This window comes from Actinosynnema pretiosum (genome assembly GCF_024171695.1).
Lineage (GTDB): Bacteria > Actinomycetota > Actinomycetes > Mycobacteriales > Pseudonocardiaceae > Actinosynnema > Actinosynnema pretiosum.
Map to the genome: position 1 here is coordinate 57,672 of NZ_JAMTCF010000019.1, position 57,671 is coordinate 115,342.

The 57,671-nt window shown below is 73.1% G+C and carries 52 protein-coding genes and 1 riboswitch (2 of these 53 cut by a window edge); of the genes, 19 read left to right on the plus strand and 33 right to left on the minus strand.

The features are described from left to right. Positions 1-377: the 5' end (the start) of a glycoside hydrolase family 19 protein gene (locus LV78_RS41845; RefSeq protein WP_253849719.1), read on the minus strand. The gene continues 730 nt to the left of window position 1, outside the view; the window shows 377 of its 1,107 coding nt (coding positions 1-377); the start codon lies at positions 375-377; its stop codon lies off the left edge, out of view. Positions 378-1,166: 789 nt separating this feature from the next. Between LV78_RS41845 and LV78_RS31805 the strand changes: the two genes are divergently transcribed. Beyond that, entirely contained in the window at positions 1,167-1,319 is a 153-nt protein-coding gene (locus LV78_RS31805; RefSeq protein ID WP_253849720.1) for a hypothetical protein, read from the plus strand. Here the strand turns inward: LV78_RS31805 and LV78_RS31810 are convergent. Together LV78_RS31810 and LV78_RS31815 are read right to left on the minus strand one after the other, a co-directional pair. Continuing rightward, a complete protein-coding gene (locus LV78_RS31810) occupies positions 1,312-2,358 on the minus strand; it encodes a zinc-binding dehydrogenase (RefSeq protein ID WP_425546861.1) in 1,047 nt (348 codons plus the stop codon). The genes LV78_RS31805 and LV78_RS31810 overlap by 8 nt on opposite strands. Before the next feature lie 141 nt (positions 2,359-2,499). Next, positions 2,500-2,637: a hypothetical protein gene (locus LV78_RS31815; protein ID WP_253849722.1), complete on the minus strand. Its 138-nt coding sequence runs from the start codon at positions 2,635-2,637 to the stop codon at positions 2,500-2,502. Positions 2,638-3,396: 759 nt separating this feature from the next. Here LV78_RS31815 and LV78_RS31820 point away from each other — a divergent pair. Continuing rightward, positions 3,397-5,883 carry a glycoside hydrolase family 9 protein gene (locus LV78_RS31820; protein WP_253849723.1) on the plus strand — a complete coding sequence of 829 codons (2,487 nt, stop codon included), beginning with the start codon at positions 3,397-3,399 and terminating at the stop codon, positions 5,881-5,883. A gap of 65 nt (positions 5,884-5,948) precedes the next feature. Here LV78_RS31820 and LV78_RS31825 read toward each other — a convergent pair whose 3' ends face one another. Next, entirely contained in the window at positions 5,949-6,641 is a 693-nt protein-coding gene (locus tag LV78_RS31825) for an SDR family oxidoreductase (protein WP_253849724.1), read from the minus strand. 142 nt (positions 6,642-6,783) lie between these two features. Between LV78_RS31825 and LV78_RS31830 the strand changes: the two genes are divergently transcribed. From LV78_RS31830 to LV78_RS31860, 7 genes are all read left to right on the plus strand, one after another. Next, entirely contained in the window at positions 6,784-7,836 is a 1,053-nt protein-coding gene (locus tag LV78_RS31830; RefSeq protein WP_253849725.1) for a serine hydrolase, read from the plus strand. 247 nt (positions 7,837-8,083) lie between these two features. Continuing rightward, positions 8,084-9,505, plus strand: a complete 1,422-nt coding sequence (locus LV78_RS31835) for a Dyp-type peroxidase (RefSeq protein ID WP_253849726.1) — start codon at positions 8,084-8,086, stop codon at positions 9,503-9,505. A 1,549-nt stretch (positions 9,506-11,054) separates the two neighbouring features. Next, complete coding sequence (locus LV78_RS31840; RefSeq protein ID WP_253849727.1) at positions 11,055-12,095, plus strand: LacI family DNA-binding transcriptional regulator; 1,041 nt, start codon at positions 11,055-11,057, stop codon at positions 12,093-12,095. 146 nt (positions 12,096-12,241) lie between these two features. Further along, positions 12,242-13,576, plus strand: coding sequence for a hemolysin family protein (locus LV78_RS31845; RefSeq protein ID WP_253849728.1), 1,335 nt, complete (start codon positions 12,242-12,244; stop codon positions 13,574-13,576). After that, positions 13,573-14,619, plus strand: a complete 1,047-nt coding sequence (locus LV78_RS31850) for a hemolysin family protein (protein WP_253849729.1) — start codon at positions 13,573-13,575, stop codon at positions 14,617-14,619. Before LV78_RS31845 ends, LV78_RS31850 begins: the two co-directional genes overlap by 4 nt. A gap of 245 nt (positions 14,620-14,864) precedes the next feature. Next, complete coding sequence (locus LV78_RS31855; RefSeq protein ID WP_253849730.1) at positions 14,865-15,782, plus strand: 3-methyladenine DNA glycosylase; 918 nt, start codon at positions 14,865-14,867, stop codon at positions 15,780-15,782. Positions 15,783-15,930: 148 nt separating this feature from the next. Further along, complete coding sequence (locus LV78_RS31860) at positions 15,931-17,715, plus strand: substrate-binding domain-containing protein (RefSeq protein WP_253849731.1); 1,785 nt, start codon at positions 15,931-15,933, stop codon at positions 17,713-17,715. Positions 17,716-18,261: 546 nt separating this feature from the next. Here LV78_RS31860 and LV78_RS31865 read toward each other — a convergent pair. Beyond that, on the minus strand, positions 18,262-19,161 hold the full coding sequence (locus LV78_RS31865; protein ID WP_253849732.1) for an ArsR/SmtB family transcription factor: 900 nt from the start codon (positions 19,159-19,161) through the stop codon (positions 18,262-18,264). A 57-nt stretch (positions 19,162-19,218) separates the two neighbouring features. On the opposite strand from LV78_RS31865, the gene LV78_RS31870 reads away from it, so the two are divergent. After that, positions 19,219-20,424: an MFS transporter gene (locus tag LV78_RS31870; RefSeq protein WP_253849733.1), complete on the plus strand. Its 1,206-nt coding sequence runs from the start codon at positions 19,219-19,221 to the stop codon at positions 20,422-20,424. Here the strand turns inward: LV78_RS31870 and LV78_RS31875 are convergent. The 9 genes from LV78_RS31875 to LV78_RS31915 all read right to left on the minus strand — a co-directional run bounded on the left by LV78_RS31875 (position 20,421) and on the right by LV78_RS31915 (position 28,861). Further along, the gene (locus tag LV78_RS31875) at positions 20,421-20,585 is read right to left on the minus strand and encodes a hypothetical protein (RefSeq protein WP_253849734.1); all 165 of its coding nucleotides are present in this window, start codon (positions 20,583-20,585) and stop codon (positions 20,421-20,423) included. The two genes, LV78_RS31870 and LV78_RS31875, sit on opposite strands and share 4 nt — an antisense overlap. A gap of 60 nt (positions 20,586-20,645) precedes the next feature. Further along, the gene (gcvP, locus tag LV78_RS31880) at positions 20,646-23,534 is read right to left on the minus strand and encodes an aminomethyl-transferring glycine dehydrogenase (protein ID WP_253849735.1); all 2,889 of its coding nucleotides are present in this window, start codon (positions 23,532-23,534) and stop codon (positions 20,646-20,648) included. A 159-nt stretch (positions 23,535-23,693) separates the two neighbouring features. Continuing rightward, a riboswitch (glycine riboswitch) is annotated at positions 23,694-23,784 on the minus strand. Positions 23,785-24,109: 325 nt separating this feature from the next. Next, positions 24,110-24,676 (minus strand): MerR family transcriptional regulator, encoded by a 567-nt coding sequence (locus LV78_RS31885; protein ID WP_308208780.1) that lies wholly within the window; start codon positions 24,674-24,676, stop codon positions 24,110-24,112. A gap of 384 nt (positions 24,677-25,060) precedes the next feature. Next, complete coding sequence (locus LV78_RS31890) at positions 25,061-25,534, minus strand: bifunctional nuclease family protein (protein WP_253849736.1); 474 nt, start codon at positions 25,532-25,534, stop codon at positions 25,061-25,063. 145 nt (positions 25,535-25,679) lie between these two features. Beyond that, complete coding sequence (ftsR, locus tag LV78_RS42120) at positions 25,680-26,690, minus strand: transcriptional regulator FtsR (protein WP_372495010.1); 1,011 nt, start codon at positions 26,688-26,690, stop codon at positions 25,680-25,682. 33 nt (positions 26,691-26,723) lie between these two features. Next, a complete protein-coding gene (gene garA / locus LV78_RS31900) occupies positions 26,724-27,176 on the minus strand; it encodes a glycogen accumulation regulator GarA (RefSeq protein ID WP_015804060.1) in 453 nt (150 codons plus the stop codon). 113 nt (positions 27,177-27,289) lie between these two features. Further along, complete coding sequence (gene gcvH, locus LV78_RS31905) at positions 27,290-27,670, minus strand: glycine cleavage system protein GcvH (RefSeq protein ID WP_253849737.1); 381 nt, start codon at positions 27,668-27,670, stop codon at positions 27,290-27,292. Between the two features lie 58 nt (positions 27,671-27,728). After that, entirely contained in the window at positions 27,729-28,340 is a 612-nt protein-coding gene (clsA, locus tag LV78_RS31910) for a cardiolipin synthase ClsA (protein ID WP_253849738.1), read from the minus strand. A gap of 314 nt (positions 28,341-28,654) precedes the next feature. After that, positions 28,655-28,861, minus strand: coding sequence for a hypothetical protein (locus tag LV78_RS31915; RefSeq protein WP_253849739.1), 207 nt, complete (start codon positions 28,859-28,861; stop codon positions 28,655-28,657). 439 nt (positions 28,862-29,300) lie between these two features. Here LV78_RS31915 and LV78_RS31920 point away from each other — a divergent pair, with 439 nt between their 5' ends. Further along, positions 29,301-29,693 carry an STAS domain-containing protein gene (locus tag LV78_RS31920; RefSeq protein WP_253849740.1) on the plus strand — a complete coding sequence of 131 codons (393 nt, stop codon included), beginning with the start codon at positions 29,301-29,303 and terminating at the stop codon, positions 29,691-29,693. Here the strand turns inward: LV78_RS31920 and LV78_RS31925 are convergent. Continuing rightward, positions 29,644-30,441, minus strand: coding sequence for an ATP-binding protein (locus LV78_RS31925; RefSeq protein WP_253849741.1), 798 nt, complete (start codon positions 30,439-30,441; stop codon positions 29,644-29,646). The genes LV78_RS31920 and LV78_RS31925 overlap by 50 nt on opposite strands. 158 nt (positions 30,442-30,599) lie before the next feature. Here LV78_RS31925 and LV78_RS31930 point away from each other — a divergent pair, with 158 nt between their 5' ends. From LV78_RS31930 to LV78_RS31940, 3 genes are all read left to right on the plus strand, one after another. Continuing rightward, positions 30,600-31,037 (plus strand): ATP-binding protein, encoded by a 438-nt coding sequence (locus LV78_RS31930; protein ID WP_253849742.1) that lies wholly within the window; start codon positions 30,600-30,602, stop codon positions 31,035-31,037. Next, positions 31,034-31,837: a SigB/SigF/SigG family RNA polymerase sigma factor gene (locus LV78_RS31935; RefSeq protein WP_253849743.1), complete on the plus strand. Its 804-nt coding sequence runs from the start codon at positions 31,034-31,036 to the stop codon at positions 31,835-31,837. The genes LV78_RS31930 and LV78_RS31935 overlap by 4 nt, the downstream gene beginning before the upstream one ends. A 182-nt stretch (positions 31,838-32,019) precedes the next feature. Beyond that, positions 32,020-32,319, plus strand: coding sequence for a WhiB family transcriptional regulator (locus LV78_RS31940; protein WP_253849744.1), 300 nt, complete (start codon positions 32,020-32,022; stop codon positions 32,317-32,319). A gap of 150 nt (positions 32,320-32,469) precedes the next feature. On the opposite strand, the gene LV78_RS31945 is transcribed toward LV78_RS31940, so the two are convergent. Further along, positions 32,470-33,129, minus strand: coding sequence for a M50 family metallopeptidase (locus LV78_RS31945; protein WP_253849745.1), 660 nt, complete (start codon positions 33,127-33,129; stop codon positions 32,470-32,472). 82 nt (positions 33,130-33,211) lie between these two features. Here LV78_RS31945 and LV78_RS31950 point away from each other — a divergent pair, with 82 nt between their 5' ends. Beyond that, positions 33,212-34,147 carry an aldo/keto reductase gene (locus LV78_RS31950; protein WP_253849746.1) on the plus strand — a complete coding sequence of 312 codons (936 nt, stop codon included), beginning with the start codon at positions 33,212-33,214 and terminating at the stop codon, positions 34,145-34,147. 106 nt (positions 34,148-34,253) lie between these two features. On the opposite strand, the gene LV78_RS31955 is transcribed toward LV78_RS31950, so the two are convergent. From LV78_RS31955 to LV78_RS31975, 5 genes are all read right to left on the minus strand, one after another. After that, entirely contained in the window at positions 34,254-35,024 is a 771-nt protein-coding gene (locus tag LV78_RS31955) for a DUF4383 domain-containing protein (protein ID WP_253849747.1), read from the minus strand. Positions 35,025-35,418: 394 nt separating this feature from the next. Further along, positions 35,419-36,804 (minus strand): hypothetical protein, encoded by a 1,386-nt coding sequence (locus tag LV78_RS31960; RefSeq protein ID WP_253849748.1) that lies wholly within the window; start codon positions 36,802-36,804, stop codon positions 35,419-35,421. A 136-nt stretch (positions 36,805-36,940) separates the two neighbouring features. Continuing rightward, positions 36,941-37,660, minus strand: a complete 720-nt coding sequence (locus LV78_RS31965) for an anti-sigma factor family protein (protein ID WP_253849749.1) — start codon at positions 37,658-37,660, stop codon at positions 36,941-36,943. Further along, positions 37,657-38,202 carry a sigma-70 family RNA polymerase sigma factor gene (locus LV78_RS31970; RefSeq protein ID WP_253849750.1) on the minus strand — a complete coding sequence of 182 codons (546 nt, stop codon included), beginning with the start codon at positions 38,200-38,202 and terminating at the stop codon, positions 37,657-37,659. The genes LV78_RS31965 and LV78_RS31970 overlap by 4 nt, the downstream gene beginning before the upstream one ends. 835 nt (positions 38,203-39,037) lie before the next feature. Further along, complete coding sequence (locus LV78_RS31975) at positions 39,038-39,949, minus strand: DUF1996 domain-containing protein (RefSeq protein WP_253849751.1); 912 nt, start codon at positions 39,947-39,949, stop codon at positions 39,038-39,040. 164 nt (positions 39,950-40,113) lie between these two features. Here LV78_RS31975 and LV78_RS31980 point away from each other — a divergent pair, with 164 nt between their 5' ends. Next, entirely contained in the window at positions 40,114-40,419 is a 306-nt protein-coding gene (locus tag LV78_RS31980) for a PadR family transcriptional regulator (RefSeq protein ID WP_253849752.1), read from the plus strand. A gap of 25 nt (positions 40,420-40,444) precedes the next feature. Here LV78_RS31980 and LV78_RS31985 read toward each other — a convergent pair whose 3' ends face one another. Continuing rightward, the gene (locus LV78_RS31985) at positions 40,445-41,380 is read right to left on the minus strand and encodes a radical SAM protein (RefSeq protein ID WP_253849753.1); all 936 of its coding nucleotides are present in this window, start codon (positions 41,378-41,380) and stop codon (positions 40,445-40,447) included. Between the two features lie 247 nt (positions 41,381-41,627). Here LV78_RS31985 and LV78_RS31990 point away from each other — a divergent pair, with 247 nt between their 5' ends. From LV78_RS31990 to LV78_RS32000, 3 genes are all read left to right on the plus strand, one after another. After that, complete coding sequence (locus LV78_RS31990) at positions 41,628-42,266, plus strand: sensor histidine kinase (RefSeq protein WP_253849754.1); 639 nt, start codon at positions 41,628-41,630, stop codon at positions 42,264-42,266. Positions 42,267-42,271: 5 nt separating this feature from the next. Then, the gene (locus LV78_RS31995; RefSeq protein ID WP_308208781.1) at positions 42,272-42,919 is read left to right on the plus strand and encodes a response regulator; all 648 of its coding nucleotides are present in this window, start codon (positions 42,272-42,274) and stop codon (positions 42,917-42,919) included. Positions 42,920-43,178: 259 nt separating this feature from the next. After that, positions 43,179-43,820 (plus strand): response regulator transcription factor, encoded by a 642-nt coding sequence (locus LV78_RS32000; protein ID WP_253849755.1) that lies wholly within the window; start codon positions 43,179-43,181, stop codon positions 43,818-43,820. 99 nt (positions 43,821-43,919) lie between these two features. On the opposite strand, the gene LV78_RS32005 is transcribed toward LV78_RS32000, so the two are convergent. The 11 genes from LV78_RS32005 to LV78_RS32055 form a co-directional block, all read right to left on the minus strand. Then, complete coding sequence (locus LV78_RS32005) at positions 43,920-45,260, minus strand: COG1470 family protein (RefSeq protein ID WP_253849756.1); 1,341 nt, start codon at positions 45,258-45,260, stop codon at positions 43,920-43,922. A 112-nt stretch (positions 45,261-45,372) separates the two neighbouring features. Next, positions 45,373-48,552, minus strand: coding sequence for a VWA domain-containing protein (locus LV78_RS32010; RefSeq protein ID WP_253849757.1), 3,180 nt, complete (start codon positions 48,550-48,552; stop codon positions 45,373-45,375). 43 nt (positions 48,553-48,595) lie between these two features. Further along, the gene (locus LV78_RS32015; protein ID WP_253849758.1) at positions 48,596-49,732 is read right to left on the minus strand and encodes a zinc ribbon domain-containing protein; all 1,137 of its coding nucleotides are present in this window, start codon (positions 49,730-49,732) and stop codon (positions 48,596-48,598) included. After that, complete coding sequence (locus LV78_RS32020; RefSeq protein ID WP_253849759.1) at positions 49,729-50,268, minus strand: phage tail protein; 540 nt, start codon at positions 50,266-50,268, stop codon at positions 49,729-49,731. Before LV78_RS32020 ends, LV78_RS32015 begins: the two co-directional genes overlap by 4 nt. Continuing rightward, on the minus strand, positions 50,265-52,199 hold the full coding sequence (locus LV78_RS32025) for a putative baseplate assembly protein (protein WP_253849760.1): 1,935 nt from the start codon (positions 52,197-52,199) through the stop codon (positions 50,265-50,267). The genes LV78_RS32020 and LV78_RS32025 overlap by 4 nt, the downstream gene beginning before the upstream one ends. Further along, positions 52,199-52,606, minus strand: a complete 408-nt coding sequence (locus tag LV78_RS32030; protein ID WP_253849761.1) for a GPW/gp25 family protein — start codon at positions 52,604-52,606, stop codon at positions 52,199-52,201. The genes LV78_RS32025 and LV78_RS32030 overlap by 1 nt, the downstream gene beginning before the upstream one ends. 2 nt (positions 52,607-52,608) lie before the next feature. After that, complete coding sequence (locus LV78_RS32035) at positions 52,609-52,890, minus strand: PAAR domain-containing protein (protein WP_253849762.1); 282 nt, start codon at positions 52,888-52,890, stop codon at positions 52,609-52,611. 60 nt (positions 52,891-52,950) lie between these two features. Beyond that, on the minus strand, positions 52,951-54,759 hold the full coding sequence (locus tag LV78_RS32040; RefSeq protein WP_253849763.1) for a VgrG-related protein: 1,809 nt from the start codon (positions 54,757-54,759) through the stop codon (positions 52,951-52,953). Further along, a complete protein-coding gene (locus LV78_RS32045; protein WP_253849764.1) occupies positions 54,752-55,507 on the minus strand; it encodes a CIS tube protein in 756 nt (251 codons plus the stop codon). The genes LV78_RS32040 and LV78_RS32045 overlap by 8 nt, the downstream gene beginning before the upstream one ends. Positions 55,508-55,511: 4 nt before the next feature. After that, positions 55,512-55,943 carry a phage tail protein gene (locus LV78_RS32050; RefSeq protein ID WP_253849765.1) on the minus strand — a complete coding sequence of 144 codons (432 nt, stop codon included), beginning with the start codon at positions 55,941-55,943 and terminating at the stop codon, positions 55,512-55,514. A 69-nt stretch (positions 55,944-56,012) separates the two neighbouring features. Further along, a protein-coding gene (locus LV78_RS32055; protein ID WP_253849766.1) for a hypothetical protein crosses the window boundary here: on the minus strand, positions 56,013-57,671 show its 3' portion. The gene runs 1,023 nt beyond the window's last position; the window shows 1,659 of its 2,682 coding nt (coding positions 1,024-2,682); its start codon lies beyond the right edge, outside the window — the gene reads right to left on this strand; it ends in the stop codon at positions 56,013-56,015.

A 57,671-nucleotide genomic window follows, 5' to 3' on the forward strand; every position in this document is an offset into this window, starting at 1 on the left:
CCGTTCGTGTACTTCACGATGGACCCGGCGGCGTACCACTGACCGGCCACCCAGTTCGGGTGGTTGCAGTTGCCGTTGCCGGGCTGGGTGCCGCCGCCGCACCCGTTGTGCGGCTCCCAGTACCAGGTGCTGATGACCGGGTCGTAACCGGGGTTCTCGTGCTCGGCGATGTAGTACTTGCCGTCGGTGTACTTCACGATGGAGCCAGCGGCGTACCACTGGCCCGCGGTCCAGGTGGTCCAACTGCAGTCCGCCTGGACGGCCGCGGCGGTCTTGGCGCTCGCGGGCTCGGTGCCCGCGGTCGCGGGGATGACGGCCGCGAGCGCCGCCACCACGACGAGGGCGGCGGAGGCCGCCACCGCACGGATTCTCGACACGTGATCACATCTCCCGGTTGGGGCGCTTTGCGTGCCTGACAGTCTCCAGACTCAACCGGATTGGTCTACACCAGTCAAGGCCATCCGGATTCCATTCGGGGGCGACGAACCCCTAACAATGAGAGCGCTCCCATGCAGGTCAACCCCTATGTGGTCCATTGTGGACGATCAAGTTCGGAGGGTGGGGGGAACCCCGGTTTTCAGCGGACCACCACCTGTTTCGGGTGCGGGATAGCGGTTGGGGGGCGGGGCGGCGGGAGCGCGGGAGCGGACCCGGCGCGCGACCGGGAGGAGGGCGACGGGCGGGTGGCGAGATCACCGGCGTGCCACCCAGGATCGACTGAACGGCTGCGCGACATGACGGTGGCGACGGCGGCGGCCACGGCCACGGCCACGGCAGCCCGCCCCGAACCACAACCCGACCCGACCCGACCCGACCCGACCCGACCCGACCTCGACGCTGCCCCACTCCCGATCTCGACTTCAACTCGGACTCGGACTCGGACTCGACCCCGGTCCCGGCCTCGGTCTCAAGCTCGGTCTCGACCCCGGTCTCAGTCCCGGCCACGGCCTCAGTCTCGGTCTCAATCCCGGTCTCAATCTCAAACCTGAGAGTGGGGCCGGGGTCGGACCTATGGGAGCGAGGCCGGTTTGAGTGAACGGACCACTCGCCCAAGGAGGGTGAACGGACCAATCACCACCGAGCCCTGGTAAACGGACCGATCACCGCTGACCAGCGAAGAGTCAACTCGCACAGCCCCAAGTGAACGGTCCGTTCACCTCAACCCCGTGAACGGTCCGTTCGCTTCCAACCGGGTTGAACGGTCCGTTCAACCGGGATCGGGAAACCGAGAGCGCGAACCGCCCGGTCAGCAGTCCGTCATCGAACAAGCGGTCAATCGCATCGCCATCAACGACATCGCACGCCGTTTGATCAATTGACCCGGAGGAGGGTTTTGCCCACGGTGTGGCGGGCTTCGATTGCGGCGTGGGCTTCGGGGGCGCGTTCCAGGGGGAACCGCTGGCCTACGACGGGTTTCAGCGTTCCGGTCTCCGCGTGTCGAAGCGCTTCCCGGAAGGCCGCCCTGATCCGGTCGGGGGTCGGACGTTCCGGGCGCACCAGTTCAACCCCGCGCCGAGCCGCATCCACGGGGTCGACGGCGGACCACTCGCCGCTCGCCAAGCCGTAGCTGACCATCCGGCCGCCCGATCTCAGCAAGCCGTGCGCCGTCCGCCCCAGCGGTCCGCCCACGCCGTCGAAGACCACGTCCACCTCGCCCACCAACCCCTCCCAGCCGGTGATCGAGTAGTCCACGGCACGCGCTGCCCCCAGATCGCGGACCAGTCCGACCTTGCGCGTCCCACCCGCCGCACCCACCACCTCGGCCCCCGCAGCCGTCGCCAGTTGGACGAGCAGGCTTCCCACCCCACCCGCTGCCGCGAGCACCAGCACGCGCTTCACCGAATCCGGGACCCGCCCTCCGCCCTCAGCCGCATCGGCAGCGGCACCACCGCCCCTCGGCTGAGCACCGACCCCCGCACCCGACTCTGCAAGATCACCACGCCCGGCGGCAGGCCCCACCACCAACCCAGCCGCCCGAAGGTTCAACACCGCCGTCCGCCCATCCGCCACCAGGGCCGCCGCCTCGTCAACGCCCACCCCTTCCGGCACCACCACCGCCTCCGCAGCGTCCACCACCACCCGCTCCGCGTACCCCCCGCTCCCCCCGGTACTGGCCGCCACCACCCGCCCCAGCAGTTCCCCGCTCACCCCGTCCCCCACTGCGGTCACCACCCCAGCCACCCCACCGCCAGGCACATACGGAACCCGTACCGGCCACGGAGCGTTACCGGCGCGCGCCTGCGTTTCCACGAACGTGACAGCCGCCCAGACCACCTCCACCAGCACCTGCCCGCCCCCCGGCACCGGGTCGTCCACCTGCTCCACCCGCAGCACCTCGGGCCCGCCGAACTCCGTCACCCGCACCAACCGCACCGAATTCCTCCTTCACCGACACCCGCCCCCAACCCCCGGCCAGACCCGGCCAGACCCGGCCAGACCCGGCCAGACCCGGCCCCCGGCCAGCCTCCGCTAGCCCCGACTAGACCTGGCCAGCCCCAGCTAGACCTGGCCAGACCTGGGCAGGCCCGGCCAGCCCCAGCCAGACTTGGGCAGGCCTGGGTTCACCACCGGCGCCCCCGGCCAGACCTGGGCCACCCCCAGACCCACCGCCTGGCCCGCCACCAAGCCGACGGCCACGCCACCCCAGGCCCCAACCATCAGCCCAACACCGCGCCGCCCCCAGGCCCAACTACCAACCCGTCAGGCACCACCCACCACCCGCCACCACCGCGCCGCCCAGGGCCACCACCCCGCCTCATGGCCACCCTCCGCCCCGTCTCATGGCCCAACCACCAATCCGCCAAGCACCACTCGCCACCACCGCGCCGCCTTAAGGTCGCCACCGACCCGCCTCATGGCCGCCCCCGCCCGCCCCAGTCCCCAGTCCAGCCCCAGTCCCCGGTCCCCGGCCCCGGCCCCGGTCCCTGGTCCCCGATCCCTGGTCCCCGATCCCTGGTCCCTGGTCCCCGATCCCTGGTCCCTGGTCCTTGGTCCCTGGTCCAGCCTCAGCCCCCAGCCCAACTCCAGTCCCCAGCCCAACTCCAGCCCAACTCCACCCCTCAGCCCTCAGCCCGACCCCAGCCCCAGCCCCAGCCCCGACCCAGACCCAGACCCAGACCCAGACCCAGCCTGCGACCTGAACCGCACCGGAGGTCAAGCCCGTCCTTGTCCCCGCCCCCGAACTGCCCCTACCCTCCCTGGGAGCGCTCCCAGAACCGTGTTCACCCGACGTCAGAGCAGACGGAGGAAGACCGCATGAGACCGCGCACCCCCGCCCCCCGGCGTGCGATCGCCGCATCGGCGGCACTGGCTCTGCTCGCCGCAGCAGCCACTGCGGCCCCCGCCACCGCACAATCCGACCAGCGGGCGACCCCCGATCGGGGGCAGTCACCCACCGTGACGCAGGCCTACGAGCGGATCGTCAACGGGTCGTTCGCCTCCGGCACCGCCGACCCCTGGTGGGCGGGTTCCGGCGTGTCCAACCGGCTCGTCGACGGCGAGCTGTGCGCACGGGTCCCCGGCGGCACCGCCAACCCGTGGGACGCCCTGATCGGCCAGAACGGCGTCCCGTTCGAGGCGGGTCAGGAGTACGCGCTCACGTTCACCGCCAGGGCCGACCGACCGCGCCCCGCAGCCGCCGCGCTCGGCGAGGGCGTCAGCCCGTACCGCCAGATCGCCAAGCACGACGTGCAGCTCACCACCGAGCGCCAGACCTTCACCTTCACCTTCACCTCGGACCTGGACTTCCCCGACGCGGGCGCGGGCCAGCTCACCTTCCACCTGGGCGCGCTGCCCGAGGAGAGCACGGTCTGCGTCGACGACGTCTCCCTCGTCGGCGGGGTGAAGCCGCCGGGCGGCGAGCCCACCGGCCCGGCGCGCAAGGTCCTCGTCGACCAGGTCGGCTACCTGCCGAAGGGCCCGAAGCACGCCACCGCGCTGCACCCGGCGACCACCCCGCAGCCGTGGACCCTCACCAGGGGCGCGACCACCGTCGCCAGCGGCACCACCACCCCGAAGCCCGCCGACGCGGCCTCGGGCGACCCGGTGCACCTGATCGACTTCTCCGCCGTCGAGACCGAGGGCGCGGACTACGTGCTCACCGTCGGCGAGGAGTCCAGCTTCCCGTTCGAGATCGGCACCACCCACCTGGCGGATCTCCGCACCGACGCGCTGAAGTTCTTCTACCACCAGCGCAGCGGCACCCCGATCGAGGCCGCCCACGTGGGTGAGACCTACGCCCGCCCGGCCGGTCACGTCGACGTCGCCCCGAACAAGGGCGACAGCGCCGTCGGCTGCCTGGTCGACTGCGGCTACACCCTGGACGTGCGGGGCGGCTGGTACGACGCGGGCGACCACGGCAAGTACGTGGTCAACGGCGGCATCTCGGTCTGGCAGGTGCTCAACGCCTACGAGCGCGCCAAGCTCAAGGGCGCCGACGCCGCGCTCGGCGACGGGAAGCTGAACATCCCGGAGAGCGGCAACGGCGTGCCGGACGTGCTGGACGAGGCCCGCTGGGAGGTCGAGTTCCTGCTCAGGATGCAGGCCCCGGATGGCATGGTCCACCACAAGATCCACGACGTGAACTGGACCGGCCTCCCCCTGCTCCCGCACCAGGACCCGCAGGCCCGCAGGCTGTCCCCGACGAGCACCGCGGCGACCCTGAACGCGGCGGCCGTGGCGGCGCAGGCCGCGCGGTTGTGGCGCTCGGTCGACCCGGCGTTCGCCGACCGGACCCTCGCGGCGGCCGAGCGCGCCTACGCGGCGGCGAAGGCGAACCCGGCCAAGCTCGCCGACCCGAACGACGCCACCGGCGGCGGCGCGTACAACGACAACGACGTCAGCGACGAGTTCTACTGGGCGGCGGCCGAGCTGCTGACCACCACCGGCAAGTCCGGCTACCGCGCCGACGTCACCTCGTCGCCGCACTACAAGGCAGCCGCGCTGAACGGCCGGGGCATCGACTGGGCGTACACCGCGCCGCTGGGCGACGTGACGCTCGCCCTGGTCCCGAACGGCCTGCCCGCCGCCGACGTCGCGGCGACCAGGGCCCGGTTCGCCCAGGTCGCGGACGGGATGCTGGCGCAGGCGGCGGCGCAGAACTACCCGGCCCCGTACGAGACGGTGAACTACGACTGGGGCTCGAACGGCCTGATCGCCAACAACGGCGGCGTGCTGAGCGTGGCGTTCGACCTGACGGGTGAGGCGAAGTACCGGGACGGGGCGTTCGAGGCGCTGCACTACCTGCTGGGCCGTAACCCGGTCGGGTACTCCTACGTCACCGGTTACGGCGAGCAGCCGGTGCGGAACGTGCACCACCGGCACTGGGCGAACCAGCTGGACCCGTCGCTGCCGATCGCGCCCCCCGGCGTGCTGTCGGGCGGTCCGAACAGCGCGCTGCAGGACCCGGTGGCGGCCAGGCTGCTGCAGGGCTGCGCGCCGCAGAAGTGCTTCGTGGACCACATCGAGGCGTACTCGGTCAACGAGGTCACGGTGAACTGGAACTCGGCGCTGGTGTGGCTGTCCTCGTGGGCGGCGGAGGTCGCGGAGGCGCCGCAGCAGCCGGAGGGCGGCTGCTCGGTGTCGTACCGGGCGAGCTCGTGGTCGAACGGCTTCTCGGCGAACCTGGTGCTGCGCAACACCGGTGACCAGCCGTGGTCGGCCTGGGAGCTCGGCTTCACCTTCCCCGGTGACCAGCGCATCACCCAGTCGTGGTCTGGCGTGTGGAGCCAGGACGGCAGCCGGGTGCGCGCCGCCAACGCGGCCTGGAACGGCTCGGTGCCGCCCGGCGGTTCGGTGCACCTCGGGTTCACCGGCTCGCACGGCGGGACGAACCAGGACCCGACCGGGTTCTCGGTGAACGGCGCCCGCTGCGCGGCGGGCTGAGCAAGGCGCGGCATCGTCCGGCGGGGGTCCACCGCGGCACTCCCGGTCCCCCGCCGGGCGCTCGGCTAGCGGTGCGCGGCCTGGCCGACGGGCCGCACCAGGATCTCGTTGACGTCCACGCCGGGCGGCTGCGAGACCGCGTACATGACGGCGCGGCCGACGTCCTCGGGCGCGAGCTTCGGGTCGTCGGCGCGGGAGGCGGGCACGCACCCGGTGTCGGTCAGCCCCGGCTGCACGACGGTGACCCGCACACCGGTGCCGACGCACTCGGCCCGGATGCCCTGGGCGAGCCCGGTGACGGCCCACTTGGTGGCCGAGTAGAGGTTCCCCGGCCGCACGCCGCGCCCGGACGCCGAGCCGGTGAGCAGCAGGTGCCCGCGCGAGGCGATCAGGGCGGGCATGGCGGCGCGGGCGGTGAACGCGGGGCCGCACACGTTGGTGACGACCATGTCGGTCCAGGTGTCGGGCGGGTCGCCGTCGTCGGTGGTGAACGAGGTGTCGACGCTGGTCCCGGCGTTGGCGAGCACCACGTCGACCCGCCCCCACTCCCCCAGGACCCACTCGAACAGGTCGGATACCTGCTCCCAGGAGCGGACGTCGCAGGCGCGGGCGCGGACCCGGTCGTCCTCCCGGTCGCGCAGGGCGTCGACGTCCCGCGCGGCGAGCACGACCCGGTAGCCCGCCTGCTCGGCCATGCGCGCGGTGGCCGCACCGATGCCGCGCGTTGCGCCCGTGATCACGAAAACCCCTGATTTCATGGGGAAACACGCTACTGGGTTCGGGTTTCCGAAACGTTTTCACCAAAAAGAGTGACGAGAAGCAACCTCTTGCACTAATTCCCTCCGTAAAGACGGATGCAAGGTCACCCGAGCGTGACCGGCATCGACCGATTGGGGGATCATGGGCAGCGAGCAGTTCAAGCGGCGGGCCGCGCTGGGCCTGGGTGGGGCCGCGGCGGCCACGGTCGCGTTCGGCGGGGTCGCCTCGGCGCAGCCGACGGCCGCGACCGAGGGCGTCGACTGGGAGTCGCTCATCCCGACCAGCGCGGACCTGTCCCGCCTGAAGATCAACTGGACCTACCAGGCCCAGAAGGCGATCGCGGGCGGCACCTGGTCCTCGCACATCGCGTTCAGCGACCCGGACGGCACGCTCAAGCCCGCCGTCGAGGACAACGCGGACCGCGTGGTCGAGGCGTACAGCGTCAACAAGATCGCGGTCGCGGTGGCCGTGCTGGACAAGGTCGACCGGGGGCTGCTCACGCTCGACCAGCGGGTCGACGTGACCGAGGCCATCGTCATCCAGGACACCGACGGCATCTTCGGCCTGGACGGCGCGTACCCCAGCTCGGTGACGCTCGGGCACGTCCTGGCGACCCTGCTGACCGTCTCGGACAACACCGCGGTGCGGCTGTGCGGCCTGGTGGTCCCGGCGCTGGAGCTGAACGAGATCCTGCGGTCCAAGGGCTTCACCGCCACCCAGGTGGTGCCGGTGGCGAACCCGAACCGGTTCTTCCTCGGCACGACCACGCCGCGCGAGACCTTCACCCTGCTGCAGAAGCTGGTGCGCGGCGAGCTGCTGTCGGCGGCGTCGACGGCGCACCTGCTGAACGTGCTGCGGTCGCTGACCTCGTTCAACGACGGCATCCGGGCGCGGTTGACCTCGCCGGAGCGGCTGAACGTGGCCACCAAGGCGGGCTGGTTCGACGACGGGCGCAACGAGGCGGGCGTGGTGTTCGACGCCCAGGGCAAGCCGATGATCACCTACGCGCTGTTCGCGTCGGGCACGTTCCGGGGCGACACGGCCTCGCACCTGGAGGACTACGGCGCCACCCACCCGGCCGCGCGCGCCCGCGCGGGCCTCGGGCGGGCCATGTACGACTCGGTGCTGCGGGTCACCGCGAACACCTCCAGGGTGTACCGCGCGAAGAGGCACCAGCCGTACAACGGCGGCTGATCGGGGAATTCCCCGGTTTCGGCGGACTCGCGCCGTCGATTCAGCGGTGATTCAGCGGCGTGTCGCCCGGCGGGATGCGGAGTTCTTCCCGCCGGGCACGCTCCCAGCCGCCGGGTTTGCGGTTTCCGCAGGTGGAAACCGGTGCGCGCGACTCATCGGCGGGAAATCCGGTGATTTCCGGTATCCGAGCGGACCCGTTCGCGCTCCTTTCCGGCAAGGGGAGTCGACGGGGATCGGGGGATGCCGGATGACCGGGCTTTTGCGCCTCAACGCCGCACGACCGGGTGAGTCGGACCCGCCGCTGCGGGCGTCGCGCGAAGTGCAGGGGAACGTGCTGGCGGCGTTCAACAAGGACCACCAGCAGTTCAGGTTCGTGCGGTTCGGCGACGCCCGGCTGGCGCGGACCTGGCTGGCCGGGATGCTCGGCCACGTGTCGGTCACCGCCGACGTCGAGGACTTCAACGAGGCGTTCTCGCTGGGGCGGACGATGTTCGGCCAGGACCCGACGACGCTGCGGGCGACCTGGGTGAACCTGTCGCTGACCGCGCGGGGCGTGCTGGCGGTGGCCGCCGACCCGACCGCCGTGGAGGCCGACCTGCGCGCGGTCGACCCGCTGCTGGTGGAGGGGGCGCTGGCGCGGGCGGAGGCCAACGGGGACACCGGGGAGTCCGGGCCCGCAGGGTGGGTGTTCGGCGGGGACGGGGGCGCGGTGCACGCGGTCGTCACGGTCGCCTCGGACACGCGCGAGCGGCTGCGGGCCACGACCAGGCAGCTCGACCTGCTGGACCGGCTGCTGGGGGTGCGGCACCTGCACCTGCAGGACGGCGAGGTGCTGCCCGCGCCGCTGGCCGGGCACGAGCACTTCGGCTACAAGGACGGGATCTCGCAGCCCGCCGTGCGCGGTTTCCACCGCGAGGACCCGGCGCGGCCGGGTCACCGGCTGGACCACCCAGGGGCGCTGCTGGTGAACGCGGGCGAGTTCGTGCTCGGGCAGCGGACGGAGCGCGAGGTCGAGCCGGTGGTGCCCGCGTGGCTGCGGGACGGGTCGATCCAGGTGGTGCGCAGGCTCAGCCAGGACGTGGCCGGGTGGCGGGCGGCGGTGGAGGCGCACGCGCGGGCGATGGCGCCGCAGGTGGAGCCGGAGCGGATGGGGGCGCTGCTGGTGGGCAGGCGGCTGGACGGGACGCCGCTGGCGCGACCGACCGAGCCGGCGGAGAACGACTTCGACTACGCGGACGACCCGCTCGGCGCGGCGACGCCGTGCACGTCCCACATCCGCAAGGCGAACCCGCGCTCGTTCACGGCGCCGTCACCCAGGACGCACCGGATCCTGCGGCGCGGCATCCCGTTCGGACCGCCGCACGACGTGGAGCCGGAGGTGGAGCGGGGGCTGGTGTTCGTGGCGCACTGCACGTCGCTGGCGGAGCAGTTCGAGTTCCAGCAGCGGGTGTGGGCGAACGACCCGGCGTTCGCGGGCGGCGCGGAGGGGGCGCCGACCGGGACGGACCCGGTGATCGGGGTCGCGGGTGGGGGGACGGTGGACGCGGGCGGGAGCCGGGGGGAGCTGGGGTTCCGGCGGTTCGTGCGCACGACGGGGGCGGTGTACGCCCTGGTGCCGTCGGTGAGCGCGCTGAGGCTGCTGGCCGCAGGCCGAGCGCTGCCCCGGTAGGACCGGGGCGGAGCTCGCAGGCGGGCCGGTCGTGACCGCCGTCCACGACCGGCCCGTTGGGGGGGTGGGGTGAGGGGCGGGTGGCTCCAAGGTGAGGCAGTCGAAGGCGGTCGGGGCAAGCACGGGGATTCTCCGCCGAACGGACCGTTCACCCGCCCCGGCACCACTCCGCACATCCGCTCAACCTGCACAACCGACTCGGCCCACACACCCGCTCAAATCCTCAATCACTGACCACACACCCGCTCGACAGCACACCCGCACACCGTGCAACCGCTACCGCCGCCCGCAGGGTGACAAGAGCCCGGTTGAACGGTCCGTTCAACGAGGGGTGAACGGACCGTTCAACCGCCCAACCACACCACTGCACCACTGCACCACTGCACCACTGCACCACTGCACCACCGCACCACCGCACCCCATAGGTGGCCATGCCCGGTTGAACGGACCGTTCAACCGGCCACGCTCCGTAACTCCCGCTCAACCACCTCAATCACGCAGCCACACCACCGCCCGAAGGCGGCCATACCTGGTTGAACGGACCGTTCAACCGGCCACGCTCCATAACTTCAGCCCAACCACCTCAGCCACACAGCCACACAGCCACACAGCCACACAGCCACACAGCCACACAGCCACACAGCCACACAGAAGTGGCCATACCTGGTTGAACGGACCGTTCAACTGGCCGCCCTACATCACTCCCGCGCAACCACCTCATCCGCGCAGCCACGCCACCGCCGCCCATACGTGGCCAAGCCCGGATGAATGGACCGTTCAACCGGCCGTCCCGCATCACTCCCGCCCAACGCCCTCAAGCGTGCGGCCACACCACCATCAGCAGGTGGGCCAAGGCGGTCGAACGGACCGTTCAACCGGCTTCGTGACCAGGCCGAAGACCGAAGTGCCAGCTCAGTGGCTCATCCTCCCGGTTTGCCGCTTTGCGGCACTACCGCGCCACCAGCCGCCGGAAATCAGTCGCCGGTCGCCGGTCACAGTCCACGATCGAGGCCCACAGACCTTCGGTCTCCGCCAGCCGCCAGCCGCCAGCCGCCAGCCGCCAGTCGCCAGTCGCCAGTCGCCAGTCGCCAGTCGCCAGTCGCCAGTAGACCGGCCTATTCCGGTTGAACGGTCCGTTCAACCGAGCGGGCGGTGAGCCGTCGTGTGCCTTCCGCCTGCCATCCGCGTCCGGTGGCCAAGCGCCCAGCGCTCCAATCGCCCCCGCTCGCCCCGCAGGGTTCACCCGTCATCCCGCTCGGCATCCAGCCGAAGCCATCCCGCGCGCAGGGCCCAGCAATTCACGCCCGGTCTCCGCCTGCGCCCCAGCACCAACTCCGCACCCACCACCAACTCCCCCGGTCGCACACCCACCGCCAACACCCCACCCCCACACCCCACCCAGCCACCACACCCCCCCCCCCCAAACCGCCCAACCACCCCCGAACCACCCCGCCAACCCCCACCTTTTCCCCACCGCGCCGCGCCAGGCTCTTGTCTTCCCGCCCAACCGGGCTAGTCTCGCCCAACCACCAACCCGGAGGAGGCCGCCTTGGCGTTGCGGCAGGTCACGCTGGCCGAGGTTGCCAGGCACGCGGGGGTCTCGCTGGCGACGGCCTCGCGCGTGCTCAACGGCAGCACCCGGCAGGTCAGCGACGAGCTCAGGGACAAGGTCGTCGGCAGCGCCGAGCAGCTCGGCTACCTGCCGAACGCCGCCGCGCAGGCGCTCGCCCGCAACAGCAGCGTGCTGGTGGGCCTGGTGGTGCACGACATCGCCGACCCGTACTTCTCCAGCATCGCGGCGGGTGTGACGAGGGTCGCCGAGGAAGCGGGCATGGTGCTCGTGCTCGGCACCACGAACCGCGACCCGGCGCGCGAGGTCGAGCTGGTCAACACGCTCCGCGCGCACCGCGCCCGCGCCCTGGTGATCGCGGGCAGCCGCAGCACCGACCGGGCGTCGACCGCGCGCCTGGCCGAGGAGGTCGCCGCGTTCACCGCCCAGGGCGGGCGGGTGGCGTGCATCTCCCAGGCCAAGCTGGGCGCCGACACGGTCGTGCCCGGCAACCGCGCGGGCGCCCGCGCGCTCGCCAGGGAGCTGGCCGCGCTCGGGCACAAGAGGTTCGCGGTGCTGTCCGGCCCGACCGACCTGGTGGTGGCGCGCGACCGCCTGTCCGGGTTCCGCCAGGGCCTGGCCGACGCGGGTCTGGAGCTGCCCGACCGGGCGGTCTTCCCCAGCGGGTTCACCAGGGACGGCGGGCACGGCGCGGTGGCCGACCTGCTGGCCGCCAAGACCGGCGCTACCTGCGTGTTCGCCGTCAACGACGTCATGGCGACCGGCGCGGTGGCCGCGCTGCGCGAGCGCGGGCTGGACGTGCCCGGCGACGTGTCCGTCGCGGGCTTCGACGACATCCCGACGCTGCGCGACCTCCAGCCCCCGCTGAGCACCGTGCGGCTGCCGCTGGAGCAGATGGGCGAACGGGCCGCGCGCCTGGTCCTGGACGAGGTCGGGGGCCCGCCACGCACGGTGCGCGTCGCAGGTGAGGTGGTGCTCCGGGCCAGCACGGCTCGACCTGCGGGAACCGGACTGCGCTGAGCGACGTTCACAACCTAAAATGGAGACCCGCAAGGGTCCCCGTGACGAGGAGTGATCTACCCAGTGCTCGACGAGCAACCGTGCAGTACTGAGCCGGGCCCCACACCCGGCTACCCGTCCCACCCGGTCCCCCCAGGGGGTGACCGGTGACTGGAATCCTGCTCAGCGTGCTCGGCCTGCTGGCCGTCGTGGCGCTGACCGCAGGCACGTTCATCGCGGTCGCGGCGGAGTTCTCGCTGACCGCGCTCGAGCGGAGCACAGTCGAATCGCACGTCGCCCACGTGGGCGACGCCAAGGCCAAGGCCGTCGACAAGGCCCACCGGTCCCTGTCGTTCCAGCTCTCCGGAGCTCAGCTGGCCATCACGTTCACCACCCTGATCACCGGCTACATCGCCGAACCGGCCATCGCGCAGCTGCTGTCGCCGGGTCTGACGGCGGTGGGCGTCCCCCAGTCCGTCGCGGCGCCGATCTCGATCGCGATCGCGCTGGCGCTGGCCACGACGCTGTCGATGGTGTTCGGCGAGCTGGTCCCGAAGAACCTGGCGATCTCCAGACCGCTGGAGACGGCGCGCGCCGTCGCCGGGATGCAGGCCGCGTTCTCGTCGGTCTTCCGCTGGTTGATCAACGGCATGAACGGCGCGGCGAACTGGATGGTGCGCAGGCTCGGCGTCGAGCCTGCGGAGGAGCTGGCCTCGGCCCGCTCGCCGCAGGAGCTGGGCGCGCTGGTCCGGTCCAGCGCCGAGCACGGCACGATCGACGAGGGCACGGCCGCCCTGCTGGGCCGGTCGCTGCGCTTCGGCGACCGCACGGCGGGCGAGCTGATGACCCCGCGCGTGCGGGTGGAGTCGCTGCGCGCCGACGCGACCGTGCTCGACCTGGTCGCCAAGGCCCGCGAGACGGGCAAGTCCCGCTTCCCGGTGCACTCGGGCGACCTGGACGAGGTGCGCGGCATCGTGCACGTCAAGCAGGCGTTCAGCGTGCCGCGCGAGCGCCGGGCGACCACGCCGCTGTCAGCGCTGACCAGGCCGGTGCAGACGGTGCCGGAGACCCTGGAGGGCGACGCGCTGCTGGACCGGCTGCGCGCGTCCGGGTTGCAGACCGCGCTGGTCGTCGACGAGTACGGCGGCACGGCCGGGCTGGTCACCCTGGAGGACGTGGTGGAGGAGATCGTCGGCGACGTGCGCGACGAGCACGACCGCCGCGAGTCCGCGCCGGTGCGCTCGCTGGGCGGGGACAGCTGGATGGTCTCCGGCCTGCTGCGCGACGACGAGGTGGCCGAGGCGACCGGGTTCCGGATGCCCGAGGGCGACTACGAGACCCTCGCGGGTCTGGTGCTGTCCGAGCTGGGGCGCATCCCGGACGTCGGTGACGAGGTCCACCTGGACGGCTGGCGGATCACCGTGATGCAGATGGAGAAGCACCGGGTGGCCGAGCTGCGGGTGGCCAAGGTCGAGTCGGCCGAGACGGGGGCGTCCCGGTGAGCGACGGCTGGCTGCTGGTCATGACGTTCGTCCTGCTCGGGTGCAACGCGTTCTTCGTCGGCGCGGAGTTCGCGCTGATCAGCGCCCGTCGGGACCGGTTGGAGAGCATGGTGGAGCGCGGGGTCGCCCGCGCCGCGCTGGTGATCAAGGCCAGTCGCGAGGTGTCGCTCATGCTGGCGGGCGCGCAGCTGGGCATCACGATCTGCTCGCTGCTGCTGGGCCGCCTCGGCGAGCCCGCCGTGGCGCACCTGATCGAGGGCGCGCTGCACCCGCTGTCGATCCCGCCGGTGGTGCTGCACGGGGTGTCGTTCGCGATCGCCATGATGCTGGTGGTGGTGGCGCACATCCTGCTCGGCGAGATGGTGCCGAAGAACCTGGCGATCGCGAACCCGGAGCGGCTGGCGATCTGGCTGGTGCCGGTGCACGTGGCGTTCATCAAGGTCGTGCGACCGTTCATCAGCCTGTTCAACATCGCGGCCAACGGGGTGCTGAGGTTGATGAAGGTGGAGCCGAAGGACGAGCTGGAGTCGGCGTACACCTCGGACGAGCTGTCGCTGCTGATCTCGCAGTCGCGGCAGGAGGGGTTGCTGGAGGACTCCGAGCACCGGCGGTTGGCGCAGACGCTGTCGTCGGCGGAGCGGACGGTGGCGGACGTGCTGGTGCCGCTGGACCGGGTGACGTCGCTGTCGGCGCGGCCGACGATGGCGGAGGTCGAGTCGGCGGTGGCGGAGACCGGGTTCTCCCGGTTCCCGGTGCGGTCGACCGATGACCTGGTCGGGTACTTGCACGTGAAGGACGTGCTGGACCTGGCCGAGGCGGGCGAGGGCGCGACCGTTCCGGCGGGGCGGGTGCGCGGGCTGCCCGAGGTGCCGGTGGGGGCGCGGTTGGACGAGGCGCTGGCGTCGCTGCGGCGGTCGCAGAGCCACCTCGCGAAGGCCGTGGGCCCGGACGGCGCCACGCGCGGTGTGGTGGCGCTGGAGGACCTGGTGGAGGAGTACGTGGGCACCGTCCGCGACGGGACGCACGTGCGCCGCGAGGTGTGACCTTCACGGCGGGCCGCTAGGCGGTCTGCTTCACCACTCGAGTGCCCGTCCCGCTGCGTGCGGGGCGGGCACTCGGGTGTTGAGGGCTTGTGCGCGGGGCGCGCCTGCACCGACCGTGTCTCGGCGCAGGTGAACGGACCGTTCACTCAAAGCCAGCCAACAGACCACTCGCCCGGTTTTTGGTCTTGTGGGCGCCCGCCCGGTCGGGTATTGGGGAGCCGGTTGGACGAAGTACCGTGTTCACCATGGGGATCGTCACCGCGCCGACCGCGCTGTCCCAGCAGGAGTGGACCGCTCGCCGGGACGCCCACGTCGAGCGGGTGCGGCGGTGGACCGGGCCCCACCTGGAGCGCAAGGCCGCCGGGGTCAAGCACCCGATCATGGACTTCCTGTTCAGCTACTACAGCTTCCGGCCCTCCCGGATGGAGCGGTGGCACCCTGGGCCCGGCGTGGTGCTGGAGGGGGAGCTGGCTCGCGATTACTTGCGGTGGCCGTTCTACCGGGAGACCCCCGAGGGTGTGTCGCTGGATCGTGAGCGGTTCACGGAAGAGCGGTTGACCACCATCGGGTTCACCCACCGGTTGCTCACGGCTACCGCTTCCCGCGCGCCCCGGTTGGGCTGCTTCGGGCTGCACGAGTGGGCGATGGTGTACCGGTTGCCCCAGGAGCAGGTCAGGCACAGCGCGTTGCCGTTGCGGCTCGGGCCCGAGGGCACGGACGCGGTGGTGGAGTCGCAGCGGGTGCAGTGCGGGCACTACGACGCGTTCCGGTTCTTCACCCCCGAGGCCAGACCGCGCAACGCGCTCACCCCCACCCTGGACAGCCGGGTGGAGCTGGAGCAGCCGGGGTGCCTGCACACCTCGATGGACCTGTTCAAGTGGGCTTACAAGCTCGACCCGGCGACGCCGTCCGAGCTGGTGGTCGACTGCTTCGAGCTGGCCGTCCGGGTGCGCGAGCTGGACATGCGGGCCAGCCCCTACGACGTGAGCGCGTTCGGTCACTCCCCGGTGCGGATCGAGACCCCCGAGGGACGGGCCGACTACGCCAGGCGACAGAGCGCCTTCGCCGACGAGGCCGCGCCGTTGCGGGCTGCCCTGATCGGGTTGACCTCGGCGCTGCTGGACGGGGCGGCACTGCTGGACGGGTCGCCCGCCTCGGGATGAGCCACCGCCCTGGGCAGGCGCGACCGGGCACGAGGACCGCGCAGGCAGCGGTCCACCGCTGGGCCGACTTCACCCCCAGGTCAACTTTCACCTGTTAGCGTGACCCGCCCTGGCGTGACCGAGGGCGGTTCCGACCACCGGAGGGACGATGTCTCGACACCGCACGCTGCGGACCAAGGTGCGGCGCGGCATCGCCGGGTGGCCCATCACCATCATCGGCTTCGTGGCGCTGCTGGTGCTCGGCTGGTTCGGCTGGCAGTGGATCGGCGACGTGGTCGACCAGCGCGCGGCCGTGCAGGCCGGTGACTGCAACGAGGGGCCCGCGGCGTTGAAGGTCGCCGCGACGCCGAGCGTGGCGGACGCGGTGCGGAAGGTCGCGCAGGCGTGGAGCGCGCAGCGGCCCGTGGTGTACGACCACTGCATCAGCGTCGAGGTGCTCTCCAGCGACTCCGAGGTGGTGCTGGAGGGGCTGACGAACGTCTGGGACGAGGAGAAGCTCGGGACCCGGCCGCACGCCTGGATCACCGACTCGGCGGTCTGGGCGAACCGGCTCGCCGCGCAGCGCCAGTCCATGATCGGGTCGCCGCCGGAGTCGATCGCGACCAGCCCGGTGGTGCTGGCGATGCCGCAGGAGGCGGCGGACGCGGTGCAGGCCGGGCCGGGGTTCCGGTGGACGGACCTGACCACGATGGCCTCGACCGGCTGGGACCGGTTCGGCAAGGCCGGGTGGGGGGCGTTCGAGATCGCCATGCCGGACCCCGCGGTCAACCCCGGCACGGCCATGGCGCTCCAGGCGGCGCTCGCGGGCGCCGGGCCCGAGCCGACCGGGCCGGTGACGGCGGACCTGCTGGCGCAGGAGCCGGTGAAGCAGGCGATGGCGAAGCTGGTCGCGGCGCGGCCGGAGCAGACGACGACCAGCACGTGGCAGGCCATGGCGGCGCTGGCGGCGAACCCGGCGGTCGGGTCGGTCGGGTTCAGCGCGGTGCCCGCGTTCGAGGTCGACCTGTACCGGCACAACACGGGCGCGGAGGACAACCGGCCCGCCCCCGCGACGCCGCTGGCAGGGGTGGCCGCGCAGGGCGTGACTCCGGTGGCGGACTTTCCGTTCACCGCTCTGTCGGGTGAGTGGGTGAACGAGGCGCAGGCGCGGGCCGCGCAGGCGTTCCGGACGTTCCTGAAGGCCCCCGAGCAGCGGGCCACGCTCGCGGCGGCGGGGCTGCGGGTGGAGGGCGTGACCGAGCGGCCGAGCCCGGCTCCCGGTGTCGCGTGGGCCGAGGTGACGGATCAGCTCAAGCCTGCCGACGCGGCGGCGACGCAGCAGGTGACGGGCGCGTGGGCGACGGCCGACAACGGGCAGGTCGTGACGGTGCTGGTGGACACCTCGCAGACGATGGGCGAGGACGGCGGCGGTGGGCGCACCCGGTTGGACTGGGTGCGGGAGGCGCTGGCGGGGCAGGTGAACCGGGCGGTGTCCGGGTCGGTGGGGTTGTGGGAGTTCGGCACCGGGGCGGGCGGGGACGAGGCTTACCGGGAGCTGGTGCCGACCGGGTCGGTGGGGGCGCAGCGGCAGTCGCTGCTGGACGCGGTGGGGCGGCTCAAGCCGCGCGGCGAGACCCGGCCGTTCGAGGCGCTGGTGGCGGCGTACGAGGACGTGCTGGCGGACTACCGGGACGGGAAGCGCAACCGGATCGTGGTGATCACGGATGGCGGGGCCGACGGGGACCTGTCACCCGCTGACGCGAAGGGGCGGTTGGAGGGGTTGAAGGTCGCCGGGAAGGACGTCGGGATCAGCGTGGTCGTGCTGGGGAGCGGCGCGGACGGGCCGGGGTTGTTCCAGGACATCACGAAGGCGTTCGGCGGCGGGACGGTGTCGGTGGTGGAGGACGGGAGCGGCGTGGACGCGGCGCTCGGGCAGGTGCTGGCCGGGCGGTGACGCCCTGAGCGGGTGCTCGCCGGGTGAACGGACCGTTGGCGAACGGGCGGCCGGGCGAGCGGACCGCTGACAAACGGGCGGCTGAGCGAATGGTCCGCTGACAAACGGGCGGCCGAGCGAACGGTCCGCTGACAAACGGGCGTCTGAGCGAACGGACCATTCGCAAACGGACAGCCGAGTGAACGGACCATTCGCGAACAGGCAGCCGAGCGAACGGACCGCTGGCAAACGGGGTGTTGAGCGGGCGGACCGCTGAATTGGGGATCGCCGGATAGGCGAGCCCCGAGTGAACGGACCGCAAGACAGGTCGACCGCCGAGTGAACGGACCGCAAGCACCGGGCGAACGGGCCGTTGAACGGGTGACCCACCTGGGGGCACGCCCCCGAGTGAACGAGCTATTGGGCAAATGGCGCGCTGGGCGAACGGACCGATGGGCGAGCAGTCTGCTGGCATGCGCGCCACACACCGATGAGCCGGGAAAGCCGTCGTCGGAGCGGAAACTCGTCGTCAGGTCGGTGAACGGTCCGTTCACCGGCCCCAACCGGCTACACCTCCCCCCTGACCAGCGCCACCCCCAGCGCCGTGCGCAGCGACACCACCTCGCGCCCCTCCCGCCTGCTCACCGCCAACCCGGCCGCCCGCAGCACACCCAAGTGCTGCGACACCGCCCCCGCCGTCACCCCGAGCGCCCCCGCCAGCTCGGTCACGCTCACCGGTCGCTCCAGCGCCCGCAGCAGCGCCGCCCGCGTGCCGCCCAGCAACCGGTCCAGGCCGTCGCCGGTGACGCGGCAGGAGCGCTGCCACACCGAGCCGAAGCCGCGCGCCGGGTAGTGCAGGCCCAGCCGCAGCGGGCTGTCGCGCAGGTGGGTGCCCGGCCACACGAACGCCGACGGCAGCAGCACCAGGTCGCGCTCACCGGGAGTGATCGCGCGGCCGGAGACCACCAGTCTGAGCGACTCGAACGTCACGTCCGGGTGCAGCTCCCCCAGCACGGCGGGTGGTCCGGCGTCGAGCAGGCGCTGGCCCCTGCGCTCCAGGTCGCCCTGCAGCACGCCCTCGACCTGCGCCCACACCGGCCGGATCACCGCGTCGTGCACCGCCCGCAACCGCTCCTGGAGCCGGGGCACGGCATCCGGAGCGGCCAGCAGCTCGGACTGCGCGCCCAGCGCCCCCGTCACCCGGTCGGGGGTGGTGGTCCAGGTCAGGGCCTCCAGCTCGGCGTCGAAGCCGACCATGCGGTTGCCCGGTGTGGGTATCAGGAACTCCGGTATGTCGGGTCTGGCCACCAGCGCCGACAGCGCTGACCGGTCATCGGGCAGCGCGGCGAGCTTGCCGGTGGCCCAGCTCAGCCACTCGGCGTGCGGGTGCGGGGCGTGCGCGCGGGCCATCAGGCGCAGTCCGGCGACGGTCTCCCAGATCGGTGATACGGCGAAGCGCAGGCGCATGGGTTGAGTCCACACTAAAAGGCCCGGGTCACCAACACGTGGTGCGAAGGTGGCCGCATGACGTGGGGACGATTGCAGGCGGTAGCGATCTCGGGTGCGGCGGGGCAGGGCCTGCTGCTGACCCTGCTGCCGCTGCTGGCCGTGTCGATCACGACCGATCCGGCGGCGGTGTCGCTGGTGAACGCGGTCGGGCAGCTCCCGTGGCTGCTGTTCTCGCTGTTCGCGGGCGTGCTGATCGACCGGGCGCGGCGCACGGCGGTGCTCGGCTGGTCGTTCGCGGTGCTGGCGGCGTCCGCGCTGGCGCTGGCCGCGATCGGGGAGCGCGGCGGGTTGCCGCTGCTACTCGCCGTGGCGTTCGTGGTCACCTCGGCGCAGGTGCTCGGCGACGGCGCGTCCGGCGCGCTGGTGCCCGAGGTCGTGCCGCCCGACCGGCTGGCGTCGGCGAACGCGCGGCTGATGGTGATCGAGCAGGGCGTGGTGCGGTTCGTGGTGCCGCCGCTGGCCGGGTTCGCGGTCGGGGTCGGCACCGGGTACGCGGCGTGGGGCGCGCTGGTGTGCGCGCTGCTGGCGCTGGCGATGATGCGCGGCACGTCGTCGACCCCCGCGCCCCCGAGCGGGCAGAACCCGCTGCGGGAGATCGCGGAGGGGCTGAAGTACCTGGTCGGGACGCGGTTGCTGCTGGCGATCAGCGTGGCGGTGGCGCTGGGGTCGTTCGCGTCGGCGGCCGAGCTCGGGGTGTTCGTGCTGTACGCGATGCAGGAGATCGGGGTCGACGAGTTCGGGTACGGGGTGCTGCTGGCCTGCACGTCGGCCGGGTGGGTGGCGATGTCGTTCTTCGTGGACGCGATCGTGCGGCGGCTCGGCTACTCGTGGTCGATGCGGCTGGGGCAGCTGGCGATGGTGCTGAGCGCGGTGGCGCTGGCGCTGGCGCCGAGGTCGCCGGTGTTCGTGGGGGTGGTGATGTTCCTCAACACGGCGCTGGTGCTGATCTGGAACGTGTGCTCGCAGTCGTCGCGGCAGCGGTTCACGCCGAGCAGGCTGCTCGGGCGGGTGCTGACGGGGCACCGGGCGCTGGCCTGGGGGTTGAACCCGCTGGGGGCGCTGGCGGGCGGGCTGCTGGCGGCGCAGGCGGGGTTGCGGTCGGTGTACTGGATGGGGGCGGTGGTGCAGGTGGGGGCGCTGGCGGTGGCGTGGTTCGCGCTGTCGCCGAAGGCGTTCCGGGAGGCCGAGGACGCGGCGGCGGCTCGGGCGGTGGTGGTCTAGCGCGCGGTCGACTGGCCGGCCTCGGCAGCCCGGACCGGCGCCACCCTGCGGTCGACCGGGAACGACGCGCGCTCGACCACTCCCCCGCCTTCCAGGCCGGTCACGTCGCGGGAGACGGCGCTCGTGGCCACCGCCACTCGCGCGGGTCCGGGATCGGGCACGCCACCGGAACGCCGGAGGGGCCCGCGCTCGACGGCGCGGGCCCCTCCGGGGTCAGGAGATCAGCCGCCGTAGGCGGAGATCGGCGGGCAGGAGCAGACCAGGTTGCGGTCGCCCTTCGCGCCGTCGATCCGGCGGACCGGCGGCCAGATCTTCGGGGCCGACGTGCCCGCCGGGAACACCGCGACGTCGCGGCCGTACGGGTGCGCCCACTCGCCCGTCACGGACGCCGCGGTGTGCGGGGCGTTGCGGAGCGGGTTGTCGTCGGCGGGCCAGTCGCCCGCGCCGACCTTGTCGATCTCGCGGCGGATCGCGATCATCGCGTCCACGAAGCGGTCGATCTCGGCCAGGTCCTCGCTCTCGGTCGGCTCGACCATGAGCGTGCCCGCGACCGGGAACGACATGGTCGGGGCGTGCAAACCGTAGTCGGCGAGGCGCTTGGCCACGTCGTCCACGGTCACGCCGGTCGCCTTGGTCAGCGGGCGCAGGTCGAGGATGCACTCGTGGGCCACGAAACCGCCCTCGCCGGTGTACAGGACCGGGTAGTGCTCGTCCAGGCGCCGCGCGACGTAGTTCGCCGCCGCGACCGCCGTCATCGTCGCCCTGCGCAGGCCGTCCGCGCCCATCATGCGCACGTACGCCCACGAGATCGGCAGGATCGACGCCGAACCCCACGGCGCGCCCGAGATCGGGCCGACGCCCGTCTCCGGACCGGCGCCCGGCTGGAGCGGGTGGTTCGGCAGGTACGGGGCCAGGTGCGAGCGGACGCCGATCGGGCCGACGCCGGGACCGCCGCCGCCGTGCGGGATGCAGAACGTCTTGTGCAGGTTCAGGTGCGACACGTCCGAGCCGAACTTGCCGTACCTGGCCAGCCCGATGAGCGCGTTCAGGTTCGCCCCGTCCACGTACACCTGGCCGCCCGCGTCGTGCACCAGGCCGCACACCTCGCGCACGGTGTCCTCGTACACCCCGTGCGTCGACGGGTAGGTGATCATGATCGCGGCCAGGCGCTCGGCGTGCTCCAGGACCTTGTCCTTGAGGTCGCCCAGGTCCACGTTGCCGTGCTCGTCGCACTTGACGACGACCACCCGCATCCCGGCCATGACGGCGGACGCGGCGTTGGTGCCGTGCGCGGACGACGGGATCAGGCACACGTCGCGCTCGAGATCGCCGTTGGCGCGGTGGTACGCGCGGATCGCGAGCAGGCCCGCGAACTCGCCCTGGCTGCCCGCGTTCGGCTGGAGCGACACCGCGTCGTACCCGGTGACCTCGGCCAGCCAGCCCTCCAGGTCGCCGATGAGCGAGAGCAGCCCCTCGGCGTCGGAGGCGGGCGCGAACGGGTGCAGGTCGGCGAACTCCGGCCAGGTGACCGGCTCCATCTCGGCGGTCGCGTTGAGCTTCATGGTGCACGAGCCGAGCGGGATCATGCTGCGGTCGAGCGCCACGTCCTTGTCCGACAGGGACCGCAGGTAGCGCAGCAGCGCGGTCTCCGAGCGGTGCCGGTGGAACACCGGGTGGGTCAGGTAGTCGCTGGTGCGGCGCAGCTCGCCGGGGATGCCGTCGGCGGTGTCGGCGTCGAGGGCGTCCACGTCGGCCACGGCCACGCCGAACGCCCGCCACACGAGCGCGAGGTGCGCGCGGGTGGTGGTCTCGTCGCAGGCGATCGACACGGTGTCCGCGTCGGCGCGCCACAGGTTCACGCCCAGCTCGCGCGCGGCGGCGACGACCTCGTCGGCGCGGCCGGGCACGGAGGCGCGGACGGTGTCGAAGAACTCGCCGTGCACGACGTCCACGCCGCCCTCGCACAGGCCCGCGGCGAGCACGGTGGCCATCCGGTGGGCGCGGGTCGCGATGGCGCGCAGGCCCTCGGGGCCGTGGTAGACGGCGTACATCGAGGCCATGACGGCCAGCAGGACCTGCGCGGTGCAGATGTTGCTGGTGGCCTTCTCGCGGCGGATGTGCTGCTCGCGGGTCTGCAGGGCCAGCCGGTACGCCGGGTTGCCGTCGGCGTCGACGGACACGCCGACCAGGCGGCCGGGAAGCTGGCGCTCCAGGCCGGAGCGGACGGCCATGTAGCCGGCGTGGGGGCCGCCGAAGCCCATCGGCACGCCGAACCGCTGGGTGGTGCCGACGACGACGTCCGCGCCGATCTCGCCGGGCGGGCGGAGCAGGGTCAGGGAGAGCAGGTCGGCGGCCACGACGGCCTGCGCGCCCGCCTTGTGGATCTCGGCGATGACGGCCTCGTGGTCGCGGACCACGCCGGAGGCGCCGGGGTAGGACAGCAGCACGCCGAAGAAGTCGCCGCCGAGGCCGAGGCCCTCCAGGCCCTGGGACAGGTCGGCCACGACGATCTCGATGCCCAGCGGCTCGGCCCTGGTCTCGATGACCGCGAGGGTCTGCGGGAGGGTGTCCGCGTCGACCACGAACTTGGTGGACTTGGAGCGGCCCGCGCGGCGCACGAGGGTCATCGCCTCGGCGGCGGCGGTGGGCTCGTCCAGCATCGAGGCGTTGGCCACCGGCACGCCGGTCAGGTCGCCGACGACGGTCTGGAAGTTGAGCAGCGCCTCCAGGCGGCCCTGCGAGATCTCCGGCTGGTACGGGGTGTACGCCGTGTACCAGGCCGGGCTCTCCAGCACGTTGCGGCGGATCACGGCCGGGGTGAACGTGCCGTGGTAGCCGAGGCCGATCATCTGGGTCATCGGCCGGTTGCGGGCGGCGAGCGCGCGCAGCTCGGCGAGGGCCTCGGTCTCGGTTGCGGGCTCGGGCAGGTCCAGCGCCAGGTCGCCCTCGCGGATCGACTCGGGCACCGCGCGCTGCGCCAGCTCCTCCAGGGACCCGACGCCGATGACGTCCAGCATCCTGGCCAGCTCGGCGGGGCGGGGGCCGACGTGGCGGTCGGCGAACGGGGTCCCGTGCTCGAGGGCGGCGAGCGGGATGCGGTCCTGCGTCATCTGGGGCCTTCCGGTGCAGCGGGCTGTGGGCACACCTGTGTCCTGGAGCGCCCTCCCCCTCTGTCTCCGGCCCGCGACCGGGCGGCCTGAGAGCTTCACCCGGTCGGAACCGGGCTTGCACCGTCGGCGGGGTCGGTTCGACCCGCTTTCCAGAGGTGTCTCGCCCGCGCGGTCCTGGGGCCTGAGAGGTTCCGGGGAGGATTTGCTCCTTCGGCGCCGAGCCTGGCTCGGACTCTCCCGCGCGGGGTGAAACGACTACCGGAGGAGCTTACCCGGCCGGGTGGTGTCCATTCACACTCCCGCGACGCGGATCTCAGGGCGGCTGATTCCGCTGAGTGGCCGGGCCGGGCGGACGGGTGGCGCGCGGCGGGCCCTGCCGGACGGGGCGGCGCGGCCGGGTGGCGGGGCGCGGCGCACGGTCGGGTGGCGGGCGGTGACGACCGGGTGGCGATTGGTGACGAGCGGGTGGCCGCCGGTGACAGCCGGGGGGCGATCGGTGACGGCCGGGTGGCGGTCGGCGTGAGGCGCAGCGGGCGGCGACCCGGTCGGCGGAGCCGGGTTCGACCGCCCGGACCTCAGCCCGTGGCTCTCGTGCGGCGGCGCTTGGACAGCTCGTCCTCCGCCACCACCACGATCTCGGTGCCGTCCGCGCGTTCGGCCGGGAACTCGTGGATCGTCCCGCTGATCTCCCGCATGGCCCCGCTGACCGCGATCCCGAACACGCCCTGCCCGCCTTGCAGGAGGTCCACGACCTCCTCGGGCGAGGTGCACTCGTACACCGTGGTCCCGTCGCTGAACAGAGTTATGCGGGCGAGGTCCTGGACCCCGCGCTCGCGCAGGTGGTCCACCGCGACCCGGATGTTCTGCAGCGAGACGCCGGTGTCCAGCAGCCGCTTGACCACCTTGAGGACCAGGATGTCCTTGAACGAGTAGAGCCGCTGGCTCCCGGAGCCGTGAGCGCTCCTTATCGTCGGGTTCACCAGGCCGGTCCTCGCCCAGTAGTCGAGCTGCCGGTAGGTGATCCCGGCGATCTGGCACGCGGCGGGCCCCCGGTAGCCGACCAGCTCGTCCGGCAGCGAGGAGTCCGGGAACAGCTCACCCTGTTCGCCGGATCCGGCCCGGATGGGCGCTTCCTCGACCACGCCTGCCTCCCCTCGGTTCCGGTCACGACGACCGGTGACCAACGTGAAGCCGACCGGTGTCGGATCACACCGCGGCACTTCACCTGAGCTCGACGGTAAGACCGGCTAGGGGGCTGGTCAACGCGACGCGCGGGGCGTGTCGACCCTCAACCTGAGCTTGAGGTTGAGAGAATGGGGGTGCATCGTCCGACCGAGTGACGTTTAGTGATCGTTTAGCCAAAACCGGCCCACGGTGCGTGATGCGGGTGTTCGTCACCCACCCATCCCTCACCGGGTGGGGCCAACGCCACACCTCGGCAACACACCGTGACGCACCGGAGGGGGCCGCCCCGATCCGGAGATCGTGGACGGCCCCCTCCGGGGTGCCTGAGCCCTCGGCGCGGCCTACGTGTCGGCGCCGCGGAAGTCCTCGGGGGAGACCGAGTCGAGGAACTCGCGGAACTTCTCGACCTCGTCCTCCTGCTCGTCCGGGATGATCAGCCCGGCCTCGGCGAGCACGGCCTCGTCCGCGTGGATCGGGACGCCGACCCGCAGCGCCAGCGCCACGGAGTCGCTGGGCCTCGCGGACACCCGCACGTCGCCGTCGAACACGAGCTCGGCGAAGTAGGTGCCCTCCTGCAGATCGATGATGCGAACCTGTTCGAGCTGCCGCCCCAGCGCCCCGATCACGTCCTTGAGCAGGTCGTGGGTCAGCGGCCGGGCGGGTCGCACACCCTGCTGCTCAAGGGCGATGGCGGTGGCCTCCACCGAGCCGATCCAGATCGGCAGGTACCGCTCACCCTCGGTCTCGCGCAGCAGCAGGATCGGCTGGTTCGCGGGCAGCTCCACCCGCACTCCGACGACGCGCATCTCGCTCATCGGGTATCGCCTCCCTCAGCGCGCTGAAACTCTGGCGTCCCCGTTGGTCTACGAGGATTCCCCACATGCCCTCCCGACGCTACCCGCCAAGCGGGCTGTGTGCGCAACCGCCCGGCATCTTCCCGCGCACCCCGTTCCCCGACGTTCACCTCGGTGAAACGCGCTCGCCGAGGAGTTCGCGCACGCCGGAGCGGATCAGCAGTGTGTGCAGCGCCACGAGCAGCGCGGCCACCTCGCGGCCCACCTCGTCGGCGCGGGCCCTGGTCCTGGGGTCGCGGCCGGGGCGCAGCGGGGCGAGGACGCGCTCGACGGTGGCCAGGTCGCGGTCGGCGGCGGCGCGGACCGGGCGCAGGTCGCGGAGCTCGACGCCGCAGCGGGCCAGCGCCCGGACGGTCCTGGCCACGGCCAGCGCCTCGGGGTCGTGCAGGCCGCCGGGACCGGGCGCGAGCAGGCCGGAGCGCTCCAGCTCGGCCAGGGCCGCCCGGTCGAGCCCGGACTGGGCCAGCAGGTCCTCGCGGGTGAGGCGCTCGCCGGGGGCGGGCGCGAGATCGGGCGCGGGACCGGCCGGGTGCGCGGGCGCCGCCGCCTGGGCGGGCACGGCGCGGTCGGGTGCGGAGCAGGGAGGGAGGGCGCACTCGGCGGCACGGGCGGCGGGCACGTCGTCGCCGGGCCGCAGGTCGCCGGGCCGCAGGTCACTGGCCCGCAGATCACCGGGCCGCAGGTCACCCGCGCGCTGGTCGCCGCCGCGCTGATCGCCCCGCGCGGGCTCACCGGCCGGGCGCCGCGCCGCAGACCGCGAGTGGCCCGCGAGCGGCTGCTCGCCCCGGCCGTGATCCGCGTCGCGTTCCGCCGAGAGCGGAACGGGACCCGCCGGAGCGGGACCCCCGAGGCCGTCGTCGAGCGCGTCCAACTGCTCCCGGATGACCTTGAGCGGCAGGTAGCGGTCGCGCTGCGCGGTGAGCACGTACCGCAGCCGCTCGACGTCCGGTGCGCTGAACAGGCGGTAGCCCGACGCGGTGCGCGCCGGGCGGACCAGCCCTTCCGCTTCCAGGAAGCGGATCTTGGAGATCGTCACGCCGGGGAACTCGGGTCGGAGCTGCGACAGCACCGCCCCGATGCTCATCCCCCCGCGCTGGGGCCGCCCGGCCGACGTCACACTGCCTCCCCGGCCGGGCGCGGCCTCACCGCGCTACCCCTGGCCGCCCGCGCCGGGGCCGGTCAGGAAGACCAGGCGGAACTTGCCGATCTGGACCTCGTCGCCGTTCGCGAGGACCGCCTGGTCGACGGGCTCGCGGTTGACGTAGGTGCCGTTGAGGCTGCCCACGTCGATCACCACGAACTCGCCGCCCTCGCGGCGGAACTCCGCGTGCCTGCGGGACACGGTGACGTCGTCGAGGAAGATGTCGCTGTCGGGGTGGCGACCGGCGCTGGTCGTGTCCCGGTCCAGCAGGAAGCGCGAGCCCGCGTTGGGCCCCCGCTTGACCACCAGCAGGGCGGACCCGGCCGGGAGGGCGTCGACGCCCGCCACCGCGGGCTCGCTCGCGGGCGCGCCTTCGACCTCGGCGAGGAAGTCGGCCCGGAAAACGGAGGTCCGCTCCGGGGACTGCTCGGGCGGAACGCCTGGCCCGTCGTTCGTGCTCACCTGAGCTCTCCTCCTGCTGCTGGATCCGTCGAGTTCGTTAGAACCTATCGTGCCCGAACCTGCGTCCGAGGATCGACTCCCCCGGCGACCGAAGAGTTTGCGGAAGATCGACGTCACTCCTGGACCAGCTCCTGGTATGCGGCGGCGTCGAGGAGGTCCTCGAACGCGGCGGTGTCGTCGAGGCGGAGCTCCACCATCCAGCCCTCGCCGTAGGGGTCGTCGTTGATGAGGTCGGGCTGCTGGTCGAGGGAGTCGTTGCGCGCGGTGACCTCGCCCGCGAGCGGCGCGTAGATGTCCGACACGCTCTTGGTTGACTCCACCTCGCCCAGCGTCTGGCCCGCGGAGACCTTCTCGCCGACCTCCGGGAGCTGGACGAACACGACGTCGCCGAGCTGGGCTTGGGCGAAGTCGGTGATGCCCAGGCGCACGGTGGTCTCACCTGTGCGCTGCACCCACTCATGTTCCTCGGTGTACTTGAGCTCCTCGGGAATCACCGCGGTGCGCTCCTTCAATGACGGTGGATCTTCGCTTCCGGATCTTCCCACGTCCCGCTCAGGTCGAGACGACCCCCGGCCGTTGCGCCCTGGAGGCGAGGACGAGCTGGTAGGCGTACAGCGCCCCGGACCACAGGTAGAAGACCGCCCCCCAGATCATCATGGCGTAGGCGAAGGGCCGCACGACCTGCGCGAACGTCGAGCCGCCCTGCGCCGCCAGCAGCATGGGGAAGGCGTAGAGCAGGATGAACGTGGCGGCCTTGCCGAGGTACGTGATCGTGAACGCGGGCCGGTAGCCCAGGCGGCGCAGCACCGGCAGGCACGCGCCGACCACGAGCTCGCGGCCCGCCAGGAGCAGCACCACCCACAGGGGCAGGATGTCGCGGACCACGAACGCGATCATCGTGGCCAGGATGTAGAGGCGGTCGGCCGCCGGGTCGAGCAGCACGCCCAGCTTGCTGGTCTGGTCCAGCCAGCGCGCGATCTTGCCGTCGAGCCAGTCGGAGACGCCCGCGGCGATCAGCAGCGCCAGCGCCCAGCCGTCGGCGCGCGGGCCGAGCAGCAGGTAGAGGAACACGGGCACGCCGAGCAGCCGGAGCACGCTGAGCGCGTTGGGGATGGTGAGGTACCGGTCCTGGGGGGCCGGTTCGGCTGCGGGCGGCGTGGACACGGCACGAATGCTAGGCGCACGCCAGTGGCGGGGCTCACCGGTGCGGGGGTGGGGCTTCGGACGGGTCGACCGGGGGCCGGGTCCGCTCGGGCGCCCGAGCGTCGCGGCGGCGGCTGGCGGGCGCGGTGGCGTGCGCCGGGGAGCCCGGCGGGCTCGCGCTCGGCGGACGCGGGGCGCGTTCCGGGTGCCGCTGTTCACAGGGGGTGTTCTTCCCCGGCGGGGCGCGCCGGAAACCCCCGGTTGTTCAAGATCACTTCAGGGGCGTCGGGGCGGGCGGGGCGGCGTCCGCCCCCGCCCACCCCCGCGACGCGCGGCTACCGGGTGCGGCTCCAGCCCCGCCGCTGGAGCTCGGCGCCCGTCAGGGCCTGCGGACGACCCCGGTCGTCAACGCCGACCCAGCGGGCCCGGAAACCCTCGAGCACGTACGCGTGGCCCTTGCTCCACACGACGCTGCACGGCGCGGTGGGCAGCGTCGCCCTGCGCTTCGCGTGCCCGATCTCGATTCCCGTGGTGGTGCTCATGGTGTGCAGACCTCCGTCCGGTGCGCCGCCCGCCTGCCATCGGCGGACGCCTTCTGGGGGGATTGTGGTGCGGAACACGTCCGCTTCGCGCGTCCTGCGCGCCCATCGGGTCCGAGCGGTCGCCGAGCTGCGCGACCGGCTCACCCGAGGCGTACCCGCCCCCGCGACGATCAACCGCTCGACGTGCCGGTCGGGCCGCCCACAGCACCGGCACTTCAGAAAAGATGATCTTGTCGGGGCCGGGGCGCGGCTTGTGGTGCCCGACCGCGCTCCGTACGGTGAGCGGTGCAGCGGTTGAGCCAACAGCCGCGCCGGGGAGCTCCGGCTGGGCTTTGACCTGCGCTGCAACCAGGACAAGCACCCTGTTCACGGGCTCCCCACCCCACAAGCGGTGGCAGTTGAAGAGGAGACCCTCGTGTCGGTTCACGATCCCGAAGTCGTGACCACGGACGGAAGCGGGACCGGCTCCGTCGAGTCGGGTCCCGCCGAGCACATCGACATCAGCGCGGAGCAGGTCGCCGAGGGCGTGACCGTGGTCAGGGTCAGCGGCGAGGTCGACATGCTGACCGCGCCCAGGCTGCGCTCCGAGGTGGTCGAGCGGATCACCCCCGGCGGCGTGCTCGTGCTCGACCTGGGCGGCGTCGGCTTCCTCGGCTCGGCCGGTCTCGCGGTGCTCGTGGAGGCCGCTCAGCGCAGCACGCGCGAGCAGGCCGCGTTCCGGGTCGTCGCGGTGGAGCGCGCCGTGCTCCGCCCGCTGGCCGCGACCGGGCTGGGCGAGGTGTTCAGCGTCCACCCGTCGGTGGCCGAGGCGCTGGACGCCGACCGGGGCTAGCGTGCCCGACCAGGTCCACGACCTGGTCCACCCCGGAGGCGACGAGCGCCCGGTGGGCGGCTCCCCCCTCGGGGGCCCGCACCACCACGCGCGTGCCCGCGTCGGCCGCCGCCGAGGCGACCGCGCGCAGGCTGCGCACCAACCCGTCCGCCCGGTCCCCCAGCTCGCGCAGGTCCACCACCACCGGCACGGCGCCACCGCGCGCCGCGGTGAGGATCGTGCGCCGCACGGCGGGACCGGCGCGGCCGGGCACGTCGCCCCTGACGACGACCTCCACCCACCCCTCGCGCTCGCGCACCACCACCTCCTGGTGGGGGCTGACCGCGAGGCGGGTGGTTCCGGGGGCGTGCCTGCCGGACAGCACGAGCACGACGGTGGTGCCGCCGGGCGACCGGTCCAGCAGCACCTCGTCGACGCTCTCGCGCATGAGCAGCAGGCCGCGCCCCCTGGACGACAGCCCCGGCGGCGGGACGCGCCAGCGCCCGTCGTCGGCGACGACCACCCTGACCCGGCCGTCCGGCTCGGCGGACGCCTCGACGCGCACGCTGCCGGGCGCGCCCGGCGGGTAGGCGTGCTCGATGGAGTTGCTGACGGCCTCGTTGACGGCCACCAGCAGGTCGTAGCGGTCGTCCTGCTCGACGCCGAGACCGGTGAGCCACCGGTCGACGCGCTGTCGCAGAGCCGAGAGCCTGTCCGGCTCGGCGGGGAACTCCGCCCGCCAGTGCCGGTCGGCGAGTTGGTCGGTCACCGTGCGCCTCCCCGTGTGGTGCACCTCGGTGGCTTCCCGCTCATGGCGGTGCTCACACGTGTGAGCGACCACCACTTCGGGTATCGATAGCGTCGGTGCACTACCGGGGGCCTGCACCCCCGATCATCCTGGGAACCAGATCGGACGATGAGGTGAGCGTGTCGCACACGGAGCCGCACAGCGGTGAGCTTGACAACGCCCTGAGCGGGGTGGAGCTGCGGATCGCGGCGGACCCCACGCAACTGTCGGTCGTCCGCGCGGTCGCGGCCGACATCGCCATGCGGCAGGACTTCGACCTCGACTCGATCGAGGACCTGAAGCTGGCGGTGGACGAGGCCTGCTCGACGCTGATCTCGCTGGCGTCCAAGGGCGCGGTGCTGAGCGCCCGCTTCGTGGTCGCGGACGGGGACGTGCAGGTGTCGACGCAGGTCGTCTCCGAGCGCGCCGCCCCGCCGGACCGCGACAGCTTCGGCTGGCGCGTGCTGAGCGCGCTGGTCGACTCGGTGACCACCTGGGTCGCGCCGAAGTCGGGCGAGGAGGCCTACGAGGTGCACATCGACCTGGTCAAGCGGTCACTGGGGACGGTGGATGCGTGACGGGGCCTGAAGGGGGCGCCACGAAGGCGGCGACGGGCAAGTCCGGCCAGGGCGACTACGACCACCTCGCCCCGCTGTTCGCCCGGCTCGCCCAGACCCCGGCGAGCGACCCGGCGCGGGAGCGGCTGCGGGACGAGCTGGTCACCGAGCACCTGCCGGTGGCCAGGCACATCGCGCGCCGGTTCGGGCACCGCGGCGAGCCGCACGACGACCTGGTGCAGGTGGCCACGGTCGGGCTGATCAACGCCGTCGACCGGTTCGACCCGGAGCGCGGCAGCGACTTCCTGTCGTTCGCGGTGCCGACGATCATGGGCGAGGTGCGGAAGTACTTCCGCGACTCGTCGTGGTCGGTGCGGATGCCGCGCAGGCTCAAGGAGCTGCACCTGGCGATCAACGCCGGGTCGGCGCGGCTGTCGCAGGAGCTCGGCAGGGCGCCGACGCCCAGCGAGCTGGCGCAGCACCTTGGCCTGAGCCGCGAGGAGGTCCACGAGGGGCTGGCGGCGGGCAACGCCTACCACAGCGCCTCGCTGGACGACCTGCTCGTGGCCGACGACAGCTCCATCTCGCTGGGCAGCACGCTCGGCGAGGAGGACCCGGAGCTGGAGGCGATCGAGCAGCGCGAGTCGCTGCACCCGCTGCTGGAGAAGCTGCCGGAGCGGGAGCGGCGGATCGTGGTGATGCGGTTCTTCGGGAACATGACGCAGACGCAGATCGCGCAGAAGGTCGGGATCTCGCAGATGCACGTGTCGCGGCTGCTGGCGAAGACGCTGCGGCAGCTGCGGGACGGGTTGGAGCAGTAGGACGGCGGGCGGGGTGAGCGGCGCGCGCAGGGCTCCGCTCCCCGGCCCCGCACCTCCTCCGGGCGGCTCTCCTGAGCGTTTGCTGAGAGGTCGCTCGATCGGGCTTCCGGGCGTTTGCCCCGCTGTTCGGCGGGGAAGACCTGACCAGCACCCGATGAGAGCCGCCTGGAGGGGGTCGCACCATGACCAGCACCGCACGCCTGCCCAAGCCCGTCACCGACGTGTGGGACTGGCAGAAGGACGGGCTCTGCCGAGGGCGCGACAGCGCGGTGTTCTTCCACCCGGACAACGAGCGCGGCTCGGCCCGCGCGTCCCGCGAGAACCGGGCCAAGGAGCTGTGCGCGCGCTGCCCGGTGCTCGCCCAGTGCCGCGAGCACGCGCTGGCCGTGCAGGAGCCCTACGGCGTGTGGGGCGGGATGGGCGAGGACGAGCGCAGGCGGATCATCTCCGCCGCCCGGCGCAGGGTCAGCGCCGTCGCCTGACGCCCTGGGTCCGAGGCAGGGAGCAGCACCACCCGGCGAGCACAGCGCAGTGCGAGCACGACCTGGCGGCACACCTGAAGCCCGAAGTCGGTCACACCCGCGGGGCCCCTCCACACCGGAGAGGCCCCGTCAGCGTTTCCGGGCTCCGGCTCAGAGCTCGGGGAACAGCAGCTGCCCCCCGTAGAACAGCGACCCGATCGCCACCACCGCGAACAGCAGCACCCACACCAGGCCGGGGACGCGGGTGATGCGGGCCAGCTGGTCGGCGTCGGACTGGGGCGCCTTGCCCCGCATCCGCCTGCTCTGCAGCTCCCCCACCGGGCGCACGCCGCCCAGCAGCAGGAACCAGGCCACGAACAGGGCGAACCCGGACTTCAGGTCGTCGGTGCCGTAGAAGGACACGACGAACATCACGCCCCCGGTGACGATCACCGAGAACACGCCGAAGACGTTCCGGATCATGATCAGCATGGCGGCCAGCAGGACGACCGTCGCCCACAGCAGCTGGCGCACGTGCCCCTCGGTGACCAGCCACGCGGCGCCGAGGCCGAGCAGCGGCGGGGTGACGTAGCCCGCGAAGTACATCGCGACCACGCCCGGTCCGGACGGCCTGCCGCGCGAGACGGTGACGCCGGAGGTGTCGGAGTTGAGCTTGATGCCCTGGAGCCTGCGGCCGGTGAGCAGCGCGATGAGCGCGTGGCCGCCCTCGTGGGCGATGGTGATGGTGTGGCGGGCGTAGCGCCAGACGCCCGGACTGGCCACCAGGACCAGGGCGAGCACTGCGGGGGCCCACTGCGCGATCGTCGACATCACCGTCCAGGATGCCAGTGATCGGTCCGCCCGCCGCTCGGGCTTGACCTGGAGTCCGCTCCAGGGTGCAGGCTGCGCCGCCATGAGGACTGCGCGCCTGGGGGCGCTGGAGGTCAGTGCGCTGTGCCTGGGAACCCTGCCGTTCGGGTCGACCGTGGACGAGGGGACGTCGTTCGCGATCCTCGACCGGTTCGCCGAGGCGGGCGGGACGTTCCTGGACACGGCGAACAACTACGTCTCGTGGGCCGAGGGCGGCACGGGCGACGAGAGCGAGGCGGTGCTGGGGCGGTGGCTCGCGGCGCGGGGCAACCGGGACTCGGTGGTGCTGGGCACGAAGGTCGGGGCGCGGCCCTCGGCGGGCGGGGGCTACGAGGGCTTGTCGGCCGAGGTGGTCAGGTCCGGCGTCGCGGGCAGCCTGCGGCGGCTGGGCACGGACCGGGTCGACGTGCACTACAGCCACGTGGAGGACCGGTCCGTCGAGCTGGCGGAGACGCTGGGGGCGTTCGCGGGGCTGGTGGCGGACGGGTCGGTGCGGGAGATCGCGTGCAGCAACCACGCGGTGTGGCGGGTCGAGCGGGCGCGGGCGGTGTCCGAGGCGAACGGGTGGCCGAAGTACGCGGCGGCCCAGCTGCGGTTCAGCTACCTGCGGCCCCGGCCGGGCTACCCGCTGCCCGAGTCCGGCCACGTGCTGCTGACCGAGGAGATGGCGGACTTCGCCCGGAGCGAGGGCGACTTCGCGCTGGTGGCCTACTCGACGTTGCAGTTCGGGCAGTACGCGGGCAAGCCGCTGCGCGAGGAGAACCGGCACGTGGGCAACGACCGGCGCCTCGCGGTGCTCGGGGAGGTCGCGGACGAGCTGGGGTTGACCAGGAACCAGGTGGTGCTGGGCTGGGTCATGGCGCGGGGCGTGGTGCCGGTGGTGGGGGTGTCCTCGGTCGCGCAGGTCGAGGAGGCGCTGGGGGCGGCTGACCTGGTGCTCCCCGACGAGGTCCTGGCCCGCCTGGACTCGGCGGCCTGAGCCAGGACGCGCGCGAGGGCCCGCTCCTCGGCGGAGCGGGCCCTCGGTGGTCGTGCTTGGCGCTTCAGCGCCCGTGCTCAGCGCTCGTGCTTCAGCACCCGTGCTTTCAGCGCACCGGGCGCCGCGCGCCGGGGGCCTCCACGTCCACGGGCTGGGTGCGGGTGGGCCTGGTGTCGCCCCCCTGGGTCTGCACCGGGCGGGTGTCGCCGGACCGGGCGTCGAGGCCCGCGTCCTTGCCCGCCTCGATCCTGCCCGCGTTCACCCTGCCGGAGTCGATCGTCGGGTCCATGGACTCGACCCTGGGCTTGGGCACGTCGCGCTCAGGGGCCGGGTGGTGCAGCGTCGGCTGGTCGAAGCGGTTGCCCCGGACGGTGTCGTCGTGGTGGAGCTCGGGCTCGTGGGCGGGCTCGTCCACGACGATCTTGCGACGGGCCGGGAGGATCGCGATCACCAGGCCGGCGATCGCGAGGCCCGCGTGCAGGCCGTTGTCGGCGTTGTTGATCGCCAGCGGGTTGCCGAGCCCGGCGACCGGGTTGACCGAGACCACGCCGGTGATCATCAGGCCCCACGCGGTGACCGCGCCGTAGGCCAGCAGGACGATCCAGCCGTACAGCCGGGACAGCGCGGAGCCGCTCGCCATGAGCAGGCCCAGGACGCCGAACACCAGGTGGACCGTGTTGTGGAGCGGGTTGACGTGGAAGCCGAAGACCTCGGCGTGCCGGTCGCCCGCGAAGTCGCCGAAGCCGGTGCGGACGAAGCCGACCACGCCCGCGGCCAGGAACAGGACGGCCAGCAGGGCGGTGAGGACTTGGGCCGGTTGCAGGCCTGCGACCTTGACGCGACCGGGGGCGGGTCCGGTGGTGGTCGAGTGGGTCATCACGCCCTCCGTGGGACCGTGAGCCCGCTCTTCGGGCTCAGGACGACCTACGACTACCCCCGGCGGGCGAAGGGCAAACTTTGTTGTTTTTCGCGCACCTTGGAAGAAATCTTTTTGATGATCACCGAAAATGCCCGATCGGTTATTCGTGACACTTTCCCGAATTCCCACGAGGCGGTGGGAGCGGAGTTCACGGAACCGCTCCCACCCCGCCCGACCAGGAGTTCCAGCGCCGGGCGTGCGCAGGCCCCGCCGTGGTCGGGGCCCGTCCGGCCCACCCCATGTGAGGCCGGGACGCTACCGCGCCGCCGATTCCCTGACGGCGTCGCCGAGTTCGATTCGCACCCGACGATCATCCGCTCGCCCGAACCCGCCGTCAAAGCATTTACCGGGTTCAGGAGATCAGGTAGGCGTTGCCCGCGAGCAGCGACTCCTGGCGCGGGATCAGCACCTCGGTCAGGCCGGGCGGGCTGAACGGGACCACCTGGCCGAGCACGCCGACCACCTGCGCGCCGGGCACCACCAGCTCGTCGCCGACCAGCTCGGACGCCACCCGGTCGTGGACGCCCTGGGGCTGGTGCGCGTACTCGCCGGTGATCTGGAACGGCCCCCAGCCGAGCGCGGCGCCCTCCCGCGCGGACCCGATCAGGTCGCGGTCCGCCGCACCCCAGTCGGCGCGGATGCGCAGGTCCCGCACGGCCAGGAAAGCCGTGGTCAGCAGCGGCCACCAGGACTTGGAGTTGTCCCCGCGCAGCCCCTGGGACAGCTCGCCCGGCCCCATGCCGGGCACCTCCCAGCCGGGCATCCCGAGCAGCAGGAACTGCAACCACGGGCGGTAGACGGCCACCGAGGTGAACTCGAACGTGAGCTCCATTCCCTCGATCGGGGTGTCGGAGTGGATGCGCTCCGCGCCCAGCGACCAGATGCCGTCGGCCAGGCCGGTGTGCCACGCCCAGGCGTCGGCCTCGGCCTGGCCGACCCGCCCGACCGCCTCGGCCCCGTACCGCGCGCTCCCCCACACCCCGCCGCCGACCGCCCAGTCGTGCGGGATCAGCTCGGACAGCCGCGTCGGCACCCCGTCCAGGTCGAGCTCGGCGCTCGCGAACCGCTCGCGGGCGTCCTCGAACGCGCGCGCGACGACGTTGCGGGTGGTGGTGGCCAGGGTCGCGAGCTCCTGCCTGATCTCCCGGCCGCCGTCCCGCTCCATCTGCAGGAACACCCGCCTGACCAGGTCGAACTCCTCCTCGGCCAGCTCGCCGTGCTGGCGGGCGTGGTTGTGCGCGGCGCGGGCGTTGTCGTGGTCGACCGCGTGCCGCAGGTAGGTGCGGTACGCGTCGGTGGGCACGGTGTGGGTGCGGCAGTCGGCGGAGGCGGGGTCGGCGACCTCCTCGGCGCGGTGCAGGGCGCGGTAGGCGCGCTCGTAGCGGGCCTCCTGGTCGTGGTCCGCGTCGCCGACCTGGAGCTCCGCGTCGACCACGAAGCCGTAGACCTCCTCGAGGCGGTGCCCGGTGGAGGTGTAGGCGGTGTCGGCCTTGGGGACGTCGCCGAAGACGGAGGCGATCCGGCGGGCGGTCGCGGTGCCGCCTGCGCGGTGGTCGGGGGACCAGGCGTCGGTGAAGTCCTGCGGGCGGGCGGCCCAGCCGGGCAGGCACAGGGACAGGATCGTGTTGCGCAGGTTGCGCGGCGGTTGGACGGCCGGGTTGTCCGAGGGCGCGGTGAACGCGTCGAACAGACCGCGGTTCACGGTGTACGCGGCCCGGTTGCTCTGTTGGGGGTCCACCCCCCAACGCTGTGCACGGTCGGGCCGCCCGGCCACGCAGCGGGCGGTGGTCCACCCGTTGCGGTGACGGGGTTGCGCGGTGAATCCACCCGATCGTGCCCCGGTCTCCGGGGTGGAGACCGGGGCACGCGGTGGGTCACACTGGGATGGACACGAACGTCCTGCCGTCGAAGCCGCGCACCTCGACGGCGGCGACGTCCTCGGGGGCGACCAGGGCCGAGCCGTCGAGGGTGGTGCCGTCCTTCTCGCCCGCCTCGGAGACGAGCCAGCTGCCCGCGTCCTGCGTCGAGCCGTCCTTGGCCACGACGACGATGCGGCACTGCTCGCCCTGCGCGATGCCCGCGACCGAGGCGTTGACCCTGACCCAGCCCGCGGCGGGTTTGACCTGGACGGTCATCCTGGCTCCGGTGGCCGGGTCGGTCCCGGTGCCGAGGCGGGTGCCGGAGGGCGGGGCGGACGGGACGGGCGTCGGGGTGGTGATGGCGACGTCGTCGGTGGGGGCGGTGCCCCGGCCGACCGCGAAGCCGCCGCCGAGCACGACCGCGACGACCGCGGCGGCGGCCACGCCCGCGCCTGCGCGGCGGCGTGCCGCGCGGACCTGGCGCTCCTGCCCGACCTGCCGCAGGGCGCGCCGCAGCAGCAGGTCGCCGCCGTCGGGTGGTCCGTCCAGCAGCGCCTCGGGCGGGACCTCGCCCAGCGCCTCCTCCATCGCCTTCAGCCCGTTCACCTCGTCGCGGCAGGTCGGGCAGGTCGCCAAGTGGTCCTCCACCTCGCGCACCTCCGCCTCCTCCAGCACTCCCAGCACGTGCGCGCCGAGCAGCTGCGGGACGCGGCTGTTCTCGTGAGTCCCGGTCATCCCGCCACCCCCTTCAGCGAGACCCCGGTGAAGGTCTCGCGCAGTGCCCTGAGCGCGTAGTGCGATCTCGACTTCACCGTTCCCGGTGGCACCCCGAGCGCCTCGGCGGCCTCGGTGACGCTGCGTCCCCGGAAGTAGATCTCCAGCAGGACGTCGCGGTGGTCCGGGGACAGCCGGTGCAGCGCCTCCAGGACGACGACCGAGTCGACTACGGCCTCGGCGTGGTCGCGGGCGACCGCGGTGGTGGCGGGGGACTCCGCGACCTCCTGCGGCCGGACCGCTCGCGCGCGCACCCGGTCGGTGACGATGTTGCGCGCGACCGTCAAGAGCCACCCGCGCACCGAACCCTTGCCGTTGACCAGCGCCTCGGGGTGCCGCCAAGCCCGGACGAGCGTCTCCTGGACAACGTCCTCAGCCGCCGCCCGGTCACCGGTCAACCGCGTGGCGTACGCCAACAACGCCCGACCGTGCTCCTCGTAGAGGGTCTTGATCAGGGCCTCGTCGGCCGCGGTCTCCCGTTTGCGGGACCACAGAGCCGCCATCCACCCACTCCTTTCACCAGCTCGTGCTCGTGAACACGGGTGCGGGGGCGGAATGGTTCAGGTGGGGGTGGGGTGGGGGTTGAGGAGGTGGTGGGGAGGGGCGGGAGACGAGCGAACGGACCACTCACCCAAGGTGAACGGACCGTTCAACCGGAACCGGACGACAAGCCGTCAGGCGCGAGAGGCAAGGCGCGGCACAAGGTGCGGGACAGGGCGAGAAGCGGGGAGGCGGGGGCGGGCGGGGAGCAAGGCGGGGAGTGGAGGCAGGGAGCGAGCGGTCCGTTCACTCGTGATCTAGCAGCGAACGGACCGTTCACCGAAGTTCAGAGCAGCGAACGGACCGCACACCCGTGATCCGACAGCGAACGGACCACTCACCCGTGATCCAGCAGCGAACGGACCGTTCACTGGAGCGCAAGCAGGCGAGCGAACGGACCGTTCACCCCATGGCCCGCAAGCAAATGGACCACACGCCCATGCCCGGTAGCGAACAGGCCGCACACCCACGGCTAGGCAGCGAACGGACCGTTCGCCCATGGCTAGGCAGCGAACGGACCGTTCGCCCGTGATCCGGCAGTGAACGGGCCGTTCGCTGGAGCGCAAGCAAGCGAGTGAACGGACCGCACATCCCATAGCCAGCAAGTGAACGGACCGCACATCCGATGCCCCGCGAGCGAACGGACCGCACATCCGTGGGCCGGAAGTGAACGGGCCGCACGCCCGTACACCGCAAGTGAACGGACCACTCACTCATGGCCCGGAGGCAGGTCCAATGACTCCAAGGAACGCCAGAGTCAGCCCAGCGGTGTCACAAGGACGACCCCGGCCTCCAAGATCAAGTGCAAACCTCGCCGTTGTTCAAGCAGTCCCTGATCCGCTCCGCCAGCACCCCCGGCAGCGCGGACACCAACATCGCGTGGTCCGTACCAGGGTCGCGCAGCTGCTCCGGAAAGCTGTCGATCGCGTACGGCCGCCCGTCCGGCACCCGGTACGTCACGCGCACCGTCAGCGCGGGCACCGGGAACGTCCCCGCCGGGCACACCCGCCCTCCCAAGGGGAACACCGCGTGCAACCGGTGGTTGACGCTGTCCGTGTTCCTGCCGTCCCAGCAGCTCGGGAACTCGAACGTGCGCTCCACGTCGCTGCCCGGCTCGCACACCGGGTACCGGTTCGTCGCCCGCCCCGCCCCCGTGCAGCCCCACCACGCCCGGCCGCCGCCGTTCGTGAGCGCGGCCGGGTCGCCGGTGATCAGGCGCAGGCCGGTCGGCATCGTCAGGACGTGGCCCGCCGGGCTCCCCCGGTACGTCACCACGACCTCCTCCGGCGGCAGCACCTCGCCGGTGTTGCCGTGCACTCCCCCGCCCGGCTGGTGCTCGTCGTGGCCCTCGGTGTCGGTCAGGCGCAGCACCGGCCAGAAGTACGCGGAGCGGTCGTCGTGGGCGCAGGTCGTGGGGGACGCGGCCAGCGAGGCGTCCGTCGACGCGTAGTCCGTCGATTCGTTGCCGACGTACTCGTGCGTGTGGTGCGCGCCGTTCAGCCTGCCCGGTGAGATGACCACGTTGTCCGCGTTCAGGTGCCGCTTTTCGTTGCGACCGCAGGAGATCGTGAACGTGCCGGTCGACGCGTCCGGCTCCGCCACCGGCGACGTCGGGGCGGGCGGGGCCTCGTCGATGGGCAGGTAGCGGTCGTCCGTCGCGCAGGCGGCCAGCACCAGGAGAAGCGCCAGCACCGGGATGATCGCCCTCACGGGTGACTAGCTTGCCGGCTCACCGCACCGCGTCGGCACGGACTCGCCGTCGCCTCGGCCGTTCGGCCGGTGGCGGGAAAAACGGCCGCACCCCGCTAATTGCGGTGTCCCCCGACCGCCCCCTAAGTAGATTTGACCTGGTGGCGGCTCGTGGAGGACCCCGGATGACGCTGCCGACCCGGCTCGTCCTCGGCGTGCTGCTTGAAGACGCCGACCGGCCCCGGTACGGGCTGGAGCTGTGCCGCACCACCGGGTTGCCCAGCGGCACCGTGCACCCCATCCTCGCCCGGCTCGAACTGCGCGGGTGGGTGTGCAGCGAGTGGGAGGAGGTCGACCCGCGCGAGCAGGGCCGCCCCCGCAGGCGGTACTACCGGCTGGTCCCCGACGCGGTCCCGGTGGCGCAGACCGCCGTCGCGCGGGCGCACCGGTCGCTGGAGCGGTTGCGGCGCAGCGCCGCCGACGGGGCCTGACCGCGCCTGACCGCGCCCGCGAACGTCACGGGCAGCCGACCCGCGCCCTGGACGCGCGCAGCAGGTGGCCGTACCAGGTGATCAGCGGTCCGGTCCTGCCCCCGGTCAGCTGCTCCCAGGTCCGGGCGCACAGGTCCCGGTACGGGGCCGGGTCCCAGGACGCGGCCAGGTCGGCCAGCGGGCGGTCCAGGAGCGAGCCGAGGGCGTAGCGGCGGTCGAAGCCGTGCACCGACGGGACGACCGCGCCGTTCGCCTCCACCACCAGCGGGGTCAGCCAGGCGCCCAGGTCGCCGGTGGCGCCCTCCGCCGTGAACGACGCGCGGTCGCGCAGCAGGCTGGTGCGGGGGACGGCGTCGAGCTGGACCGCCAAGCCGTGCTCCGCCGCCACCCTGCCCAGCTCCACCGCCGCGTAGGCCAGCTCCACCGGGCCGGGGCGCTCCGCCGACAGGCGGCGGGCCGCGCCCTCCGCCTCCAGGGGGCGGACCTGGAGCAGCAGCGCGCCCGCCGCCGCCACCTGGTCGGCCACCTCGCCCAGCCTGGTCGCGCCGTTCTTGGTCAGGGTGGTCACCACGCCCACCGGGACACCGGCCTCGGTGAGCCTGCGGACGCCCGTCATGGCCCGGTCGTGGGACCCCGGCTCGCCGCGCAGCCGGTCGTGGTCGGGCTGGACGCCGTCGACGGAGACCGCCACCAGGTCGACCTCGCGGAGCAGCGCTATCCGGCGCGGGGTCAGGGAGAGCCCGTTGGTGGTCACGGTCGTGCGCATCCCGGCGTCGCGCGCGGCGCGCACCAGCGCCCGCAGTTCCGGGTACAGCAGCGGTTCGCCGCCGGAGACGCTCAGGACGTCGTAGCCGAGGGCCGCGGCCTCGCGGACGGCCGGTCCGAGGACTCCGATCGGCAGGGACTCGGCGACGTCCGGACCGGAGCTGGAGTAGCAGTGCAGGCACCGCAGAGTGCACAACCGGGTCGGGTGAACTTGGAACACGGAGCGTCCACCAACCTGAGCCATGTCGCCGCCCTCCTGTCGCAACCTCTCTCCATACGGAGCACTGATCAAGGGCGCTGATACATGTCCGGTAACCGGGTTCGCGGACTGATTCCTCCCAACGTGGGAACGGGCCGAAGCTGTGAAACGGTCCTCGGCAGGCTCGCGACAACCTGTACGAGGTCGACCCCCGCACGTGTGGTCGCCCCATCCGGGAGGGCACATGCGCCGCCAGTTCGTCGTGTCCGGGGACGCCGCCGCCGAGGCGCGGCGCCGGGTGCTGCGCGAGCTGCACGACGGCGTCGGGCCCTCGCTGGCGGCGATCGCGTTAGGCCTGCGCGCGGCGCGCGAGCTGGTGGAGCGCGACGCGGGCGCGGCGAGCAGGTTGTTGGCGGCGCTGGAGGAGGAGGCGCACGGCGCGGTCGCCGAGGTGCGCCGGTTGGCCGCCGACGCGCAGCACCCGCCGGTGCTGGCGCGGCTGGGCCTGGTGGGGGCGGTGCGGGCGCACGCGGGGGCGCTGGCCGGGCGGCACCCGGTGCTGGTGGAGGTCGAGGTCGTCGGGGAGCTGCCCGAGCTGGGGGCGGACGTCGAGGTCGCCGCTTACCGGATCGTGTGCGAGGCGCTGACGAACGTGGTGCGGCACGCGGGCGCCCGGCGGTGCGCGGTGTGGCTGCGGTTCACCGACCGGCTCAGGGTCGAGGTCGTGGACGACGGGGTCGGCCTGCCGCGCGTGGCGGAACCGGTCGGCGTCGGGCTGCGGTCGATGCGGGAGCGGGCGCGCGAGGTGGGGGGAACGTGGGCCGCCGAGGTCCCCGAGCAGGGCGGCACGCGCATCGCGGTCGAGCTGCCGGTGGGCGGGTGAGCGCGGTGCGACCGCTGCGGGTGCTGGTGGTGGACGACCACCCGATGTTCCGGTTCGGGCTGTCGGCGGTGCTGGCGGGCTCGCCGGAGATAACCGTGGTCGGCGAGGCGTCGGGCGGCGGGATGGGGGTGGAGCTGGCGGCGGCGCTGCGGCCGGACGTGGTCGTGATGGACCTGAACATGCCGGACCTCGGCGGGGTGGAGGCGACGCGGCGCGTCGTGGCCGAGCACCCCGGCGCGCGGGTGCTGGTGCTGACGATGTTCGACGACGACGACTCGGTGTTCGCGGCGATGCGCGCGGGCGCGCTCGGCTACCTGCTGAAGGCCTCGCAGCCGCAGCAGATCGTGCGGGCCGTGCGGGCGGTGTCCGAGGGCGAGGCGATCTTCAGCCCGGCGATCGCGGGGCGGTTGCTGGCGTACTTCGGCGCGCCCGCGCAGCCGAGGCCGGAGACGTTCCCGGAGCTGACCTCGCGGGAGCGCGAGGTGCTGCGGCTGATGGCGGGAGGCGAGGGCAACGGCGCGATCGCGCGGGAGCTGGTGCTGAGCCCGAAGACGGTGCGCAACCACGTGTCGAACATCCTGCGGAAGCTGCACGTGGCCGACCGGGCGGAAGCCGTGGCGCGGGCCCGCGAGGCCGGGATGGGGCAGCGATGAGAGCGCTCTCACGTGTGCGGCGCCCGACCGTCGGGAAGCGCGGCGCGGAGCGGGCTCTGGTGAGCAGAAGTGCTTGTTGCACAACGAGGAGAACCGGAGAGCGGCACACCGGGGAGCATGGTGCGGCGCGCGCGGAAAGCGCTGTCCGCACCTCGGGCCGGGACAGTTCGGGACACGGCGTCCCTGGCGTCGGGACATCCCGGCTCGGGACCATTCGACGGGGCACACACGGGGCACGGCAATCCGGTTGGAGCGCGACATGATCGTGGAGCAGCAGCAGTTGTCGGTCGTCCTGCACGCGACCGACTCGATCACGAGAGCCGGGGTGACGGCGGCGCTGCGGGCGCGGCCGGAGGTCAGGCTCGTCGATCCCGAGGACAGCGCTCGGGGAGAGGCCCAGGTGGCGCTGGTCGTCCTGGAGCGGTTGGACTCGGACGCGCAGCAGCTGCTGCGCAAGCTCCAGGTGGGCGATGGCCCCGGCATCGTGCTGGTGGCCGGGGACGTGGCGGACTCGGACCTGCTCAACGCCGTCAGCAGCGGGGTGTCCGCGGTGGTGCGCCGCTCGGAGGCGACGCCGGAGACGCTGGTGCGGCTGCTGAAGGCGACCGCCGCCGGTGAGGGCACGCTCCCGCCGGACCTGCTCGGGAAGCTGCTGAACCGGGTGTCCCGGTTGCAGCGCAACGTCCTGCACCCCAACGGCTGGACGATGGCGGGCATGTCGAACCGGGAGACCGAGGTGCTGCGGCTGATCGCCGACGGGTACGAGACGCGGGAGATCGCCGAGCGGCTGTGCTACTCGCAGCGGACGGTCAAGTCCATCCTGCACGACATCACCAACCGGTTCGGCCTGCGCAACCGGGCGCACGCGGTGGCCTACGCGCTGCGCGAGGGCCTGATCTAGGACACTCCCCGCCCCTCTCGGAGGTTCGGCCGCGAGGTGCAGGAAACGGGGCGCCGCCCTGGCACCGGGAAACCGGTGTTCGGGCGGCGCCCCTTCGCGTCAGCCCTCGACGCGGCCGGAGAACGACACCGACGGGGTGCAGTTGCCGCGCTCGGCCGGGTTCTGGCAGCTCACCGACAGGATCAGCTTCTCGCCCGGCTTGAACCGCAGCGGCTGCACGTAGTGGTAGTCCTGGTCGCGGAAGTTCGCCAGGCCCAGCACCAGCAGGGTGCTGCGGGCGCCGTTCGACTCGCGCAGCAGCCGCACGGTCCCGGCGTCGCCGCGCGGGTTCTGCACGATCAGGTCGGTGATCGCCAGGGTCTTCTTGTCGTCCTTGGGCGTGTAGGTGAAGTCGGCGAACCGGTTGGCGTCACCGGTGATCGGCGAGTCGGCGGCCACCCGGAAGTCGGTGGGCTCGGCGGGCGGCGGCGCCTGGGTGGTGGAGCGCTGCGGCAGCACGACGGCCGCGTCGCCGCCGGAGGAGCTGCCGGGCGCGAGCACCGTGCTCGGGTCGATCCCGACCGCCTCCAGGACCTTCTCGGAGTTCTGCTTGGCCTCGTCCGCCCCGGCCTGCGCGGCGGCGGCGCCCGCCTGGGCCTCCTGGGCGACCGCCTTGACCTCCTCGGCCTGCTTCTCGGCCGCCTCGCGGGCGGCGGAGCTGACCATGGGCTTGAGCAGGGCGAACCACAGGGCGCCGAGCAGCAGCGCGAGTGCGAGCAGGGCGGCGAGCGCGGGCAGCAGCCACTTGGGCAGCACCTGCCGCTGCACCAGCACGCCGTCCACGACGACCTTGTCGCCCTGCGCGGGCACCACGTCGACCCGGAACGGGCGGCGCACCGGCTGGCCGCGCAGGAACGTGTCGTGCGGCTTGACCAGCAGCTTGGCGAACGCGGTCGTGCCAGGCGGCAGGACCAGCTCGCGCGGGGTGGCGGTCAGGACCAGCTCGTCCTCGGGGTCGAGCGGTTCGACCCGCAGCGCGAGCGGGGCGTTGCCGGTGTTGTCGACGGCGACCTCGTAGCGGGCCCGCCGGGCGCCCTCCTTCTTGGTGGGCACCAGTTCCGCGTGCAGCGCGGTGAACGCGCCGACCTCGACGGTCCCCTCCTCCACGACGGAGCCGTACGGGTCCTCGCGGGAGGTGACGCGCACGCCGAACGGCCGCGCGCCCGCGTGGACGGCGGAGCTGCGCGGCGGGGAGAAGCGGACGACGACCTCGGCGGTCTGGTCGGGGACCAGGTTGACCTCGGCCGGTTCGGCGACGGCCCACTCCGCGGTGTCGCCGACGACGTCGACGGTGAACTGGTCGACCAGCCCGCCGGTGTTGCGCACGACGACCGTGCACTCGACCTGCTGGCCGGGGTCTACGGACAGCGCGGGGGCTGACAGCGTGGCGGTGGCACCCATGAGGGCAATCCTCCGTGGACTGGGCGGGTGGGGGTCAGGGGTCTTCGGGCGGGGGGCGGTGCGGGCCGGGCTGCCCGTGCGGGCGGCCCGGCGGGCGTCCCCCGGTGCGGCTCTAGCCCCGGAACACGAAGTCCGGCGGCTGCACGGTCCTGGGCACCACCAGGAACGGGTTCGAGGCGACCTGGCCGAACCGGGGTCCGGCCAGCGGGGCGGCGAGCACGTCCCTGGGACCGAGGCGGTCGCGCGGGAACACCAGGAGCTGGGCGTCGAGACCGCCGTCGCCGCTCACGCGGGCGGTGGCCGGTTCCTGGGTGATGCCCGCGCTCCAGGCGAGCCGGACCTCGGCGCCGGGCGGGAAGTCGACGCCGATGACGCGGGCGACGAAACCGGGTGGGCCGATGGGCGGGTCGACGGTGAGCTTCGGCTGCCGCACGGACACCTCGACGGCGGCGGTGTTGTCGACGACGTCGGAGTCCGGGCCGGTGGTGAACACCGAGCCGCCGGTGGGTCCCCTGGTGGCGGCCTTGGCGGGCAGGGTGAGGCGGACCTCGGCGAGCTGGCCGGGCTGCAGGGCGCCGATGGCGCACTCCCGGCCGTCCGGCGCGCAGCCGGGGCTGGCGGCGGTGGGGGCGCCGAGCTCGGGAGGCAGGGCGGTGACCAGGCGGACGTCGGTCATCGGCTCCGGGGAGCCGTTGCGCATCCGGTAGGACAGCACGACGTCCTGGCCGCCGACGTAGCTGTCCGGGGGGACGGCGGCGACGGCGAGGGAGAGCGAGCCGGGGTTGGGCGGGGGCACGACCTCCTCGGCGACGGTGACCTTCGCGCGGGCGGTGTTGTCGCCGGGGTTGATGTCGGCGGGGGCGGTCGCCGTGACGGTCTGCTCGCCCGCCGCGGTGGAGGTGGCCTGGACGCGGATCTCGGCTCGCTGGCCCTTGGCGAGGCGGCCGAGGGCGCAACGCGGGGTGTCGGTGCGGCAGTTGCCGCTGGTGGTGAGGATCCGGTCGAGCTGGAGGCCGGGTGGGACGTCCAGGGCGATCGTGGCGCCGGGGGCGGCGACGAGGCCGGTGCTGGTGACCGTGAACAGGTACTCGGCGCTGCCGCCGAAGACCACGTCCGGCGGGGACGCGCTCGCGGTGACGGCCAGGTCGGGCAGGCGGCGGGTGGTGGGGTGGGCGGCGCCGTCGGCGCGGCTGACCAGCTTGACCGGGTCGCCGCCGTTCGGGGGGACGGACCAGATGGCGCGGCGGCCGTCGTCGTCGCCGTCGTGGAGGATCGCGGCGGAGTCGGGGGTCCACTCGGGGTGGTTCGCGTTGGGGGCGGCGGAGATGCGGGTGGCGGAGGAGCCGTCGGCGTTCGCGGTGCACAGGTCGCCGGTGCTGTGGGCGTAGGCGAGGCGCTGGCCGTCCGGGGACCAGGCTGCGGCTGTCCCGTCGCTCGCGCAGGCCTCGTCCACCTTGGCGGTGAAGGGGATCTGCCGGGTGGAGCGGTGGGTGTCCTGGTCGACGGTGCTGAACCAGATGCCGGTGCCCTGGGCGGTGCCGGGGCCTTGGACGACCAGGGGGGCCGTTGCGGAGCCGGTGCGGCCTGCGGCGTCGGTGGCGGTGCAGGTGACGGTGGTGAAGCCGACCGGGTAGCGGGCGCCGGGGGTCTGGTCGCAGCCGGGGGTGAGCGGGGCTCCGGTGGCGTCGGTGGCGGAGGCGGTGAAGGTCGCGGGGGCCGGTTGGCCGTCGGGGCTGGTCACGACCGCGCCGGCGACGACGACCGTGGGGGCGCCGGGGTTCTGGGCGGTGACGGTGAGGTGCTGGGTGCGGGGCGGAGTGGGTTGCTCGCCGTCGAACAGGAAGTCGACGTAGCAGGTCGCGGTGGTGCCGGGGCGGGCGTCGGCGGGGAGCTTGACGGTCTCGGTGAAGGTGATCTCGCCACCACCGCGCTGGACGATGGAGGGCGGGTCGAACTCGACGGTGGCGCCGGAGTCGCAGGAGTGCTGCGGGGTGACGGTGACCGGGAGGGACCGGATGCCGTTGGAGATGGCCTGGGCGAGATCGGCGGGCCTGGTGTTGTCCGGCAGGAGCACACCACCGGTGGCGTTGACGATGGCGGTGGCCTGGCGCAGGTTGTCGAGCCCGGACGTGCCACCGGGCGAGACCGGGACGCCGATGACGCGGATGTCCTTGGCCAGCAAGGAGTCGATCGTCTCCTGCTGGGTGAGGAGCAGGGCGCAGTCGTTCGCCTCGGCCCCGTCGCAGTCGTAGCGGGCGGGCGCGTCGCCGACGAGCACGATGATGCGGTTCGCCCCGCTCTCCACGAACACGTCGTCGGTGGCGAGCCTGTGCAGCCCGTAGAACCAGTCCTCGGGCCAGGAGTTGCCGCCACCTTCCGGTTTCAGCCCGGTCAGCGCCGCTTGGAACGCCCGCGTGTCGCTGGTCAGGTCCTGCCGCATCCGGTAGCGGCCTGGGCCGTCGACGGTGTCCTTGTAGTCGGCCAACCCGAAGCGCGTTGCCGGTTGCTCCCCGAGGAGCTGCTCCAGCGTCGCGGTCAGCGTTTCCCCTGCGGCTTTCAACGCCGAGCCCATCGACCCCGTGGTGTCGATGAGGAACATGATCTCGGGCTTGCTCGGGACGTCCGGGGTGCTCAGCCTCGCCTGGGTCCGGTAGTCGCCGCCGGGGCTCGTGCCGCCCACCACCGCGTACGGCCCGACGTTCGGCGTCTCCTGCCCGTCGATCCGCCTGGTGAACGCGATGGTCGTGCCGTCCGGGGACCAGGCGGGCTCGCTGTCGCGGGCGGACAGGGTCGGGGGCGCCGGGACGTCCGCCAGGACCGCCCCGTCCGAGACGCGCAGGACGCGGATGCCCGCCTCGGTGGTGACGGCGAGCTTGGCGCCGTCCGGGGACCAGGTGGGCTCGGCCTCGCCGATCCTGGGCGTGAGCACGCGGGGCGAGGTGCCGTCCGCGTTGGCCACGACCAGGCTCGCGAAGCCGGTGACCGGGGGTCCTGGGGTCGGGGGCGCCGACGAGGGCGGGGTCTCCACGCCCCACTGGGCGTAGGCGATCTTCGTGCCGTCCGGGGAGTACGCGGGCTGCGCCTCCCTGCGCTCCCGGCCGCTGAGGGCGCGCTGGTCCGCGCCCCTCGCGTTGGCGCTGTGCACGTCGTCCCCGCCCTCGTACCCCACCAGGTAGGGGGAGAGGGGTTCGTCCTGCGCGGTGGCCTGCGGCGCCCGGTCGGCGAGCAGGAAGCCGCCCAGCAGCACCGCCAGCGCCAGGAAGGCGGCGGTTCTGCCCACTCGTCCGATCACCGGTCGGTCCACCGGGGTTCGCTCCTTCGGTCCTTGGCGGGGCTTACTTCTCGGCGAAGAACTCGATCTCGGAGATCGCGACGTCGTTGCCCGACAGCGACCGGTGCAGCCCGGTCACGTGCACCTCGACGCGCTCGGCGCCCTCGCTGCCCGCGAGCGCGACCTCCTGCGGGTCGGGGGTGTCGGCGAGGTCGACGTCGTGGGTCCTGCCGGTGGAGTAGACGAGGTGCAGGCGCTGCGGGCGGTGCGCGGACTGGAAGTCGGCGCCGATGCCCGCGCGCACGATCGCCTTGGTGAGGTCGACCTGCTTGCCGAAGTCCAGGACCAGCGCGGGCTGCGGGTCGGCGGGGGCGGCCCAGTGCGTGTTCGAGGCGTTGTCGGCGACCAGCGCGGCCGGGTGGTCGGGCAGCTCGGCGGTGGCGCTGACGGCGGTGGGGCGCACCGGTTCGAGCTTCGCGTCGAACACGCCGCGCACGTCCTCGACGGTCCCGGTGACGGCGCCGTTGACGGACGAGCGGAACGGGGCGACCAGCCCGTACAGGGCGCCGAACAGCAGGACCGCGACCAGCAGCACGAGCTGCGCGGCCCGGCCGACGCCCTTGCGGACCGAGCCGCTGCGGCGGGCCCGGTTGCGGGTGCCCGCCGCGACGGTCTTGTCCTTGCGGGGGAACAGCTTGCGCCACCAGGTGGTGTCGACGACCGTCGCGGCGGCCAGCGAGTCGCCGCAGGTGGCGCAGAAGTTGCGGGTGGGCGGGTTGCTGTCGCCGCAGCGCCCGCAGATCAGGTCGCCGGGCTGGGCCTGGCGGCGCTCGGTGAGCTTGGGCTGCGGGCGGGCGGGCGCGGGCTGCTGGGCGCCGGGCTGGACCGCCGAGGGCTGGACGGCGGTGGGCTGGACGGCGGTCGGTCGGGCCGGGGCCGGTTGGGCGGCACCCGGTTGGGCGGCCGGGACCGGAGGCTGGGGTTCCGGCGCCGCGACCACCGGTGGCACGACCGGCTGCGCGGTCGTGGGCTGCCCGGCGGGCCCGGCGGACCCAGCGGGCCCCGACTGCTGCGCCGCGCCACCGGCCTGCCCCTGCGCCGCCCCAACGGTTTCCTTCTCCCACTCCAGGAAAGTCCCGCAGGCGCCGCAGAACTCGGCCCCGCCGGTGTTGTGCTCCCCGCACTGCGCGCAGACGATCACTGCCCCACCACTTCCACTTCGACCGCGACGTGCGCGGGGACCGCCCCCGCCACGGCCGAGGCCAGTCGGGTCCGGTCGACGGATTCGGGATCGGCCACCCGCACCACGACCCGGACCGAGGGCGGTCCGGTCTCGGGCAGGGGCTGGCCGGGTTGGTCGGTCGAGGTGCAGGCGCCGCTGTCGACGACCTCCACCTCACCGCCGGAGAGCAGCCGGACGTGCTCGGCGAGGCCGCGCCGGGTGCCGCGCCAGCGGTGCAGCCGCACCGCCGACGCGATCAGCTCCCGGCGCTGCGCGGGCGTCCACCCCTCGCCGACGTCCAGCGCGACCCAGTGCGCCAGCAGGTCGAGGAAGTCCTCGGGCGCGGTGCGCGGGTCGAGGTAGGCGGCGAAGCCGTCCAGGGCGGTGAACACCGGGGTGAGCACCTCGTCGAGCGCCTCGGTGAACCGCTGGGTGAAGCCGTCCTCGGTGTAGACGGCGGGGAGGCGCTCGCCCAGCGGGTGCGGGCTGGGCAGGGTGAGCGTGCCGAGCCTCATCGCGCCACCCGCACCTGGTGGCCGTAGGAGAACGCGAGTCCGTTGGGCGGCAGGTCGAGGCGCGGGACGGCGGTGCCGCGCTCGCCGGTGACCGGGTTCGCGCCGAACAGCCGGATGTCCTCGACCAGCTCCACGCCGTGGAGTCGTTGCAGCACCGCGAAGACCTCGCCGGACTGGACGGGCCTGCCGAACGGCCAGCCGCCGCCGTCCGGTCCGCCGCTGATGGGGTTGAAGTAGTCGTAGAGGGCCTGCACGGCGCGGGCGCGCAGCACGTCCTCCGGGGTCCCGGCGCGGGCGCGCAGCTGCGCGACGACCGTGACGCCCTGGTAGAACGGCGGTTCGACGGAGACGCGGGCGCCGACGCAGCGGCGCTCGTCCAGGAACCGCTCGATGCGGCCCCGCACCTCGGCGTCCGGTTGCAGCGCGGCGAAGTCCGCGCCCTCGTCGGCGGGCACGGCGGGCACCACGAGCACCCGCACGGCGTCCGACCCGGCCCCGGCGGGCACGCAGCGCACGCGCGCGATCTCGGGCGCGGCCTCGCGGGTGAGCAGCTCGTAGTCCTCGGCGGTGACCGCCCGGTCGCGGGTGCGCAGCAGCAGCGGTCCGCGCTGGGCGGCGTCGGTGACGCTCTCCCCCGCGACGCCCCCGGCGGCGGGCCTGCGGTTGGTGGCGGAGCTGACGAACGGCACCGGGTCGCGCTGCACGCGCAGCATCCCGCGCGCGACGTTGCCGCGCGGGCCGCCGCCGGTGCGGTACTCGGGGACCCGGATCGCGGCGGACTTCGCGGGCACGGCGCCGTGGTTGCGCACCGAGCCGTCCGGTTGCCGCACCGCCGGTCCGAAGATCAGCTCGCCGCCGACGCGGTCGAGCACGACGTGCCGGTCGGCGGGGCCGGACTCGGCGAACGAGCGCACCTCGTGCCAGTCCTGCCAGCCGTCGGCGGTGGCGACCTGCACGCGCAGGACCGCGTCACCGGCGACGACGGGGGTGCGGGCGAGCTGGAACCGCTGGCCGGGAACGCCTTCCGAGACGCCGACGACCTCGCCGGTGACGACGTCGGCGTGGGTGGCGGCGGTGGTGCCGCCGATGGTGGCGGCGGTGGCGGACAGCAGCTTCGGGGAGCGGTGGTAGAAGGGCAGTTCCGGTTCGGGGCGCACGGCCCGGCAGCGCAGCCAGCCCGCCCGCTGGCGGGCGATCACGGAGGCGGTGTGGCCGGTCGGGACGTGCAGGACGACGTCACCGGGCTGGTTGAAGCCGCCGGTGGTGTCCCGCTCGACCTCGGCCGGGACCCAGTTCTCGCCGTCCCACGCCTCCCAGCGCCACGGCGGGAAGCGCGGGTCGACGCCCCTGCCCTCGGCGCGGCACTCCAGGCGCAGCAGCACGGCGCAGCCGGGGACGGCGTCGGTGAGGCCGAACAGCACGGCGTCGCCCTCGGCGGGCTCGGGCCCGAACACCTCGGGGTCCTTGCCGTCGCGCAGGTCGTCGGTGCGGTCGACCGGGGGCGCGTCGGCGGCGGAGGTGGCCAGGGCGCCGAGGGTGGCGGGCACGACGACCAGGTCGCGGTCGACGGTGAACACCACCGGTTCCTCGATCTCGGTGCGCTCGGTGGCGACCTGGGACCCGGCCGGGACGACCACGGGGGTCTCGCGCGGCGCGGACAGCCAGAAGGTGACGTCGGCGCGGGCGGCGGTGGGCGGGAACAGGGTGACGCCGATGAGGTCGAGGAACCGCAGGTAGTGCAGGTCGGGGACGCGGTTGAGCCGGTAGAGCAGCTCGTCGGTCATGTGCGCGAACGCCTCGATGAGCGTGACGCCGGGGTCGGACACGTTGTGGTCCGTCCACTCCGGGCAGTGCTGCTGGACGCGGCGCTTGGCCTCGTCGACCAGGTCCTGGAAGCGGCGGTCGTCCAGGTTGGGGCTGGGCAGCGGCATCAGGCACCGTCCTCGGCGTCGTGGGGCGGGATGACGTAGAACGGGAAGACCAGGTTGCGCGGGTCGTTGGTGCCGCGCGGGGTGTAGCGGATGTCGATGAGCAGGGTTCCGCTGCCCACCTCGTCGAAGCTCACCGAGACGTCCTCCAGGGTGATGCGGGGTTCCCAGCGCTCCAGGGCGGTGCGGACCTCGTAGGCGATGCGCCCGGCGGTGGCCGAGTCGGCGGGGGCGAACACCAGGTCGTGGATGGCGCAGCCGAACTCGGGGCGCATGGGGCGCTCGCCGGGGGCGGTGGCCAGGATGAGGCGGATGCTCTCGACCAGCTCGCGGGAGCCGCCGACCAGCGCGACGGAGCCGGTGGCGTCGGTGTGCACGGGGAAGGCGAGCCCCCGGCCGATGAAGTCCACGGTCAGCCTCCGATCATGACGGTGGGGCAGCCCATGACGATGGGCGCGCCGCAGGAGGCCAGGTCGCCGAGGCGGGCGGCGGGCTTGCCGCCGAGGAGCACGGTGGGGCAGCCGGGCGGCAGGATGGGCGTCGGCGGGTGCGGTGGCACGCCGGGGAAGGCGCAGGTGTGCAGCCCGCCGACGGTGGCCGCGGGCACCCCGCCGATCAGCACCGTGGGCACGCCGGGCGGCGCGACGGCGCCGGGGTGACCGGTCGGGTCCCCGACCCTGGCCGCTGGTGGCATGACCTTCTCCCGCTCTCTGCTGGTCGGTTCTCTGCTGGTGTCTCTGCTGGCCGGGCGCTGCTAGTTGATCTTGACGAGGCCGCCGCGCACGGTGACCACACCGCTCGCGGTCAGCTCGGCCTGGCCCTGCGCGGCGACGGACACGGAAGCGCCCTCGACCTTCACGCCGGAGGTGCCCGCGAGCTTCATCGACGCCTTGGCCTCGACGGCGACGTCGGTCGCGGAGGTCGCGGTGATCTTCTGGCCCTTGAGCTCCAGCGGCCCCTTGCCCGCGTCGATGCTGACGCCGTTGGCCGCCTTCACCACCACGGTCTTGTCGCTGGTGATCTCGACCGTCTGCTTCTTCTGGTCGATGCGGACGGCGAACTTCCCGTCACCGCTGGAGATCAGGATTCCGTCGGTCTCGACGAACTCGACCTTGTGGCCCTCGCGGGAGACGAACCCGCGCGCGGCGATCGCGCCGGACCCGCCGTCCACCGGTTCCACGCTCAGCTTCGGCGGCACGTCCTTCGGGTTGTGCAGCCCGCCGAGCACGTACGGCGAGTCGAACGAGCCGTGCTCGAAGCCGACCAGTACCTCGTCGCCGACCTCGGGCACCACCAGCGAGCCCCGCCCCTTGCCCGCGCCCTGCTGGAGCACGCGCGCCCAGCCGGAGGTGAAGTCGGGCGCCAGCCACGGGAAGGTCAGCTTGACCCGGCCGAGCTTCGCCGGGTCCTTGACGTCGCTGACGACGGCGGGCACCAGGTCGCCGCGCGCGGCCGTGGCGGGGCCGTTGGCCAGCCCGTACAGCGAGCGCTCCTGGCGGCCGGAGACGGTGAACTCGGTGGTGTAGCCGTTGCCGGAGAACAGGTGCCTGGCGCTGGTGAGCGTGTACTTGCCCGCGAACTGCTCGCCGACGTTGACCAGCGCGACGGCGGAACCCGCGCGCAGCTTGGGATTGCCCCGCGCGACCCCGCTCAGCTCCACGCACGCGCCGCCGAGCTGGGCGGCCAGCGCCTCGGCGACGGCCTTCACCTCGGGCTGGGTGCGGTTGGCCACCGACGCCAGGAACGGCGCGGCGCCGAACTTCCTGGCCAGCTTCGCCGGGTCGGCCTCGTCGGCCTGGGTGCCCGGCGTGGTGGGCGTGGCGGTCGCGGTGACCTTCTCCTTGGCCTCCGGGTTCCAGCCGCCCACCACGACCTCCGGCACCTGCTCGGCGGAGGTGACGGAGGCGCGCAGCGACAGCAGCGAGCGGTGCATCTCCAGCGCGAACGGGTTCGTGGTCGACTTGGCGCCGCTGCCCGGCGCGGAGCTGGGCTTGTCCGGCAGCCGGAAGTCGACCTTGCCGTCGGTGACGGCGATCTGCGCGCCGACGTCGGTGGCCAGGCGGGAGAGGAACTCCCAGTCGCTCACGCCCTCCTGGCTGATCTGCGTCTCGGCCTTGCCGCCGAACCCGGAGACGGAGTCGATCCGGCCGGGCGCGAGGCTCGCGCGCTGCACCACCTTGCGCACCACGTCGCCGACCGTCATGCCGGGGTAGGCGGCGACCCTGCGGCCCCGGAACAGCCGGTGCGTGACGGCGTAGCCGCGCACCTCGGTGAACGTGCCGCCCGCGTCGAGCTCGACGCCGATCGCGGTCACCTCGCCCGCCATCAGCTGCTCGGGCGCGCCCGGCTCGCTGGTCTGGACCTTGAGCACGACCTTGGCGCCGACGGTGAACTTCCCCTTGCCCAGCACCACGTGGCCGGGGTCGCGGAAGCGCAGCACGAACACGTCGGGCAGGTTGCGGCTGGTGTCGACGTAGGCGGTGGTGAGCCAGGACTTGACGTCGGCGGGCAGCGGACCGCCCTCGACCTCGACCACCAGCGAGTTGGCGAAGCTCTCAGCCACCGCGCACCTCCTCCAGCGCGGGCAGCAGCAGCCGGGCGCCGGGGCGCAGCCGCATCGGGTCGTCGATGTTGTTGGCCTCGGCGATCTCCCGCCACAGGTTGGGGTCGCCGTACGCCCGGTACGCCAGCGACTGGAGCGTGTCGCCCGCGACCAGCACGTGCGAGTCGCGGGCGGCCAGCGCGCCCGAGGTGGGGTTCTGGCCGCCCAGCTCGCCGGAGATCTCCTCCAGGCTGACCGTGCACACCGCGCGCACCGGAACGCCTGCCGGGGTGAACAGGGTGTACTTGGCGGCGACGCTGGCGACGAACGCCGGGAACCCGGTCATGCCGCCCCACTTGAACACCACCCACGGCGGGGAGCCCTTGCCCTGCTGGCGGCTGTCCTCGGTCGGCACGCAGCAGGCGAACAGCTGCTCCACCTTGCGCACCACGCCGTCGTCCATGTGCTCGGTGGAGTCCAGGAAGACCTCCAGGGACAGCTTCACCGGCTCGGCGCCCTTGTACTCGGGGGTGCCGGACTTCTTGTGGTTGGGCTGGAGGTCGCGCTCCCACTTGGTCGACTTGGTCAGCGACAGCTCGCGCGGGTTGAACTGGAAGGTGATGTCGTGCAGCAGCTCGCCGGGCTTGGCGGCGCCACCGGCCTTCGGCGGCTTGTGCACGCTCAGCACGGCTTTCTGCAGGTTGCTGGGCGCGCCGTAGCTGGAGGCGGCGCCGGTTCCGGCGGAGGTGAAGGTGATCGGGGAGGCCACCGGGTCACCGCACCGAGCTGAGGAAGCCGTGGTGGGCCAGTTCGAGCGTCTCGACGGCGACCTTGGGCGAGTCGAGCGAGAGCTGCGGACCGCTCCAGCGCACCGGGACGACGCCGGTGAGGGACCAGCTGGTGATGACGGAGCCCGCGAGGGTGCGGGCCTCGATGACGGCGGTCTTGCGCTTGATCCCGCCCGCCATGCCGGAGATCCACTTGAGGATCTTGGCGCTGTCCTTGGTGACCGGGCGGGAGAGCTTGACGTTGGAGTACTTGATGCGGGTGGGCAGCTGCCACACCATGCCGTTGTTGCCGCCCTCCTCGCGCTGCTCGACGGAGAACTCGACGCTCAGGCCGTCGCAGCTGTTGAACGATCCGAGGCTCTCGTCGTCGATGCGCACGACGAAGCAGACCGCCACCGCCTCATCCAGTTCGGGCACAGCCACTCCCTCGGTCGGGCGCTCTCGCGCGGTTCACGCTGGTGGTTCGCGGTTCGGGTGGGGCGGTCGTCAGTGCAGGCGGTCGGTGAGCGAGCCCCGGCGCTCGCGGTCGAGCCACAGCTCGGCCTTCAGGCGGCGCAGGAGGGGGTCGTAGAGCTTCTTGAGCAGCTCTTCCGGCTCGGGGATCGGCGCTGCGGGCGGGGCCGAGGTGGTGGAGGCGCTGGTCGTCGGCGCGGGGGCGGCGGGGTCGGCGGGCGCTTCCGGGTGGCCGGGTGGCGGGTCGTCCGGGGTGGGGGGTGGTGCGGCCTGCGGCGGAACGGGCGGTTCGCCGGGCGGCGGGTCGTAGAGCTCCCGCTGCACGGCGAAGTGGTGGGGGTGGGCGGTGGGACCCGGTGGGGGCGCCGGGAAGGCCGGGGCGAGCGGGAGTGGTTGCGGTGTCGGGGAGATCGATGGCGCGGGGAGGACGGACTGCGCGGCGGAACCCGACGGCTGAGGGAACCCCGGTTGCGCGGGGAGAGCGGACTCCGTGGGGAAAGCCGGTTGTGCGGGGGAAGCCGACTGCGCCGCCGGGCTGAGCTGGACCGCCAGGCCGGATTGCACCGGGAAGGCGGATTGCACCGGGAAGCTCTGCGGCACACCGATTCCCGGTCGCACGGCAAAACCCTGCTGAGCTGGGGCAAAACCCTGCTGGGCTGGGGCAAAACCCTGCTGGGCTGGCGTGAAACCCTGCTGGGTCGGGAAAGCCCGCTGGGCGGAGAGAGCTTGCTGTGCGGGGGAACCCTGTTGCGGCGCGGTGTAGCCCTGCACTGCAAGGCCGGGCTGGGGCTGGAACCGGGGCTGGGGTTGGTCATCGCCGAGCGAGACGCCGAGGCTCTGCGCGATCTGCGGGTCGAGACTCCACCCGGACGGTCCCACCGACCCGATCCCCCCGCCCAACGCCGCCAGGGGACCAGCGTCAGCCGCCGCCGAGGCGAGTCCGGCGATGCTCGTCGGGACGCGCGGACCGGGTGCGGGGGCGCTCGGGGCGGCCAACTCCCTCTGCACCGACCAGGTCGGCTGGGTCGCGGGAACGGCGTTCTCGGCCTGGCGCTGGACGAACCGCTGCGGCAGTCCGGGCGCGAGCGACAGCACCGGGGCCTGCTCGAACCGCTGGACCGGCGCGGACGTCCCGCTCGGAACGCTCGGCGTGCTCGGCGCCACCGGGAGCTCAGCAGGAAGTTCGGCGGGAAGTTCGACGGCACGGGCAGCGGGCTGGTCGGCGGCCAGCGAGCGCTGCACCATCTCGGTCAACGACACCGGACGCTCACCACCGGCCACCCCCTGCGGCACGGTCGGCAGCGGCAGCACCGGCGTGGTCGGCACCGACCGCGCGGACTGGGAATGCGCGCTAGACGCGCCTGGTGTGGTGGAAGTGCCGGGAGCAGCAGCAGTGGAGGTGGTGGGGGTGGTGGGCGTGGTATAGGTCTGGATCGTCCTGGGCTGGCCGAGCCCCAGCGTCCGCGCCGCGCTCTTGCCCACGACGGTGGTCGGGGCAGCGGCGGCGGGGACCACCGGGAGTTCAACCGACCTGGAAACCGTTGCGGGAGCTGGGGCAACCGCATCGGGGGCGACGACCCGCTGCACGACGTCGCCCGTCAGCGGTTCGTCCCCGACGAGACCAGCGCTGATCGGCTCGCCGCCGATCGTCCCACCACCGGCGGGCTCGTCGCTGATCGGCTCGTCGCCGAT

What these genes read in the sequence shown, in the direction of transcription:
- LV78_RS31825 (WP_253849724.1), bottom strand. Translation starts at nt 6,641, where the DNA reads ATGAAATCAGGGGTTTTCGTGATCACGGGCGCAACGCGCGGCATCGGT.
- LV78_RS31830 (WP_253849725.1), top strand. Translation starts at nt 6,784, where the DNA reads ATGGGCAGCGAGCAGTTCAAGCGGCGGGCCGCGCTGGGCCTGGGTGGG.
- LV78_RS31835 (WP_253849726.1), top strand. Translation starts at nt 8,084, where the DNA reads ATGACCGGGCTTTTGCGCCTCAACGCCGCACGACCGGGTGAGTCGGAC.
- LV78_RS31855 (WP_253849730.1), top strand. Translation starts at nt 14,865, where the DNA reads ATGGGGATCGTCACCGCGCCGACCGCGCTGTCCCAGCAGGAGTGGACC.
- LV78_RS31860 (WP_253849731.1), top strand. Translation starts at nt 15,931, where the DNA reads ATGTCTCGACACCGCACGCTGCGGACCAAGGTGCGGCGCGGCATCGCC.
- LV78_RS31865 (WP_253849732.1), bottom strand. Translation starts at nt 19,161, where the DNA reads ATGCGCCTGCGCTTCGCCGTATCACCGATCTGGGAGACCGTCGCCGGA.
- LV78_RS31870 (WP_253849733.1), top strand. Translation starts at nt 19,219, where the DNA reads ATGACGTGGGGACGATTGCAGGCGGTAGCGATCTCGGGTGCGGCGGGG.
- gcvP (WP_253849735.1), bottom strand. Translation starts at nt 23,534, where the DNA reads ATGACGCAGGACCGCATCCCGCTCGCCGCCCTCGAGCACGGGACCCCG.
- LV78_RS31890 (WP_253849736.1), bottom strand. Translation starts at nt 25,534, where the DNA reads ATGAGCGAGATGCGCGTCGTCGGAGTGCGGGTGGAGCTGCCCGCGAAC.
- LV78_RS31915 (WP_253849739.1), bottom strand. Translation starts at nt 28,861, where the DNA reads ATGAGCACCACCACGGGAATCGAGATCGGGCACGCGAAGCGCAGGGCG.
- LV78_RS31940 (WP_253849744.1), top strand. Translation starts at nt 32,020, where the DNA reads ATGACCAGCACCGCACGCCTGCCCAAGCCCGTCACCGACGTGTGGGAC.
- LV78_RS31945 (WP_253849745.1), bottom strand. Translation starts at nt 33,129, where the DNA reads ATGTCGACGATCGCGCAGTGGGCCCCCGCAGTGCTCGCCCTGGTCCTG.
- LV78_RS31950 (WP_253849746.1), top strand. Translation starts at nt 33,212, where the DNA reads ATGAGGACTGCGCGCCTGGGGGCGCTGGAGGTCAGTGCGCTGTGCCTG.
- LV78_RS31955 (WP_253849747.1), bottom strand. Translation starts at nt 35,024, where the DNA reads ATGACCCACTCGACCACCACCGGACCCGCCCCCGGTCGCGTCAAGGTC.
- LV78_RS31965 (WP_253849749.1), bottom strand. Translation starts at nt 37,660, where the DNA reads ATGACCGGGACTCACGAGAACAGCCGCGTCCCGCAGCTGCTCGGCGCG.
- LV78_RS31970 (WP_253849750.1), bottom strand. Translation starts at nt 38,202, where the DNA reads ATGGCGGCTCTGTGGTCCCGCAAACGGGAGACCGCGGCCGACGAGGCC.
- LV78_RS31980 (WP_253849752.1), top strand. Translation starts at nt 40,114, where the DNA reads ATGACGCTGCCGACCCGGCTCGTCCTCGGCGTGCTGCTTGAAGACGCC.
- LV78_RS31990 (WP_253849754.1), top strand. Translation starts at nt 41,628, where the DNA reads ATGCGCCGCCAGTTCGTCGTGTCCGGGGACGCCGCCGCCGAGGCGCGG.
- LV78_RS32000 (WP_253849755.1), top strand. Translation starts at nt 43,179, where the DNA reads ATGATCGTGGAGCAGCAGCAGTTGTCGGTCGTCCTGCACGCGACCGAC.
- LV78_RS32005 (WP_253849756.1), bottom strand. Translation starts at nt 45,260, where the DNA reads ATGGGTGCCACCGCCACGCTGTCAGCCCCCGCGCTGTCCGTAGACCCC.
- LV78_RS32020 (WP_253849759.1), bottom strand. Translation starts at nt 50,268, where the DNA reads ATGAGGCTCGGCACGCTCACCCTGCCCAGCCCGCACCCGCTGGGCGAG.
- LV78_RS32025 (WP_253849760.1), bottom strand. Translation starts at nt 52,199, where the DNA reads ATGCCGCTGCCCAGCCCCAACCTGGACGACCGCCGCTTCCAGGACCTG.
- LV78_RS32035 (WP_253849762.1), bottom strand. Translation starts at nt 52,890, where the DNA reads ATGCCACCAGCGGCCAGGGTCGGGGACCCGACCGGTCACCCCGGCGCC.